General features: G+C 47.3%; 44 protein-coding genes, 4 tRNA genes and 1 riboswitch (2 of these 49 running past the window's edge). Of the genes, 16 read left to right on the top strand and 32 right to left on the bottom strand.

Annotation, left to right across the window (positions count from 1 at the left end; all coding sequences use genetic code 11):
* Both QN395_RS01820 and rarD read right to left on the bottom strand, forming a co-directional pair.
* Positions 1 to 1,027, bottom strand: the 5' portion of a protein-coding gene (locus QN395_RS01820; protein WP_322118131.1) for a TonB-dependent siderophore receptor. 1,172 nt of this gene lie to the left of the window's left edge; 1,027 of the gene's 2,199 nt are visible here — the first part of the coding sequence; its start codon is at positions 1,025 to 1,027; its stop codon lies beyond the left edge, outside the window.
* 46 nt (positions 1,028 to 1,073) lie between these two features.
* A riboswitch (TPP riboswitch) is annotated at positions 1,074 to 1,193 on the bottom strand.
* An 85-nt stretch (positions 1,194 to 1,278) separates the two neighbouring features.
* Entirely contained in the window at positions 1,279 to 2,151 is an 873-nt protein-coding gene (gene rarD, locus QN395_RS01825) for an EamA family transporter RarD (protein ID WP_322118130.1), read from the bottom strand.
* 311 nt (positions 2,152 to 2,462) lie between these two features.
* Between rarD and QN395_RS01830 the strand changes: the two genes are divergently transcribed.
* Positions 2,463 to 3,287, top strand: a complete 825-nt coding sequence (locus tag QN395_RS01830) for a M90 family metallopeptidase (RefSeq protein WP_322118129.1) — start codon at positions 2,463 to 2,465, stop codon at positions 3,285 to 3,287.
* Positions 3,288 to 3,518: 231 nt separating this feature from the next.
* Here the strand turns inward: QN395_RS01830 and QN395_RS01835 are convergent, their stop codons facing one another.
* The 8 genes from QN395_RS01835 to gltX all read right to left on the bottom strand — a co-directional run bounded on the left by QN395_RS01835 (position 3,519) and on the right by gltX (position 10,436).
* Complete coding sequence (locus QN395_RS01835) at positions 3,519 to 4,499, bottom strand: cobalamin-binding protein (protein WP_322118128.1); 981 nt, start codon at positions 4,497 to 4,499, stop codon at positions 3,519 to 3,521.
* Positions 4,499 to 5,338, bottom strand: coding sequence for a pantoate--beta-alanine ligase (gene panC, locus QN395_RS01840; RefSeq protein ID WP_322118127.1), 840 nt, complete (start codon positions 5,336 to 5,338; stop codon positions 4,499 to 4,501). Before panC ends, QN395_RS01835 begins: the two co-directional genes overlap by 1 nt.
* A 67-nt stretch (positions 5,339 to 5,405) precedes the next feature.
* Positions 5,406 to 6,269, bottom strand: coding sequence for a ScpA family protein (locus QN395_RS01845; RefSeq protein WP_322121537.1), 864 nt, complete (start codon positions 6,267 to 6,269; stop codon positions 5,406 to 5,408).
* A gap of 21 nt (positions 6,270 to 6,290) precedes the next feature.
* Positions 6,291 to 6,500, bottom strand: coding sequence for a DUF3460 family protein (locus QN395_RS01850; protein WP_322118126.1), 210 nt, complete (start codon positions 6,498 to 6,500; stop codon positions 6,291 to 6,293).
* A 239-nt stretch (positions 6,501 to 6,739) separates the two neighbouring features.
* A complete protein-coding gene (locus tag QN395_RS01855; protein WP_416200095.1) occupies positions 6,740 to 8,137 on the bottom strand; it encodes an MFS transporter in 1,398 nt (465 codons plus the stop codon).
* A 466-nt stretch (positions 8,138 to 8,603) separates the two neighbouring features.
* Positions 8,604 to 8,679: transfer RNA gene (locus QN395_RS01860), tRNA-Glu, on the bottom strand.
* A 173-nt stretch (positions 8,680 to 8,852) separates the two neighbouring features.
* A tRNA-Ala gene (locus tag QN395_RS01865) sits at positions 8,853 to 8,928 on the bottom strand.
* Positions 8,929 to 9,011: 83 nt separating this feature from the next.
* Positions 9,012 to 10,436, bottom strand: coding sequence for a glutamate--tRNA ligase (gene gltX, locus QN395_RS01870; protein ID WP_322118125.1), 1,425 nt, complete (start codon positions 10,434 to 10,436; stop codon positions 9,012 to 9,014).
* A gap of 111 nt (positions 10,437 to 10,547) precedes the next feature.
* On the opposite strand from gltX, the gene QN395_RS01875 reads away from it, so the two are divergent.
* The 3 genes from QN395_RS01875 (at position 10,548) to QN395_RS01885 (ending at position 11,863) form a co-directional block, all read left to right on the top strand.
* Positions 10,548 to 11,453: a pseudouridine synthase gene (locus QN395_RS01875; protein ID WP_322118124.1), complete on the top strand. Its 906-nt coding sequence runs from the start codon at positions 10,548 to 10,550 to the stop codon at positions 11,451 to 11,453.
* Positions 11,454 to 11,587: 134 nt separating this feature from the next.
* Positions 11,588 to 11,664, top strand: a tRNA-Pro gene (locus QN395_RS01880).
* Between the two features lie 122 nt (positions 11,665 to 11,786).
* Positions 11,787 to 11,863: transfer RNA gene (locus QN395_RS01885), tRNA-Pro, on the top strand.
* A 98-nt stretch (positions 11,864 to 11,961) separates the two neighbouring features.
* Here the strand turns inward: QN395_RS01885 and ribD are convergent.
* Both ribD and apbC read right to left on the bottom strand, forming a co-directional pair.
* Complete coding sequence (ribD, locus tag QN395_RS01890) at positions 11,962 to 13,098, bottom strand: bifunctional diaminohydroxyphosphoribosylaminopyrimidine deaminase/5-amino-6-(5-phosphoribosylamino)uracil reductase RibD (protein WP_323491956.1); 1,137 nt, start codon at positions 13,096 to 13,098, stop codon at positions 11,962 to 11,964.
* Between the two features lie 22 nt (positions 13,099 to 13,120).
* A complete protein-coding gene (apbC, locus tag QN395_RS01895) occupies positions 13,121 to 14,209 on the bottom strand; it encodes an iron-sulfur cluster carrier protein ApbC (RefSeq protein WP_322118123.1) in 1,089 nt (362 codons plus the stop codon).
* A 159-nt stretch (positions 14,210 to 14,368) separates the two neighbouring features.
* On the opposite strand from apbC, the gene metG reads away from it, so the two are divergent.
* The 3 genes from metG to QN395_RS01910 all read left to right on the top strand — a co-directional run bounded on the left by metG (position 14,369) and on the right by QN395_RS01910 (position 20,339).
* Positions 14,369 to 16,474 (top strand): methionine--tRNA ligase, encoded by a 2,106-nt coding sequence (gene metG / locus QN395_RS01900; RefSeq protein ID WP_322118122.1) that lies wholly within the window; start codon positions 14,369 to 14,371, stop codon positions 16,472 to 16,474.
* Positions 16,475 to 17,149: 675 nt separating this feature from the next.
* Positions 17,150 to 18,973, top strand: coding sequence for an aminopeptidase P family protein (locus tag QN395_RS01905; RefSeq protein WP_323491957.1), 1,824 nt, complete (start codon positions 17,150 to 17,152; stop codon positions 18,971 to 18,973).
* A gap of 190 nt (positions 18,974 to 19,163) precedes the next feature.
* Positions 19,164 to 20,339 carry an ABC transporter substrate-binding protein gene (locus tag QN395_RS01910; RefSeq protein ID WP_322118120.1) on the top strand — a complete coding sequence of 392 codons (1,176 nt, stop codon included), beginning with the start codon at positions 19,164 to 19,166 and terminating at the stop codon, positions 20,337 to 20,339.
* Between the two features lie 415 nt (positions 20,340 to 20,754).
* Here QN395_RS01910 and QN395_RS01915 read toward each other — a convergent pair whose 3' ends face one another.
* The 7 genes from QN395_RS01915 to QN395_RS01945 all read right to left on the bottom strand — a co-directional run bounded on the left by QN395_RS01915 (position 20,755) and on the right by QN395_RS01945 (position 27,078).
* Entirely contained in the window at positions 20,755 to 21,456 is a 702-nt protein-coding gene (locus QN395_RS01915) for an ABC transporter ATP-binding protein (RefSeq protein WP_322118119.1), read from the bottom strand.
* Complete coding sequence (locus QN395_RS01920; RefSeq protein WP_322121534.1) at positions 21,449 to 22,237, bottom strand: ABC transporter ATP-binding protein; 789 nt, start codon at positions 22,235 to 22,237, stop codon at positions 21,449 to 21,451. Before QN395_RS01920 ends, QN395_RS01915 begins: the two co-directional genes overlap by 8 nt.
* A gap of 14 nt (positions 22,238 to 22,251) precedes the next feature.
* Positions 22,252 to 23,268: a branched-chain amino acid ABC transporter permease gene (locus QN395_RS01925; protein WP_322118118.1), complete on the bottom strand. Its 1,017-nt coding sequence runs from the start codon at positions 23,266 to 23,268 to the stop codon at positions 22,252 to 22,254.
* The gene (locus QN395_RS01930; RefSeq protein WP_323491958.1) at positions 23,265 to 24,131 is read right to left on the bottom strand and encodes a branched-chain amino acid ABC transporter permease; all 867 of its coding nucleotides are present in this window, start codon (positions 24,129 to 24,131) and stop codon (positions 23,265 to 23,267) included. The genes QN395_RS01925 and QN395_RS01930 overlap by 4 nt, the downstream gene beginning before the upstream one ends.
* A gap of 270 nt (positions 24,132 to 24,401) precedes the next feature.
* Entirely contained in the window at positions 24,402 to 25,601 is a 1,200-nt protein-coding gene (gene pcaF, locus QN395_RS01935) for a 3-oxoadipyl-CoA thiolase (RefSeq protein WP_322118116.1), read from the bottom strand.
* Between the two features lie 80 nt (positions 25,602 to 25,681).
* Entirely contained in the window at positions 25,682 to 26,368 is a 687-nt protein-coding gene (locus tag QN395_RS01940) for a 3-oxoacid CoA-transferase subunit B (protein ID WP_322118115.1), read from the bottom strand.
* Positions 26,365 to 27,078 carry a 3-oxoacid CoA-transferase subunit A gene (locus QN395_RS01945; RefSeq protein WP_322118114.1) on the bottom strand — a complete coding sequence of 238 codons (714 nt, stop codon included), beginning with the start codon at positions 27,076 to 27,078 and terminating at the stop codon, positions 26,365 to 26,367. The genes QN395_RS01940 and QN395_RS01945 overlap by 4 nt, the downstream gene beginning before the upstream one ends.
* Positions 27,079 to 27,416: 338 nt before the next feature.
* Between QN395_RS01945 and QN395_RS01950 the strand changes: the two genes are divergently transcribed.
* Both QN395_RS01950 and QN395_RS01955 read left to right on the top strand, forming a co-directional pair.
* Entirely contained in the window at positions 27,417 to 28,241 is an 825-nt protein-coding gene (locus QN395_RS01950; RefSeq protein WP_322118113.1) for an IclR family transcriptional regulator domain-containing protein, read from the top strand.
* A gap of 210 nt (positions 28,242 to 28,451) precedes the next feature.
* On the top strand, positions 28,452 to 28,970 hold the full coding sequence (locus QN395_RS01955) for a GNAT family N-acetyltransferase (RefSeq protein WP_322118112.1): 519 nt from the start codon (positions 28,452 to 28,454) through the stop codon (positions 28,968 to 28,970).
* Between the two features lie 83 nt (positions 28,971 to 29,053).
* On the opposite strand, the gene QN395_RS01960 is transcribed toward QN395_RS01955, so the two are convergent.
* Positions 29,054 to 29,533, bottom strand: a complete 480-nt coding sequence (locus QN395_RS01960; RefSeq protein WP_322118111.1) for a DUF1854 domain-containing protein — start codon at positions 29,531 to 29,533, stop codon at positions 29,054 to 29,056.
* 1 nt (position 29,534) lies between these two features.
* Complete coding sequence (locus QN395_RS01965; RefSeq protein WP_416200094.1) at positions 29,535 to 31,793, bottom strand: ABC transporter ATP-binding protein; 2,259 nt, start codon at positions 31,791 to 31,793, stop codon at positions 29,535 to 29,537.
* Positions 31,794 to 32,345: 552 nt separating this feature from the next.
* On the opposite strand from QN395_RS01965, the gene cphA (QN395_RS01970) reads away from it, so the two are divergent.
* Positions 32,346 to 34,523, top strand: coding sequence for a cyanophycin synthetase (cphA, locus tag QN395_RS01970; protein ID WP_323491963.1), 2,178 nt, complete (start codon positions 32,346 to 32,348; stop codon positions 34,521 to 34,523).
* A gap of 144 nt (positions 34,524 to 34,667) precedes the next feature.
* Entirely contained in the window at positions 34,668 to 37,238 is a 2,571-nt protein-coding gene (gene cphA / locus QN395_RS01975) for a cyanophycin synthetase (RefSeq protein WP_322118109.1), read from the top strand.
* 243 nt (positions 37,239 to 37,481) lie between these two features.
* On the opposite strand, the gene QN395_RS01980 is transcribed toward cphA (QN395_RS01975), so the two are convergent.
* The 3 genes from QN395_RS01980 to QN395_RS01990 form a co-directional block, all read right to left on the bottom strand.
* Positions 37,482 to 38,324 (bottom strand): UDP-2,3-diacylglucosamine diphosphatase, encoded by an 843-nt coding sequence (locus tag QN395_RS01980; protein WP_322118108.1) that lies wholly within the window; start codon positions 38,322 to 38,324, stop codon positions 37,482 to 37,484.
* A complete protein-coding gene (locus QN395_RS01985; protein WP_322118107.1) occupies positions 38,324 to 39,088 on the bottom strand; it encodes a GNAT family N-acetyltransferase in 765 nt (254 codons plus the stop codon). Before QN395_RS01985 ends, QN395_RS01980 begins: the two co-directional genes overlap by 1 nt.
* 258 nt (positions 39,089 to 39,346) lie before the next feature.
* On the bottom strand, positions 39,347 to 39,958 hold the full coding sequence (locus QN395_RS01990; protein ID WP_323493089.1) for a hypothetical protein: 612 nt from the start codon (positions 39,956 to 39,958) through the stop codon (positions 39,347 to 39,349).
* Between the two features lie 263 nt (positions 39,959 to 40,221).
* On the opposite strand from QN395_RS01990, the gene pstS reads away from it, so the two are divergent.
* Complete coding sequence (gene pstS, locus QN395_RS01995) at positions 40,222 to 41,292, top strand: phosphate ABC transporter substrate-binding protein PstS (protein ID WP_322118105.1); 1,071 nt, start codon at positions 40,222 to 40,224, stop codon at positions 41,290 to 41,292.
* A 238-nt stretch (positions 41,293 to 41,530) separates the two neighbouring features.
* Here pstS and QN395_RS02000 read toward each other — a convergent pair whose 3' ends face one another.
* The 5 genes from QN395_RS02000 to QN395_RS02020 all read right to left on the bottom strand — a co-directional run bounded on the left by QN395_RS02000 (position 41,531) and on the right by QN395_RS02020 (position 50,198).
* Positions 41,531 to 42,907 carry an MFS transporter gene (locus QN395_RS02000; protein WP_322118104.1) on the bottom strand — a complete coding sequence of 459 codons (1,377 nt, stop codon included), beginning with the start codon at positions 42,905 to 42,907 and terminating at the stop codon, positions 41,531 to 41,533.
* Positions 42,904 to 43,920, bottom strand: a complete 1,017-nt coding sequence (locus tag QN395_RS02005; RefSeq protein ID WP_323491959.1) for a PfkB family carbohydrate kinase — start codon at positions 43,918 to 43,920, stop codon at positions 42,904 to 42,906. Before QN395_RS02005 ends, QN395_RS02000 begins: the two co-directional genes overlap by 4 nt.
* Positions 43,917 to 45,920, bottom strand: coding sequence for an alpha-amylase family glycosyl hydrolase (locus tag QN395_RS02010; RefSeq protein WP_322118102.1), 2,004 nt, complete (start codon positions 45,918 to 45,920; stop codon positions 43,917 to 43,919). Before QN395_RS02010 ends, QN395_RS02005 begins: the two co-directional genes overlap by 4 nt.
* Before the next feature lie 138 nt (positions 45,921 to 46,058).
* Complete coding sequence (locus tag QN395_RS02015) at positions 46,059 to 48,362, bottom strand: TonB-dependent receptor (protein ID WP_322118101.1); 2,304 nt, start codon at positions 48,360 to 48,362, stop codon at positions 46,059 to 46,061.
* Positions 48,363 to 49,133: 771 nt separating this feature from the next.
* On the bottom strand, positions 49,134 to 50,198 hold the full coding sequence (locus QN395_RS02020; RefSeq protein WP_322118100.1) for a LacI family DNA-binding transcriptional regulator: 1,065 nt from the start codon (positions 50,196 to 50,198) through the stop codon (positions 49,134 to 49,136).
* A gap of 288 nt (positions 50,199 to 50,486) precedes the next feature.
* Here QN395_RS02020 and QN395_RS02025 point away from each other — a divergent pair, with 288 nt between their 5' ends.
* The 3 genes from QN395_RS02025 (at position 50,487) to QN395_RS02035 (ending at position 54,382) form a co-directional block, all read left to right on the top strand.
* A complete protein-coding gene (locus QN395_RS02025; protein WP_323491960.1) occupies positions 50,487 to 52,115 on the top strand; it encodes an oleate hydratase in 1,629 nt (542 codons plus the stop codon).
* A 395-nt stretch (positions 52,116 to 52,510) separates the two neighbouring features.
* Positions 52,511 to 53,164 (top strand): NAD-dependent dehydratase, encoded by a 654-nt coding sequence (locus tag QN395_RS02030; RefSeq protein ID WP_322118098.1) that lies wholly within the window; start codon positions 52,511 to 52,513, stop codon positions 53,162 to 53,164.
* Positions 53,165 to 53,428: 264 nt separating this feature from the next.
* Complete coding sequence (locus QN395_RS02035) at positions 53,429 to 54,382, top strand: hypothetical protein (RefSeq protein ID WP_322118097.1); 954 nt, start codon at positions 53,429 to 53,431, stop codon at positions 54,380 to 54,382.
* A gap of 196 nt (positions 54,383 to 54,578) precedes the next feature.
* Here the strand turns inward: QN395_RS02035 and QN395_RS02040 are convergent, their stop codons facing one another.
* Positions 54,579 to 54,785, bottom strand: a complete 207-nt coding sequence (locus QN395_RS02040) for a hypothetical protein (RefSeq protein WP_322118096.1) — start codon at positions 54,783 to 54,785, stop codon at positions 54,579 to 54,581.
* A gap of 399 nt (positions 54,786 to 55,184) precedes the next feature.
* Between QN395_RS02040 and QN395_RS02045 the strand changes: the two genes are divergently transcribed.
* A complete protein-coding gene (locus QN395_RS02045) occupies positions 55,185 to 56,795 on the top strand; it encodes a MutS-related protein (RefSeq protein WP_322118095.1) in 1,611 nt (536 codons plus the stop codon).
* Between the two features lie 25 nt (positions 56,796 to 56,820).
* Here the strand turns inward: QN395_RS02045 and QN395_RS02050 are convergent, their stop codons facing one another.
* Positions 56,821 to 57,552: an SDR family oxidoreductase gene (locus QN395_RS02050; RefSeq protein WP_322118094.1), complete on the bottom strand. Its 732-nt coding sequence runs from the start codon at positions 57,550 to 57,552 to the stop codon at positions 56,821 to 56,823.
* Positions 57,553 to 57,597: 45 nt separating this feature from the next.
* On the bottom strand, positions 57,598 to 57,671 hold the end of the coding sequence (locus tag QN395_RS02055; RefSeq protein ID WP_322118093.1) for a hypothetical protein. 319 nt of this gene lie beyond the right edge of the window; only the last 74 of its 393 coding nucleotides appear in the window; the start codon falls outside the window, past its right edge; it ends in the stop codon at positions 57,598 to 57,600.

Genomic DNA, 57,671 nt, shown 5'->3' on the forward strand with positions numbered 1-57,671 from the left:
GTTTGAATTCATGACGGTTGGCTGAGAACGAGGCGCGCCAGTCGTCATTGAATTGATATTCGAAACGTAAGCCGATATTGCTGTCGCGGGTGCTGACAGGCTTCGCCCAAGGTTGATTGTTCAGCATTGTGTCTGCGCTGACATTGCGAGGCAGATCTATTCCATTAAATAGTTGAAATCCAGGGACAGTTAACTGGGATTTTTTCTGATAATCCATATCTAGCTGCAATAGTGCTTTTGGCGTGATATGCCAGTCAAAAGCACCAGAGATAAATTGTCGGTCTCCGTCTGCACCTTTTACATAGGAGCGTAATTTTTCTGTCGCAGCATTAATACGATAACCAAATTGCTGATCATCGGATTGACCGCCTAAATCTAGCGAACCGTATAGCGTGCCGCGCTCACTGGCGGCGACCGTTACTGAACGTAATGGCGTAGTGGTTGGGCGCTTAGTCACGTAGTTCACAATGCCGCCGGGGGTGGCAAAGCCTGCCTGAAATCCGGCTAATCCTTTGAGTATTTCTATGCGCTCTTTATTTTCCAAAGGGATAGATGCATCGCCTGGAATGGCTAGCCCATCTTTGCGGTAACTGCTGGTGTTATCCAGCGCAAAACCACGGATAGAAAATTGTTCAGAGTAGCCAACCGCGTTGTAAGCGTCGTTGACACTGGCATCAAATTTCATCGCATCGCTGCTAGTGCGGATGCTTAAATCTTGTAATTGTTGTTGAGTAAAGACGGTAATCGATGCTGGCGTATCTGATAATTTTGCATCGGCAAAGCCGCCGATTTTTGCTACATCATTTTTATTGCTATCCGTTTTATTAGCGCGAATGACGACTTCTGGCAGCGCTTTATCTGCGCTCTGCGCATAGGCAGCAGAGATAGTAAAAGCCTGAGAAATTGCCAAGACCATCGTCAGCGGAATCAAGCGGCTTTGAACACCTGATAGCGAATGAGCTGATGACTTACGTGAAGTCGCTTGTGAAAGAAGTTGTGTAACGCGGATGGGTGGTGCGATTGTCATAGTTTGCTCATTTTTTATCGCAAGCGCGGGAGCAAACAAAGAGACTGATAGAGACTTTGCGCTTCCCTACGCTGGCATTATCCAGATCAGGTTCAAGGGTATTTCTCACCTGCAGACAAAAATAAAAACAAACTTTATCTTTGACGCAGGACCCCTAGCGAAGCGCATACTTTACCATAAACTGCGATTGGCCTATTTCTTTGGGCTCCTTTAGCCTTCTTTAGCAACTCTATTGGTAATTAAAACCTGGATTATTGGCGTCTGAAGGAGTGACGTATTCCCTCTGCAGAATACACCGCCAGCGCAGCCCAGATCGCCATAAATCCGATCAGTCTTTCGCCGCTAAATGGCTCATGATACAAAATGACGCCCAATATCAGTTGGATTGATGGCGCAATATATTGCAGCAATCCCAGCGTCGCCATAGGGATCAGGCGAGCACCGGCAGCAAACATCAGTAATGGAATTGCAGTGATGGGACCAGCTGCCAGCAGTAATAATTGAGTTGTGCCAGATCCACTGATGAAGGCATTATGACCTTGTACCGTTAAGTAAGTCAGATAAGCAAAAGCAAACGGGAACAGCAAAAAGGTCTCCAGTGACAAGCCTTCCAGCGCACCAAGTGCGGCTGTTTTACGCAATAAACCATACACGCCAAAGCTGATGGCGAGAGACAACCCAATGATGGGAGGATGACCGGTTTGCCAGGTCAGCCAGATCACGCCGCAGGCTGCCAAGCCTATGGCAAACCATTGTGCTGACCGCAAGCGCTCACGCAAGATAGCGTAACCGAGCAGGACATTGACCAGCGGCGTCATAAAATATCCCAAACTGGCATCGACGATATGATCGTTATTGATCGCCCAGATGTAGATCAGCCAATTTACTGACAACAGGGTCGCGCTGGCGACAAATCCGGCGATCAGTTTTGGCTGACGCAGCACATCGCGTACCCAAAACCATTGACTACGCCATGCCAGTACTACCATCAAAAATAGCAGTGACCATAACATGCGATGTAACAAAATTTCAAGTGCAGGTATCCCGTGCAGAGCTTTGAAATAAATGGGAAATAAGCCCCAGACGATATAAGCGGAAGCTGCGTAGAGTATGCCTTTGCGCATGGGAGGACAATCAAAAAATAGAATACGGGATTGGATGCCTTATTTTTAGAATGATATTGATGGCATCGGTGAGGGCGCATTATCGCAGCAATCGATTATTCGTGTTGCCTTGTGGGCACTTCATTCAATAGCTATGGTTAATAGCTATTGTTTTTTCTGAAGACTGTCCCATCTGATGGTATGAGTTGATTCCAGCTCGTACTTATGTTTGCTATCAAGCTGCATAGATTTTATCAAGATGGCAACGGTCTAAATAACCAGAGATAACACGGTACCGTTACTGTGTTTCCATTCAGAATTGCAGGTAATCAATGTCCTCCGCTTTACCACTAATGCTCGTATTATCCAGCATCGTAATCACGGTCGGACTGATTGCGTGGTTGCCTGATGTGCTGTTGAAGCGCGCTTTGCAAAAGCCATTCCCTGGTCACTACTCCAAAATACTGCGTAAAAATATCCCGGTGTATTCCAGAATGCCGGCGGAGCTGCAATTGCAGTTAAAGCGATTGATCAAACAGTTTTTATATCAAAAGAAATTTATTGCTTGCGATGATTTGCAGATAACGGATGAGATCAAGGTCACGATCGCGGCCAGAGCTTGCATGTTGCTCCTTAATCGTCCAAGCACCGTTTACCCAGCCTTAAAAACCATCTTGGTTTATCCCAGTGCTTTTATGAAGCCGCATATTCAAACGAGTCTGGGTGGTGTAGTCACTCACGCCAACCAAACATTGTCGGGAGAATCCTGGAGTGATGGCAGGGTGATCCTGGCATGGGATCATGTGCAGCGCAGTGATGGTACGCAAATCGCAGGGCACAATGTGGTCTTGCATGAGTTTGCGCATCAGCTCGATAGCGAAACCGGCAGCACTAACGGCGCACCTGCCTTGATGAGTAAGGCGCGTTATCAACGTTGGTCTAGTATCTTGTCCCAAGAGTTTGATGTATTGCAGCGCGCAGCGGAGCTAGGTGAAGAAACGGTGATGGATCATTATGGCGCGACCAATCCGGCAGAATTTTTTGCCGTCGGGACAGAGACGTTTTTTGAGAAAACCTGGGAAATGGCGAGACATCATCCCGCGCTGTTTGAGCAATTCCGTGCGTATTATCAGGTTGATCCACGCGACTGGAATTAATGGCTTAATTGTATGCTGGGTGTTGTGATCCGTTCTAGCTTTTGATTCGATCAAAAGGGCATATTTTTATATACTCCCCTTAATTTTTAATTAAAAAGCCGAATTGTCCAGATAATATGTGGACGATTAAAATATACACTACCTGAGTATATTTATTTTAATGTAATGTCAAGTAGGAGTAATATCCGCTTTCAACTCGCAAAGCTAGCAAAATGAGATCAGATTTGAATCTTATTTCAGTGTTGTTCTGGCAGTCGCCAGATGTTTGCAGAGCATCTCAGTGCCATCTAAAATTCTCGGCCCCGCACGATTCATCCAGTCACCTTTTACGGTAAATAAATTACCCTTGCTGACGGCATTGAGCGTGGTGAATTGCCGCCAGTCGGCGAAGACATCTTGCTGCTCGCCGCCAGTGGTAATAATCGCATCCGGGTTGGCAGCCAGCACTGCTTCGGTATTGACTGTGGGACTGATTTCTTTTAAGCCGCCAAATATGTTTTTACCACCGCACAAACGGATTGCTGCCGACACCAGATGCTGATCATTTAAGGTCATCAAAGGTTTGCGCCAGATTTGATAAAACACGCTGACGATTCTTTGTTTTTCTGCTGCGTTTGCAGTGCTGACTTGTGAACTGGGCGACAAGCCGGACGGTAAGCCGGGCTGATAAGTTTGGCGCAATTTTTCTAAACGAATTCTGAAACGTTGGGCGGCTGCATTGCCGGTCGCTTGCTTGTTAGTCAGAACTGCCAGACGTTCTATTGAACTGGCAATATCTTCAAAACTGCGTGGCTCGCTCTCGAATATCGGGATATGGGTATCGCGCAATTTACTAGCTAGGGTTTTGCCGTTGCCAGTACCCCAGACCACGATCAGGTCGGGTTTGAGCGCAATGATGCGTTCTACATCTAATGCGAATACATTGCCAATCGAAGGGATTTTTTTCGCAGCTTCCGGAAAGTCGCTGTATTCGCTGACGCCGACAATTTGGCTACCGGCACCGGCCTCAAACAACAACTCAGTCGCATGCGGCGCGAGGCTGATAACGCGCTGTGCTGGCTTCGCCAGCGTGACCACATGTTGTGCATCATCAGTCACGCTGATGGCGGCGTGCCCCACGACACTGTGCAAGCTGATCGCTGCCAGTGCCATGAAAGCAGTTAGTTTTTTGATGAGACAAAAGTGCTCTCTGCTTTTTGCAAGCTGTGTCATCAGACTTCCAGATTGTCGATCAGGCGGGTGTTGCCAAGCTTGGCGGCGGCGACTACCACCAGCTCCGCCTTCTGCGCAATATCGCCAGCAGACGGTGGTTGCAGGTCGGAACGCTTGCGTACAGAAATATAATCTGGCTTCCAATGACGATTTGCTAGTTTCGCCATGGCTTTCTTTTCCAGCTCAAAAATATCCAGATGCCCTGAACGGATTTCTTGCGCAACCTCATTCAGTGTCTGGTATAAAACAGGCGCTTCTGCGCGTTCAGCCTCGGACAAATAACCGTTGCGTGATGACAGTGCGAGTCCATCATCAGCGCGCCAGGTATCGGCTGCGATAATTTCAGTTGGTAAGGCAAACTGCTTTGCCATATTCCGGATGATCATTAATTGTTGGTAATCTTTTTTACCAAACACCGCAACACGGGGCTGGACGCAAGAAAATAATTTCAGTACAACAGTACTAACGCCGGTAAAAAAGCCAGGGCGGAATTCGCCCTCTAAGATATTCCCCAGATCGTCGGGTGGACGCACCCGGTATTCTTGTGGTTCTGGATAGAGGTCTTTTTCTGTCGGGGCGAACAATACATACACACCTTCCTTCTCCAGCTTTTCTACGTCAGCCTGAAAAGTACGCGGATATTTATCAAAATCTTCGTTCGGGCCAAACTGTAATCGATTGACGAAAATCGATGCCACAATCGGATCGCCATGTTTTTTTGCCAGGCGCATCAGGGACAAATGACCTTCATGCAAATTGCCCATCGTCGGTACAAACGCAGTCCGTAATTGACCACGTAGTTGATCGCGCAATTCTTCGATAGAGGAAATAATTTTCATGAGGATAAGAGTGAGTGAATGTGACGACTATGATTTGATTCTTAGCAAGGGTTTGCTGGCTTAGCGATTAATTAGGTGAGTGCGTTGGCAAATAAGCGAGTCTCACATAAATCGGTGCAAAAGCTTCTGCCTGAGTGATTTCTATTAAAGTTTCTTTTGCGAGTTCAAGCAAGGCAACAAAATTAACCACCAGAACTGGTGCACCTTTACTAGGATCAAATAGATCTGAAAACTCGATAAATTTAGCGGACTGCAATTTGCGTAAAATACCTGTCATGTGCTCACGTACAGATAGTTCTTCACGGCTGATTTTGTGGTGGGCGACAAGTGTTGCTCGTTTTAGCACGTCGGCCCAGGCTGCTTGTAAATCTTGCACGTCGACCTGCGGCCAATGCAATACCGTATTTTGCTCAACAAAGACTTGCGCATGCAAAAAATCACGTCCTAGCTGGGGAACCGCGTTGAGGTCGTAGGCAGCTAGTTTCATTTGCTCGTATTCCAGTAGACGACGCACTAATTCTGCACGCGGATCGCCTGCTTCGCCATCATCCAGACTTTTGGTGCTGGGCAAGAGCATGCGTGATTTGATTTCAATCAACATCGCTGCCATCAATAAATATTCTGCGGCCAGCTCCAGATTATGTTTGCGGATTTGCTCAACATAGTCCAGATATTGCAACGTGACTTGCGCCATCGGAATATCGAGAATATTGAAATTTTGCTTGCGGATCAGGTAGAGCAGCAAATCCAGCGGACCTTCAAACGCTTCTAAAAAAATTTCCAGCGCATCTGGCGGGATGTAGAGATCGTTGGGTAGTTTGAACAGCGGCTCGCCATATAGTTTGGCGAACGCCAGTCCATCAACAACGTTGGGCGTGCTGTCGCTACTGCCAACCAGAGGCAAATCTGTCGCTGACAAAGTAGTGCTGATTGCAATCACAGCAGTCTTGGCTTAGGCTTTGTTTTGGTACACGTAAGCTTGTTGATCGATATTGGACTCAATCGTGTCTTTTTGCGTCGCAAGATCAATCGGTGCTTTATCCCATAATAAAGCACGACCATCACGCTGGCTTTGCTCTAATTGCGGATTAGCTTTTTTCAGACTTTGAATAAACTGAGTTGCTTCGGATTGGTAAAGCTGAAATTGTTTGGTGAACTTCATAATGATCGCGATCAACAGGTAAAAGAACAATCGAAGCCGCATTTTACCCTGTAATGCAGCAGTAATTAAGAGGGATTTTCTTATTTGCGGCCACATTGACTAATGCATTAGTGACGTAGTAATGAGCGACAGAGTTTTGTCCGGACAATCTATGTTTTGGCATTATCTGAGACTAAAAGAATACTTTTACTTAAATACCTAAAAAATTAGGCATTTTTGAATATAGAGAGGGAACGTGCTCACAGTGGGTCTGTTGCCACCAGTAAGCGAGAGAAACTGGCGATGCTGGCGACCGCTGCAAAAACGGCTCCCAGACCAAGCGCATAGCTAGTACCGCTTTTATTTGATAAGGTAAAGCAAAATGCCACCAGTGCTGCACCCGAGGCTTGCCCCATCAGACGGGAGGTAGCAACAATACCACTAGCGCCACCAGCTCGGGATAAGGGCGCAGCTCCCATAATCGCCTTCAGATTAGGCGCTTGAAAAAATCCAAAACCGATACCGCACATAGCCATACGCCAGCCAATATCAAACACTGAGGGGTTCAGGGGCATGAGCACAAGAGACAACATACCAGCTGATAATGCAGCAAGACCAATGCCACCGAGTACTCCTGGTGAATAATGATCACTCAATCGTCCTGCAATAGGCGCCATCACAGCAACCAGTGCCGCCCAAGGCGTCATCAAAAAGCCCGTTTCTACTGGTGAACGCCCTAATACCGTCTCAAAATAAAAAGGCAGTGATACAAAGGCAAGACTTTGAGTGGTGAAGGTACAAATTGCCGTTAATACTGACAGTAAAAACAATGGACGGCGAAACAGATCAACCGGAAGCATCGGTGCCTGATGTCCATGCTGGCGACGCAATAATAAGGCAAAAAAGAAAATGGTAGCTATCATTTCGATCACGAGTATTTTAAAACTTTGAAGGTGAGCAGCTTCCCCGAACAGCAAAATTAACATACCAAATGCAGCAATGTTAAACAAGGCTGTCAGACTATCTATTTTGTGAGTGGCTCGACGGGTCAGAGGCAGGACTTTACGTCCCAGGAAAAAAGCGAATATACCGAGAGGCACGTTGATCGCAAATAACCAAGGCCAACACCAGACGGCCAGTATCAGAGAGGCGATTGTCGGTCCAACCGCAAATGCAACTGCGACCACCAAAGAGTTCAATCCAAAACCACGCCCTTGCAGACGAGTAGGAAAAATTGCTCTTAACATCGCAGTATTGACACCCATAATCGCGCTAGCGCCAACACCTTGAAATAAGCGCGCAATGACTAAGGATGTTAAAGACCAAGAGCATGCGCAGCCCAAAGATGCCAGCGTGAACAATACCAGCCCCGCGATGGAAACACGGCGATAACCTATCACCTCTCCCAAGGCCGCAAATGGCAACAGCGTAGCAACCATCGCCAATTGATATACATTGATAATCCAGACAGAGGCGGCAGGTGATGTATGTAACTGATCCGCAATCGCTGGCAGCGCAGTATTGGCGATAGCCGTATCAAGGGAGGCCATTCCGACACCAATTGCGAGAGACAACATAGCCAAGTTACGTTCGCGTGTCGGCAATCCATCACGATTTGCCAAGGCCTGATCGTGTTCAATACTATTTTGCTTAAGCATTCTTGGCCCAGATTAGCACTATTAGATTGGGAGGCGAGCTTATGTTGATTGCACGCGCATTGATAAGTCATCGATTGTATCGCTTGCGTAATTGCCCTGCATGGCGGACGAACTTCTAACAGGCGGCGAACTTGGATTTTAGAAAAACGATAATTAAGACTTACGCAATATTGTCCCGACAAGGGGTAGCGACGAAGACAATACTTTAGTCTAAGTACCAACACCCTAGGCTGCAACGCTTTAGGGTAGTTTTGCGTAAGTCCTGTTATTGTTTTTTATCTGGGAAAGAGGCTGAATTACTTCTACAGCCAATGTGATTTGTATAAACCGTTTTGAATCCTCGTTGATTGATTCAAAAAGACAATTTAAAAACAATAAAGACCGCGTTGAGCGGCCTTTATTAAACACATTTTGTTACTTCAAGTTAAGTAATGATGATCTACTCAATCTCCAACTTGTTTAACTCTGGCGTCCCCAAGGGGATTCGAACCCCTGTACTCACCGTGAAAGGGTGATGTCCTAGGCCTCTAGACGATGGGGACAGTGATCTGTCCGTTACTGACCTTTTACTTCTGAACTGCACTGCTTTTTCTTTCTTTCAACTTGTTTTTGCAAGTTTCTTCAATCAAGCAAGACCAAGATTATATACTATTTTTTCTGATATCTGCAAGCAATTTTTTTCTACTTTTTTCACATCGCTTGCTTAGCTCATTACTGGTGGAGGTGAGCGGAATCGAACCGCTGACCTCTTGCATGCCATGCAAGCGCTCTACCAACTGAGCTACACCCCCAGAACAGAAACAAGATTATAGGGGCTGAGCCATTCTATGTAAAGCCCCGTTTTATTTCCCGCTTCTATTTACCTGTTTCAATTTCACTTACAGATAGAGTTCAGCCTTTGAAGCACGACGTCGCGACCGAATAGTTCAACCACAGCATCAATTGATGGTGTTTGTAGCTGGCCTGTTAATAACAAACGCAAAGGCATAGCAAGTTGCGGCATTTTTAACGAGTACTGCGCCAAGGTTTCTTTCATCATCGACGACAAAGCTGGTTTGCTCCACTCCACAGTCTTGCACGCAGCTGCATAGTGTGCCAAGGCTGGCAACACTCCTTCCGTAATGTGCTGCTTGCACAACTCTGCATCCGGGTTCGGCTGGCGATAGAACAACATCGCAGCTTGCGCCAACTCATTAGTGGTATTGGCTCGCTCTTTCATCAAAGCGACGACCGCAGACAACTCTGGCGCATTCTCAAATTGTGCGCCGTCATTTCGCATCTGCGCACGCACCAACTCAGCTAGGCGCGCATTATCAGCAGCTTTGATGTAATGATTATTAATCCAGGCGAGTTTTTCCGGATTGAACTGCGCTGGCGAACTAGAAAGATGATTTAAATCGAACCAGCTACACATCTGCTCCATAGAAAAAACTTCATCGTCACCATGACTCCAACCAAGACGCGCAAGGTAATTCAGCATCGCCTCGGGCAAATAACCTTTATCCAGATAGTCCATTACGCTGACCGCATCTCGACGCTTAGATAATTTTTGGCCATCCGTACCGAGGATCATCGGCACATGACCGTAATGCGGCAAACTAGCTCCCAGCGCGTTCAGAATATTGATCTGGCGTGGCGTGTTATTGACATGGTCATCACCGCGAATTACGTGAGTAATTTGCATATCCCAATCATCGACTGCAACACAAAAATTATATGTTGGCGTACCGTCTGGACGGGCAATTACTAAATCATCTAATTCACGATTACCGATCGTAATTTGACCTTTAACAACATCAAGCCAGCTCACTTCGCCATCTAAAGGATTTTTGAAACGTATGACAGGCTTGCGGTCTGCTGGTATTGCTGGCAAATTTTTCCCTGGCTCTGGACGCCAGGTGCCGTCGTAGCGCGGTTTATCGCCGTTGGCGCGTTGCAGCTCACGCATAGCCTCGACTTCCTCGGGTGAGGAATAGCAAGAATAGGCAGTGCCATCCGCTAGCATTTTGGCTAACACTTCACTGTATCTGCCCATCCTTTTCATCTGATAAAAAGGACCTTCGTCATGTTGCAGGCCTAGCCAATTCATTCCATCTAAAATAGCTTGCACCGCTTCTGGCGTAGAGCGCTCAAGATCCGTATCTTCGATACGCAATACAAAAGTACCGCCAAAATGGCGTGCAAATGCCCAGCTAAATAAGGCTGTGCGGGCGCCGCCCACATGTAAATAGCCAGTGGGACTAGGTGCGAAACGGGTACGAACGGGCTTGCTCAGATCGACAGATGCAGAAGTGCTCATTAGATGGTGCGTTTGTCGGGCATAATAAAATGCGCTACAAAACGATAGAAGTTAAAACCAATATTTTACCGCCTTCGCAGCAGGGCCATCGGGTAAAAATAGAAATCTAACATGCAAATCCCAAATCGCATACCAACGCCTCCTCTGGCCACACGTGATGGCGTATCACCAAGCTATCTATGGTTACCAGAGGGACGGTGGGATAATTTATTAGATTTTTTATTGACACAATTTCCGGATGTAAGCGAACAGCAGTGGCATGCGCGTATCGCGAAACATGAGGTTGTTGATGCTCGAGGCACGATTCTGGCGGCAAATAGCGCAGTCAAACGTGGTATGTGTATTTTTTATTACCGCGAAATTGATGATGAGGTGACTATCCCTTATCAAGAACAGATCCTTTACCAAGACGAGAATTTGCTGGTAGTAGATAAACCACATTTTTTGCCCGTGATACCAGGCGGTCGTTTTTTGCATGAAACTCTGTTAGTTCGGTTAAAGAAGAGTAGCGGCAACAATCAACTGACACCTATTCACAGGCTGGACAGAGAAACCGCTGGCGTGATTTTATTTTCACAAAAAACAGAAACGCGGGGCGCCTATCAATCTTTATTTCAGCAGCGCAAAGTTAATAAAATCTATCACGCCTTAGCACCACATTTATCCCAGCAAGAGTTTCCGCTGACTTATCGCAGCAAAATGATTGACGCCGAAAAATTCTTTGTAATGGAAGAAACTCCTGGCGAACCTAACGCTGAAACTCATATAACAGTTATAGAGCGCCGCGGTGAAAATGATTTATATGAATTGCATCCCAGCACGGGGAAAAGACACCAATTGCGAGTGCATTTAGCAAGCCTCGGCGCGCCGATTATCAATGATACTTTCTACCCAATCGCCCTCCCATGTAACGGTGATGACTTTTCTGCCCCGCTACAATTACTGGCAAAATCGATCAGTTTTACCGATCCGCTTAGCGGTGGCTACAGACAATTTACAAGCACAAAAACTCTGTAAGTTGACTGCGCATATGATTAGCAATATATGCGGACTTAAGCCCGCTATGTCGATTGCAAACCACCTGCAATGGCGAAGTCAGCAATGACAAAGGCCTTGACAGCGTAATCGTGACGAGATACTATCTTGGTCTTCGGAGTGTGGCGCAGTCCGGTAGCGCACCTGGTTTGGGACCAGGGGGTCCAAGGTTCGAATCCTTGTACTCCGACCAAATATTAAAAGACCGTTAGGTTTAATTATCTTTCGGTCTTTTTCAATTTATAAGATTAAAGTTTAAAAATTTAGCGTTTGTCCAAGTAGCGAATTTAGCATTTGAACACGCAAAGCAAGTTTCGGAGTGTGGCGCAGTCCGGTAGCGCACCTGGTTTGGGACCAGGGGGTCCAAGGTTCGAATCCTTGTACTCCGACCAGTTTAAAAGGATCATCAAGTTTGCTTGATGATCCTTTTTTTATATCTGAAGCGTAAAAATCAAGATTAAAGTAAGCGTCACTAAGGCGTCAGTACGCTTTAAAACCGCGCTAAAATTCGCAAACTTTCTCCGACCTGACTAATCTCATGGAACCGGACCTGCCTAGCATCTGCCACCAGCTTTAGCTCAGGAAGATCAAATAAACCAGCCCCATGTCCCAATAATTTGGGCGCCAAATAAATCAATAATTCATCCACACAATCTTGAGCAATCAAGGCACCATTTAACTTAGCGCCCGCCTCGACATGAAGCTCATTAATTTGCCTGCGTCCTAATTCTAATAGCAAGGCGTTTAAATCGACTTGTTGGTGATCATCCGGCAAACATACGACTTCAGCACCTTGCGCAATCAAGGCTTGCTGACGATTTTGCTGATGACCTTGCTTAAGTTCAGGCGCTTCTGCACAAACGATTACGAACTTACCGTCTTGCAGTAACTTAGCATTGGCAGGAATACGTAATTGGGAATCGACCACAACTTTTAAAGGTTGCCGCGGTGTTTCTATCGCACGGACATTCATTTGCGGATCATCCGCCAGCACAGTGCCGATACCAGTCAAAATCGCATCGGCACGCGCACGCCAACGATGACCGTCATCACGCGCATCTGATGCAGTGATCCATTTACTCTCGCCGTTTGCCAGCGCAGTTCTGCCGTCCAGGCTTGCGGCTACTTTCAGTCGCACCCAAGGCTTACCGGTTTCCATACGCTTAAAAAAACCAATATTCATTTCGCGCGCGCGCTCACCCAGCAGACCAGATTCAACGGTGATCCCGGCATCGCGTAACATCGTCATGCCTTTGCCTGCGACTTGTGGGTTGGGGTCTTGGACTGCAGCTACCAACCGAAAAATACCCGCATCAATCAAGGCGTTGGCGCATGGCGGCGTGCGCCCAAAATGACTGCATGGCTCCAATGTCACGTAAGCGGTAGCACCTTTCGTGTCATGTCCCGTCGCGATCGCATCACGTAAAGCCTGCACTTCCGCATGCGCTTGTCCGACTGGCTGAGTATAGCCACGCCCAATCACCATGCCATCTTTAACAATAACGCAGCCCACTTTAGGATTAGGCGATGTGGCAATCGTCGCTTGCGCCGCAAGTTCCAGCGCCATTTGCATGAAGCGGATATCTTGTGGCTCACCTGCTTGATCATTCAAATAGGATTCAGTCATGCGGACTCAGCGGTGTAGAGTTTTAGGTATTTTGGATAGAAATCGTCGGGAATTTGCTCGTCATATCTTTAGCTTTTTCAGCGACTTTAATTGCCACTTTGCGCGCAATTTCTTTGTAGATCAGGGCAATTTTTCCTTCAGGATCAGCAACCACGGTCGGCTTCCCAGAATCAGCTTGCTCACGGATCGCCATCGTCAGCGGCAAGCCACCAAGAAAATCAACGCCATATTCAGCACACATTTTGGCACCACCACCTTCACCAAAAATCGACTCCGCATGACCACAGTTTGAGCAAATATGGGTGCTCATGTTTTCCACAATTCCCAGAATTGGAATGCCGACTTTCTCAAACATTTTCAGGCCTTTGCGGGCATCTAATAAAGCGATGTCTTGTGGCGTGGTGACAATAACAGCACCGGTGACCGGGACTTTTTGAGAAAGCGTCAACTGAATATCGCCAGTACCAGGCGGCATATCAATAATCAAATAATCCAGATCACGCCAATTAGTTTGGGACAATAACTGCGTCAAGGCCTGTGTCACCATAGGCCCACGCCAAACCATAGGCTCATCTGGATTGATCATGAAACCAATACTGGAAACTTGCAAACCATAGTTCTCCATAGGCTCCATAGTTTTCCCATCAGCGCTCGATGGCTGACCAGAAATCCCCATCATCATCGGCTGCGAAGGACCATAGATATCCGCATCTAAGATACCGACAGCAGCGCCTTCGGCAGCCAGTGCCAGTGCCAGATTCGCCGCAGTCGTTGATTTACCGACACCACCTTTGCCCGAGGCAACCGCAATAATATTCTTCACATTAGGCATCAATTTAATACCACGCTGTACCGCATGGGCAACGATTTTGCTGTACACATTAACACTCACTTTACCAACACCGGCCAGATTGCTGACAGCCGTTTGTACGCTAAGCCGTATCAGCTCAATCTGGCTTTTTGCCGGATAACCCAACTCCACATCCAAGCTCACATCGTTGCCATCGAGTTTGATATTTTTAGCCGACTTTGAAGTGATCAGATCTTTATTTGTATTAGGATCAATGACCAAAGTCAGCGCTGTTTTAACATCTTCCACTGTAATGCTCATGCAATTCTCCGTAAATTTTTTGCCAGTCTAGCGTAAAACTCCCGTATGACTGATAAAACCCTTAAAAGACTAGACCTTTTTCGCTGTTAGAATAACAGTCTTCATTGTTTTTAGTTGAAACCACCCCCCTTAATTTTCCATTCGCAAAGTATCACTACCATGACACGCAAGCTGTTCGTTACTACCGCCCTGCCCTACGCTAATGCACCGTTCCACCTAGGCCACATCATGGAATATATCCAGGCTGATATTTGGGTACGTCATCAGCGAATGTCGGGTAACGAAGTGCATTTCGTCGGTGCCGACGATGCGCATGGTGCGCCGATCATGATTGCCGCGGAAAAAGCGGGCATCACGCCGCAAGAATTTGTAGCGAATATCGCGGCCGGGCGTAAGCAATATCTGGATGGTTTCCATATTACTTTTGATAACTGGCACTCTACCGATGGCCCGGAAAATCACGCGCTGTCGCAAGACATTTATCGCAAACTAAAAGCAGCAGGCTTCATCACCAGCAAAACGATAGAGCAGTTTTTTGATCCTGTTAAAAATATGTTTTTGCCAGACCGCTACATTAAAGGCGAATGCCCGAAATGCGGCGCGAAGGATCAATATGGTGATTCTTGCGAAGTTTGTAGCGCGGTGTACTCACCGACGGAAGTAAAAAATCCGTACTCAGTACTGACCGGCGCTACGCCCGTGATGAAATCGTCTGAACATTTTTTCTTTAAATTATCAGATGAAAAATGCGTAGAGTTCTTACGCGGCTGGGCACTCAAAGATAATCGCCTGCAGTCCGAAGTCGCCAACAAATGCAAAGAATGGCTAGAAGGTGAAGGTGGTTTGGGTGACTGGGACATCAGCCGCGACGCGCCCTACTTTGGCATTGAAATCCCTGATCAACCGGGTAAATATTTTTATGTCTGGCTGGATGCGCCTGTTGGCTATCTGGCATCCTTAAAAAACTATTTTGGCAAAATCGGTCGTGATTACGATGCCTTTATGGCTGATCCGACGACGGAGCAGATCCATTTTATCGGCAAAGATATTACTTATTTCCACACCTTGTTCTGGCCTGCCATGCTGAAATTTTCTGGCTACAAAACACCAGATAATGTGTATGCGCATGGCTTTGTCACGGTCTCTGGCGAAAAAATGTCAAAGTCGCGCGGCACTGGTATTTCTCCACTGCGTTATCTTGATATCGGTATGAATCCTGAGTGGCTACGCTATTACTTCGCAGCCAAATTGAATTCTAAAGTTGAAGATCTGGATATGAATCCTGAAGACTTCGTCGCTCGTGTGAACGCTGATCTGATTGGTAAATACGTCAATATCGCCAGCCGTGCGGCAGGTTTTATCACCAAGCGGTTTGACGGTGCAATCGTGACCGACTGGGCGACGGCGGACGATGCATTTATCAGTAACCTACGTAAAGTGTCGCCGGATATTCAGGCTTACTATGAAGCGCGTGATTACGGTAAAGCCTTGCGCGCCATCATGGATCAAGCTGACATCATCAACGCTTATGTCGATGCGAATAAGCCTTGGGAACTCGCTAAAAAGCCAGAGAACGATGCCAAATTGCAGGAAGTTTGTAGTCGCTTGTTAGAAGCCTTCCGCATTCTGACCATCTTCTTGAAGCCAGTGTTACCGCAGCTCGCTGCACAGGTCGAGGCACAATTGCAAATAGCTCCTTTGCAATGGGCGGATGTTACAACACCGCTACCACATCTGCATAAAGTGCTGCCGTACACGCATCTGATGCAACGTGTGGATATTAAAATTTTCGATCAATTGTTCGACGCACCTACTGAAGTTGTCGCTGCTGTATCAACACCAGCAGTAGCTTCAGCAGCAAACTCAGCAGCGCCAACCGCACCAGTAGAATCGCCCGCTACCAGCGAGATCGAAGCGTTAGCGCCGGAAATTAAGATTGATGATTTTTCAAAAATTGATTTGCGCATCGCCAAAATCGTCAACTGCGAGCACGTCGACGGCTCAGACAAATTACTGCGCCTGACTCTGGATGTTGGCGAAGGTCGCCTGCGTAACGTGTTTTCCGGTATTAAATCTGCCTACCAGCCAGAACAACTGATCGGTAAGTTCACCGTGATGGTTGCTAATCTGGCGCCACGCAAGATGAAGTTTGGTATTTCTGAAGGCATGGTATTGGCTGCGTCTGCCGAGGATGAAAAAGCTAATCCAGGTTTGTATATTCTGGAGGCCTGGCCTGGTGCGCAACCGGGTATGCGGGTACGCTAATCCGCGACGGGTTGGCGAATCTAGTTTGCAAATCAAGTTTGTCAAAAAATACGCTGAGTGACTAAAGCAGATAGGAATAAGCAATAGCTCACTCAGCGATTTAAATCTCTCATATCAATAAAATACTCCCCATAGGTATATTTTAATCGTCCAAACAAAACCTGGACAATCGACGTATTTTGCAAATTTTTATGGGGAGTATATGAAATCTGATCAATGTCTCTCTCAATTATGTAAATGATTGTTCCGGCAATCGAATAGGTTAAAAGAATAGGTTGAAAGATCTGGCACGTGCGGAATAAGAGAAAGCAGTGCTATCTATAAAATACGTCATTCCTGCACGCTCTTGGCAGGAATCCAGCGGCGTTAGTTACTTAAGCAAAGACACTGGACTCCTGCCTTCGCAGGAGCAACGAGGTACCAGACCAATGAGGCAAATTGAATTGCCATTTTCAATTGCCAGGTTAACAAGTAAATAGTTACGCCCACATCAGCTCCAGTCAGCACTGCCCCACATCAAAAATTAACTCAAGACATCAAACTGGCGCGGTATTCGCACATTCGTTTAACAAAAAATCCTGTAGAGATTTCTCAATAGATTGCCCATGAGATATACTCCATTTACCTTTTTGTAGTACTTGATTGAACCGATCAACTCACCACGGTCAGATATCCATGAATAGCCCACTTAGCCCCGCCGCAGTTACCTCCCCTATCCCTGCACGTCTGGTCCAATTGCGCGCAGCAATGAAAACTGCGGGTTTAGATGCCTACATTATTCCCTCGGCTGATCCGCATTTGTCTGAATATTTGCCACAGCGCTGGCAAGGCCGCGAGCAATATTCTGGCTTCACCGGGTCGGTCGGCACTCTAATCGTGACGGCAGATTTTGCCGGATTGTGGGTTGACAGCCGTTATTGGAGTCAGGTAGAGCAAGAACTAGCCCCTACTGGCATACAGATGATGAAAATCAATTCTGCTGCTGCCACACTGCATCTTGATTGGCTCGCCAGCACCATGCAAGCAGGACAAACCGTTGGCGTAGACGGCGCCGTGCTTGGGCTAGCGATGGCTCGCATGCTTGAGCAGGCGCTGCAAGTTAGAGGCAGTAAATTGGACACTAGCAAAGACTTATTACAAACTATCTGGTCCGGTCGCCCTGATCTGCCGCAAGCCGCTATCTATGAACATCTGGCACCATTTGCGGTGGTCAGTCGTCAAGACAAACTAGCCCTTGTGCGTGAGCAAATGCGTATCAAAGCGGCGGACTGGCATTTTGTTTCTACCGTAGATGATCTGGCTTGGATCTTCAATCTGCGCGGTGCCGATGTCAGCTATAACCCGGTATTTGTCGGGCACGCACTGATCAGTCAAGACAGTGCTGCCTTGTTTGTCTCTCATGGCAAAGTACCTGCTGCTCTGGTAGAAGTATTAGCAAAAGACGGTGTGTTTATCGCCGACTACGCGCAAGCTGCCAGCGCCTTGGCTGCGTTGCCAGCAAATAGCAGTTTGCTGATAGACCCGCGCCGCATCACCTACTCTTTCCGCCAGGCGGTACCAGCTTCGGTCAAAGTAATTGAGGCAATCAACCCATCGGTATTTGCAAAATCCCGTAAGACTCCACAAGAAGCGCAATTTGTACGTGAAGCGATGGAGCAAGATGGCGCCGCATTATGTGAATTTTTTAGCTGGCTGGAAGCATCGCTGGGCAAAGAAGTCATCACAGAACTGACCATTGACGAAAAAATTACTGCGGCCCGCGCACGTCAGCCTAACTTCGTCTCTGCCAGCTTTGGTACGATCGCTGGCTTTAACGGCAATGGCGCGATGCCCCACTACCGCGCTCTCCCAGAATCGCATGCGGTCATCGAAGGCAATGGCTTGCTGCTGATCGATTCCGGTGGCCAATACCTCAACGGCACCACCGACATCACCCGCGTGATGCCAATTGGCGTGGTATCAGCCGAACAAAAACGCGACTTCACCTTGGTTTTAAAAGGCATGATCAATTTGTCACGTGCGCAGTTCCCGCGTAGCACGCTGTCACCGATGTTAGATGCTCTGGCACGAGCACCGATCTGGGCCGAGGGCATTAACTACGGTCACGGTACCGGCCACGGCGTAGGCTACTTTCTAAATGTACATGAAGGTCCGCAATCTATCTCGGGCGCTATTCCAGAGGCACATAACGCAATGGAAGCAGGCATGATTACTTCCAACGAGCCGGGCATTTATCGTCCAGGCAAATGGGGAGTGCGGATAGAAAATCTGATGCTCAATATCGTCGGTCATCAAGGCGAGTTTGGCGACTATCTCAAGTTTGAGACTCTGACACTCTGCCCAATCGACACCCGCTGCATCGATATGACAATAATCCGTGAGGACGAATTGGCATGGCTCAATGATTACCACGCGACCGTCTTAGAACGCTTGTCACAACGCGTCAGCGGTGCAGCAAAAGCATGGCTAGAGGAGAGAACAAAAGCAGTCAGTAAATAGTCAGGAGAGGGAGTTTATGGGACGTTTGTTCATTTTTTACAAATCGTTCGATAACCGCCCAACGCCTTGCTGAATGGATCAAAATATGGATAATCGTTTGTGATTAGTAAGCCGTAGTCCATTGCGCTTCACAGTCAATAAAAAATAAAATGCTTAAGCATCCTAGCAATACATCCATCAGGAGACACTCATGCAATTCAAAAAATATCTGACACTTACCCTAAGTGCATTGTGTCTGGCTGCCAGCAGTTTGGCAGCACAGGCAGAAGAAACCATTAAAGTAGGCGTCGTAGCTGCATTTTCTGGTCCGTTTGCAGATTATGGCAAACAGATTGAGGGTGGTATTAAGGCCTATATGCATCAATATGGTGACAAGGTTGCTGGTAAAAAAATTGAAATTATCATTAAGGACACGACCGGTCCTGCACCAGACGTAGCCAAGCGTTTAGCACAAGAATTGGTAGTAAGAGATAAAGTCGATTTTCTGGCAGGCTTTGGTTTGACACCGGAAGCATTAGCAGTCGCGCCGATTGCTGAGCAGGCAAAAAAGCCGATGATCATCATGAATGCGGCAACCTCAATCATCACGACAAAGTCAAATTACATCGCACGATTCTCGATGACCTTGCCGCAAGTGTCTGGTCCGATGGCGACTTGGGCAATAAAAAACAATATTAAAAAAGTAGTGACACTGGTAGCCGATTATGGTCCAGGTATTGATGCCGAAACTGCGTTTAAAACCAATTTTGTCGGTGGCGGTGGCAGCATCACAGAATCCATCCGCGTTCCTTTACGTAACCCGGAATTTGCTCCCTACATCCAAAGAATTAAAGACGCAAAACCGGAAGCTGTTTTTATCTTCGTACCAGCTGGTGAACAAGGCGTGGCATTCATGAAAGGTTATCGGGAGCGTGGCTTGGCAGAAGCAGGCATCAAAGTCATTGCCACTGGCGATCTGACTGACGACCATGTTTTGCCTGCAATGGGTGACGCCACTCTGGGCGTGATCACAACATTCCACTATTCTGCTGCACATAACTCACCAGAAAATAAAGCCTTCCTGAAAAATTTTGCAGAAGCGAATCCAGGTGCAGGTCGGGCTAATTTTATGGCAGTAGCTGCGTATGACGGGATGGCGGCAATTTATGAAGTGTCTAAAAAGCTCAACGGCAAAATCGATGGTGACAAAGCCATGGCAATTTTAAAAGGGCTGAAAATGATGAGCCCGCGTGGCCCCATCATGATCGATCCGACAACCCGGGACATCATACAAACAGTCTATGTGCGCAAAGTAGAGAAGGTCGGCGGCGAATTATTTAATGTCGAGTTTGATAAGTTCTTGGACATGAAAGATACGGGTAAATAAACATTACCGAAATAAAAAAGCCTGGCGAGTAAATTGCCAAGCTTTTTTATTTGATTCAGGACTTATACAAAAACGACAAGCTACTTACTGCCATTCAGATGGAGCCCGATGTCTGAATCTGGAACATCAAGACCCCTTAACACAAATACACAGAGGAACAAAAAATAGAGAGAAAATCACGAGAACAGCGAAAACCTGCCGTTCTCTTGCTTTGTTGTTTCTCTGCGCCTCTATGGTAAGATTTTTTAGTTTTTGCGTGAGTCCTACATAAATAAGGCATTACTAAATAGGACTTACGCAAAATTGTCCCAGCAAGGCGCAGCGACGAAGACAGTACTTTAGTGCGGCGAGGCGTTGCAACGCAGCTGGGGCGGTTTCGCGTGAGTCCTAACTAAATTACTAAATCACTAAGCCTTTAGGCCACCGCAACCAGACGAGTCAGTGTAGCGGCATCTGCCATCAAACTCGCACTATCCGATTGATGCACGATACGTCCACGCTCCAACACCATCGCATTTTGCGTCATTGATAAAGCCAGTTTGGCGTGTTGCTCTACCACGATGACTGCCATGCCTTCTTCGCTGATCAGCTTGCGGATCACTTGTGCCAGATCTTGCACGATGATCGGCGCTAGCCCCTCCATCGGTTCATCCAGCAATAACAATCTGGGATTCGTCATCAGCGCACGGGCAATGGCCACCATTTGCTGCTCGCCACCGGAGAGTTGATTGCCCATATTGCCGCGACGCTCTTCTAGTCGCGGAAAGATATCGTAAATCTTTTTAATATTCCACGGCCCCGGACGAGCCACAACGCTTAAATGCTCCTCAACCGTCAACGATGGAAACATATATCGCTCTTGTGGCACCCACCCCAAACCTGCGTTAGCACGCTTATGCGTTGCCATAGGATTGATGTCATTGCCACGCCAATGTATGCGGCCACCGTGTTGTTGTGTGATACCCATCAGGCTGACGAGCAAGGTGGTTTTACCCGCACCATTACGCCCTAGCAGCGCCAGACTATCACCTTGTTTTAGGCTGAAAGAAATATCTTCCAGCACCACGGACTCGCCATAGCCGGCGGTGAGTTTATCTACTGTGAGTAAGTCAGTCATGCGCTTCTCCCAGATAGACTTCTTTCACCCTTGGGTCTGAGGCGATCTCGGCTGGAGTGCCTTCAACCAATACCTTGCCGCCAACCAGGACGGTAATCCGTTCTGCAAATTGAAATACCAGGCCCATATCGTGCTCAATAAAAAGTATCGTCACCTCGCGCGGTAGACCGGCGATTACCTCAAATAACTCGGCACTTTCTGCGGAAGGAATCCCTGCTGCCGGCTCGTCGAGCAACAAGACTTTCGGCTGGGTAGCGAGTGCTAAGGCAATCTCGACCAAACGCTGCTTTCCATAGGGTAGACTCGCTGTCAATCGCTGCGCCTCTTGCTCTAGTTTGAGCGAACCGAGCAACGCCATCGCCTCCTCTATCGCCGAGCTTTGTTGCGCAACGGTTTTATACCAAACCCGACTATTCCCCTGACGTTCGCAAATCACCAGCACGACGGATTCCAGCACGGTCAATCCGGCAAACAAGGTGTTGATCTGAAAAGTCCGGGTCATCCCGCGCTTAACACGCTGATGTTGCGGCAAGTGGGTGATATCTTGATCGTCTAAAAATACTTGGCCAGTAGTCGGTGCAATGCTACCTGTGAGTAAATTGATGAAGGTGGTTTTACCAGCGCCATTCGGGCCAATTAAAGCATGCCTGCCACCTTTAGCGAATGAGAGTGAAATATCCGTATTTGCTTTAAACGTACCCCATACCTTGGATAGACCTTGAGTACGTAATGCAATCTGTTGACCTTCATGTGCAAGTTCAGTACTGCTGCGATCAATCATCAAATGAGCGGCGTTCATAAGCTCTGTCCTTTTGATTTGGCTTGATCCCATTTTGATATCAGATAATCTCGCATTTTATCGAGCCCGCCGAGCAATCCGCCACGCGCAAACAGAACAATAAATATCAGCAATAATCCTATCCAGAATTGCCAATAAGCGGGATTTTGTGCAGAGATAAAATCTTGTGCCAGCATGTACACTGCCGCACCGATCAGGCCGCCATACAAGCGTCCGGTTCCACCCAATACCAGCAAAATTAAAATTTCCGCCGAGCGCGGAAACCCAAGACTATCCAGTCCGACAAACTGCGTCGTCTGCGCCAGCAAGGCGCCAGCAACACCGGCGACAGCTGCGCTGATGGTGAAAATAGTGATCAATTGACGTTGCACATTGGCACCGATCGCTGGCATACGCTTGCCACCTTCCCGGATACCGCGCAAGCTCAGACCAAACGGAGAATTCACCAGCCGACGTAAGATCACAAATAAAATAAATAGGACAATCAGGCTGTACCAATATGCCGTTTTCCCATACAAATCAAACTCAAAGCCAAGTACTTTACCCACCATCATGCCGGATAATCCATCCACGCCGCCAGTGATAAATGCCATTTTGTTAGCCGCCTCAAACAGCATCAGACCAATACCCAGCGTCACCATTAAGCGCGTTAAATCCTGACCGCGCACAACCAAAAAGCTCACACAAAATCCCACTATAGCTGCCACCAAAGCGGCAATCAACAAACCACTCAAAGGCTCGCCCCAACCATGTACCGATAACAGTCCGGCAGTGTATGCACCCAGACCAAAAAAGGCAGCATGTCCGAGCGAAACAATACCCGCATACCCCAACATCAGATCGAGTGAGACGGCAAACAGACCAACAATCAAAATCTGACTACCCAACACCAAGTAATTTGGAAAAAGAAAAAATGCGGCAACGGGCAAAATCCAAAAAACGATTTCCAATTTAGTCCAACGTCCTGAGGGCAAACTGGCTGCGCCATGGGTTTGATCTAGTGATGTAGTCATGATTTTTTCCCCATCAAACCGGACGGATACAAAATCAGCAGCACCACCATCAAACCGTAAATCACAAACGCGCCAACCGAAGGCACATAGTATTTTCCAGCCACATCGAAGATGCCGAGTATCAATGCAGCAATCAAAGTACCTTTGATGCTACCGGCACCACCAACCGCGACTACAAGTAAAAAATACACCATGTATTTGATTGGAAAAGTCGGATCGAGTCCTAGCAAATCGATCCCTAAACCACCACCTAAACCCGCTAAGCCAGAGCCCAGTGCAAAGGTCAGCGAAAATACCCGACTGACATGAATCCCCAAACCCGCCGACGCCAGACTGTTATCTACCGAGGCGCGGATTTGTGCACCGAAGCGAGTACGCTCTATCAAATATGCCAAGGCTGACGTAACCACAATCACAACCGCAATCAAAAATACACGGTAGGCGCCAACATCCAATCCCAGCAGATTGATTTGCCCGCGCAGCCACTCCGGCAACAGCACAGGTTGCTGCGTCGGCCCCCAGATATAGGTTGCACCAGCCACTGCCACAAACGTCAGACCGATAGAAAACAAGACCTGATCCAAATGGCTGGATTTATATAGACGACGGTACAAAACCCGCTCCAGCACTAATCCGGCGAGAGCACTGAGAAAAAAAGCGATCGGTAGCGATAATAAAAAAGGCAGTCCCAGACGGTTCATCACGACCACGCAGACATAGCCGCCCAGCATCGCAAACGCCCCATGTGCGAGATTGATAAAGTTCATCAATCCCATCGTCACAGACAAACCAACGCTGATTAAAAATAGCAAAGCGCCGTAAGCGATGCCGTCAAATAAAACACCCGCAAGATTACCTAGCATGGGCACCGCCCTGATCCGATGCGCAAATGGGAATGCGTCATTTTGTCTCCTTGAATCGTTTTAAATTATTTTTAACTTGTGCGTCTCAGCGGACGAATTTTGATTTTGATACAAGCGTGCACTACAACATCCCGCGTCCGCATGCAAGAAAACGAGAGAAACAAGCAGAAAATATACTATCCGTCAGTATTTTTTAAAGACCAATGAATGTATGGACAATTAGTACTATTTTGACTTATACCCCCCTATTTTTAAATAAAGGGGTGCAAATCAAACCCGTTCAATAATGATCGCGATACCCTGCCCCACACCAATACACATCGTGCAAAGTGCATAGCGACCACCGGTACGATGGAGTTGGTACATGGCAGTAGTGACCAGACGAGCACCGCTCATGCCTAGTGGATGTCCAAGCGCAATTGCACCGCCATTGGGATTGACGCGCGGGTCGTCGTCTTGCAAACCCAGTTGCCGCATCACAGCCAGACCTTGTGCTGCAAAAGCTTCGTTGAGCTCAATCACATCCATCTGTGCCAGGGTCAATCCGGTTTGTGCCAGCAGTTTTTCTACTGCGGGAAAAGGCCCTATGCCCATCACACGCGGAGCTACCCCAGCCGTTGCCATACCGACGATGCGGGCTTTGGGAGTGAGTCCGTGACGTTTTGCCGCTTCTGCCGATGCCAGCAGCAAAGCACATGCACCATCATTGACGCCTGAAGCATTGCCTGCGGTGACTGTGCCATCGGCACGCACGACGCCCTTGAGTTTGCTGAGCGACTCTATGCTGGTGACACGCGGATGTTCGTCCTTGCTAATGATGATGGATTCGCCTTTTTTCTGGGCGATTGTCACTGGCGTAATTTCTTCTGCCAACACGCCATTGGCTTGTGCTGCAGCTGCTTTTGCCTGGCTGGCTAAGGCAAATAAATCCTGATCGGCACGGCTAATGTTGTAATCGGTCGCAACGTTTTCTGCAGTCTCTGGCATAGCATCAACGCCGTATTGCGCTTTCATTTGCGGATTGATAAAGCGCCAGCCTATCGTGGTATCAAAGATGGTCGCGCCACGTCCGAAAGCGCTATCCGACTTGCCCATGACAAACGGTGCACGGGTCATCGATTCCACACCACCCGCGATCACCAGATCAAGTTCGCCCGACTTAATGCCACGCGCCGCAGTGCCCACCGCGTCCATCCCAGAACCGCATAAGCGGTTGATGGTGGCGCCTGGCACCGTCAGCGGCAAACCCGCTAATAATGCAGACATGCGTGCGATGTTGCGGTTATCTTCCCCAGCCTGATTGGCGCAACCAAAGATCACTTCCTGCACAGCAGACCAATCGACTTGCGACTGACGCTGCATCAACGCTCGCAGCGGAATAGCGCCCAGATCATCGGCACGAACATCTTTTAAATCACCGGCGTAACGACCGATCGGTGTACGGATTGCATCGCAAATGTAAGCAGTCATATTGTTCGTCTCTTTGTCTTTTTAAATTTTGTAGAATTTTTTAAAGCAGCTTTTCTCAACTCAACTCAACTCAATTAAAACTACAGTAATGCCAGCGTCAACGTTGCGCCCGTCCTGGCTTGCAACACCTCAAACGATAAACCCGGCACCATCTCCCTGACGAGTAGTCCTTGAGGGCCCACCTCCATCACCGCTAAATCAGTATAAATTTTGGCGACGCAGGCGATGCCTGTTAGCGGGTAAGAACATTCAGCGACCACCTTGCTCTCGCCGGTTTTGGTTTGATGCTCCATCATCACAAACACTTGCTTAGCACCGACGGCTAAATCCATCGCACCGCCCACTGCTGGAATCGCATCCGGTGCACCGGTGTGCCAGTTTGCTAAATCCCCTTTTGCTGAAACTTGAAAACCACCGAGGACACAAATATCCAGATGACCACCACGCATCATCCCGAAGGAATCTGCATGATGAAAAAAAGCGCCGCCGTCAAGTAAGGTGACGGGCTGTTTTCCGGCATTGATTAAATCCTCGTCTTCTTCGCCAGCTGGTGGCGTAGGTCCCATGCCGAGCAAACCGTTCTCGCTGTGTAAAATAATTTCGCGCTCTTTAGGTAAATAATTGCTGACCATGGTCGGCAAACCTATTCCCAAATTCACATAAGCGCCTTCAGGAATATCTTGAGCGACACGCGCTGCGATTTGCTGGCGCGTCAGCGGCTTAAACGGAGCGCTATTACCGGCATTCAGATTGATGTCGCTACTCATGCGCGTGCTCCAGTATTTACAGCGTCCGTTATTGCAGCTTCCGTAGCTTTCCCCACTGCCAGTACCCGCTGGACAAAAATACCCGGCGTGATGATGTGCTCCGGATCAAGCTCGCCCAATGCGACAATCTCATCCACTTGCACCACGGTACATTTGGCGGCAGTCGCCATGATCGGGCCAAAATTACGGCCAGTTTTGCGATACACCAGATTGCCCCAACGATCCGCACGTAAGGCCTTGATCAATGCGAAGTCGGCATGGATAGGACTTTCCAGCACATAGTGTTTGCCATTGATGAGGCGAGTTTCTTTACCCTCTGCCAGCAAGGTACCGTAACCCGTCGGAGAAAAAAATCCGCCAATACCGGCACCGGCCGCACGGATGCGCTCGGCCAGATTGCCTTGCGGCGTCAGTTCCAGCTCCACTTCACCAGCTCGGTATAAGGCATCAAAAACATAGGAATCTGCTTGACGTGGAAAAGAGCAAATAATTTTGCGTACCCGCTTCGCTTTTAACAGTGCCGCCAGTCCCTGATCGCCGCTACCTGCGTTGTTGCTGACGATGGTCAGGTCACGTGCACCCTGCTCGATCAAGGCGTCTACCAGAATGGCCGGCAATCCTGCATTACCAAATCCACCGATCATGATCGTCGCGCCGTCGCTGACACCAGCCAGGGCATGCGCGCTCGAATCGACTATTTTGTTAATCAATTACGTCTCCTTCTCTGCGTTTGATCCACGTTGGATCGCCGCTTATGGGAATAATATTTTTTCGTGTGACGACTATATCAACTGCCAGAATCCAAGACTCAGGTCCATGACGATATCTGTAACGATACTTAAGCTAAATCAATAAATTTGACGCCTGACGCATTCGAAATTACAGTAGCGTCAAATAGATTATTGTTCGGCTATCGCACATATGGCTGTTGATAGAACCGTTTTAGTGTAGACAGCGCGCTATGCGACCGTCAACATAGCATGATTGATTCTGTGCGATCGCCGCACAAAAAGCCCTTAGCCACACTCACTCCGATCGTAGAAAAGCTATGTCATCTCTATCGCAATCTGCCCCGCTACCTCATACCATCAGCATCTCGGATGAGATCGACGAAATGACGGGCGACCCTAATTTTATGTCTTCGCTGGCACGCGGCATTGCGGTACTGCGCGCATTTAGCAACCAGCACCGGACGTTGACGATTTCTCAAATCAGCCACAAGACGGGTATTTCGCGTGCGGCAGTCAGACGTTGTTTGTACACATTAAAAATGTTAGGTTATGCCGATGCAGAGGGTAATAATTTTCGGCTAACACCCAAGGCGCTGACGCTGGGATATTCTTATTTATCGTCGACACCTTTAGCCACGTCGGCACAACCTTGCCTGAATCAGATCAGCCGTCAATTCAATGAGTCATGTTCACTTGCGGTCCTCGATAGTAATGAAGTTTTATACGTCTGCCGCTCCGCGACCTCACGCATTATGTCAGTGGCGCTAAACGTCGGAAGCCGCCTGCCCGCCTATTGCACCTCATTAGGTCGGGTGATACTGGCGCATATGCCAGAGGCGGCGCTGGAACAGTATTTTAAAAATGTTACGCTGCGTGCTTTTACCGACAACACGGTGGTATCGCAAAACGGATTAATGGATATTTTTGCCGGCATCCGCGAATCTGGTTATGCAGTGGTGGAGGAAGAACTGGAAGTCGGCTTACGATCAATTGCAGTGCCAGTCAGAGGCGCATCGGGCAACATCACAGCGGCGCTCAACATCAGCGCACAAGCCACTCGCGTCAGCAGCAAGCGCATGCGGGAAGATTTTTTAACAACGTTGCAAAGCGGCGCAATAGAATTGTCGGCGATGCTGCCATGACTTTAACGATTAAACATACTCATAACGAGTATATTTCAGTCGTCCATATATTACCTGAACAATTGAGGCCTTTTATAAAAATAAATTGGGAGTATATTAAATTAAATCTAAGGAAAGCCGAGTAATCGTGATTCTTTTTTATGCAAGTCCTATGATAGTCACTTCATATAATCTGCTCTCTCGACACCATCACTCAGTCAATTATTCATCATGCATATTTTAGACACGACACGACTACGATTACGGACAATTACTTTGGATGACGCCGCGTTTTATCTGCAACTGGTCAACGAGCCTGCGTACCTTGCCAACATCGGCGATAAGGGAATACGCACGATAGAAGACGCGATTGATTCGATCAAAAAAGGTCCTATCGATATGCAGGAACGCTTAGGCTTTAGCTTGTATATCGTGGAATCCAAACAAGACAACATCGCTATCGGCATGTGCGGATTAATCAAACGCGATGGCCTGGATGATGTGGATATTGGGTATGGATTTTTGTCTGCTTACACAGGCCAAGGTTTAGCAAGCGAAGCCGCAACCGCAGTCGTCAACTATGCGCGCGCAACGATAGGATTACCTCGGCTAGTGGCGATCACTGCACCGGAGAATGCGATCTCTTCACGCGTGTTAGAAAAGATCGGCTTTACCTATAAAAAAATCGTTAGCTTGACGCGCAATGGCAAAACGGAAGAAAGTAAATTTTTTACTTACGACTTTGCGTAAACTATATAAAAAAACGGCACATCAGCTTTAGTGACTGATGTGCCGTTTTCTTACTCGCTTTTATCTCTACAATCAATCTCGTCTTATAAAAACCGGTCTAAAATTTTACGACTGTGTTTATCAATCTCAAACATATCGCGGATCAAAAAATGTATGCCGTGATTATCTGAAATCAGCAAGGAAGTGCGTCCAATGCGACGAATATCCTCCTCACCTTTTAAGACAAATGAGGTGTCGCCACGATCTGTTTTTACTTCCCAGGTGCAAGGTGTGGCGTAGCTAGTGATGCCGATAATACGTTTTATCTCGGGCATAAATTCGCGCCCCTGCAGCTCATCACTGACTAGCTTGCGCTCATTCTCTGCCAGGTCGCTGAGTTTATCGATCCATGCCACCTCCTGTCCATCTTGCAGTACCAGAGAGATTCCTTCGTCCGGTGTCTGAATAGGGAAAGCACGTACCGGACTGACATGCTCATGTACCTCGCCGCTGGCATTGATCAACACAAGATGGCCGAAACTATTGCGACTCAGTTGAAATCTCGGGTTTAATGTATCGGTCATCTTATTCTCCCCCACCCAAATTAGCATTGCGCGCCTGCGCCTCATACAAACGGAAGTAGGCTCCCTCGCGTGCCATCAGATCGTCATGACTACCGACCTCCACTACTTGCCCACGATCGAGCACCACCAGCCTGTCAGCCTTATGTAAGGTCGATAAGCGATGGGCAATCGCAATCGTGGTACGACCTTTGACCAGATTATCCAGCGCTTTCTGAATCTCTTTTTCTGTCTCAGAATCGACTGATGAGGTGGCCTCATCCATGATCAGAATACGTGGGTCAATCAACAGTGCACGCGCGATAGAAATCCGCTGACGTTCGCCGCCAGATAATCCTTGTCCGCGCTCACCTACCATAGAGTCGTAACCCTGCGGTAAGCGTAAAATAAACTCATGCGCATGGGCAGCACGGGCAGCGGCGATGATATCGGCACGGCTGGCGTCAGGCTTACCGTAAGCAATATTGTCCGCAATCGTGCCAAAAAACAAGAATGGTTCTTGCAAAACCAAACCAATATTCTGACGGTAATCGGACACGGCAAAAGAACGGATATCTACGCCATCGAGCAAAATCGCGCCTTCGGACACATCATAGAAGCGACAGATCAGATTGACTAGGGTACTCTTACCAGAGCCGCTGTGACCAACCAGGCCGATCATTTCTCCCGGTTTGATGGTTAAATTAATCCCACGGTTAACAGCACGGTTACCGTAGCGGAAACCGACTTCACGCAATTCAATCTGACCTTTGACTTCGTTCACTTTGACCGGATGCTGCGGATCGGGCACGCTGGACACATGATCCAGAATATCGAAAATACGTTTTGCGGCCGACGCTGATTTTTGGGTCACTGAAACGATGCGGCTCATAGAATCAATACGACCATAAAAATTACCGATAAACGCGACTGCGGCAACCAGAGAACCTACCGTAATTTCGTTATGCGATACCTGCCAGATACCAAAAGCCCAGACAACGAGAATCCCAAGATCAGTCAAAAAAGAGACCGTAGGAGAGAACAGCGACCATACTTTATTCAGCTTATCGTTGACTGCTAAATTATGTTTATTCGCCTCGCGGAAACGTGTTGCCTCGCGGGTCTCTTGCGCAAAGGCCTTGACCACACGGATACCCGGAATTGTGTCGGCCAGGACATTAGTTACTTCGCCCCAGACACGGTCAATTTTTTCAAAACCGGTACGTAATTTATCGCGCACCAGATGAATCATCCAGGCAATGATAGGCAATGGTAGCAAGGTGACTAAAGCAAGTTTAGTATTGATTTGCAATAAGGCGACTACGGTCATTAAAAACATCAATACGTCGGTAGCAAAATCAAGTAAGTGTAAAGATAAGTAAACGCAAATACGATCACTCTCACTACCAACGCGCGACATCAGATCACCGGTACGTTTTCCGCCAAAATATTCAAGCGATAATTTCAATAAATGTTGATATGTCGTGGTACGCAAGTCCGCGCCGATACGCTCGGATACCAAGGCGAGAATGTAGGTTTTACCCCAGCTAAGTAGCCAGGCAATGACCGCCGAACCTAACAAACCACCGATATACAAAGTTACCAGATGGGGATCAACATGCTGTCCGTTCTGGTAAGGAATCAACACTTCATCTGTCAGCGGCTTTGTCAGGTAACGCGGAATCATATGCGCTGCCGTACCCATCAGCATTAAGCTAAAGCCCGCTAATAATTGCCAGCGATATGGTTGTGCAAAACGCCACAGCCGAAACAAGGTCCAGGTTGATGGCGGGGTGTAAATTACTTTGGTACAGATCGGACATTCTTCCTGATCTGCTTCTAGCGGTGCTTTGCAGCTTGGACAGGTATTTTTTTCTTCATGTTGGACCGGCAAACCAGTCACATGACTTTGCAATTGCTCTTTAAAGTGATCCAGCAAACGGATCATTAATAAATTCTGACCCAAGGTAAAACGCCAGCTAGCCAGCCGGGCATTATCATCAAATAATTCCAGATGTCCGACACCGGCATGGTCGTGGTGCTGGAGCCGTAGATTTTTGGCATAAAACCATTCTTGCCACGTCGTTTCCCCCGGCGCCCGCGCAAGTAGCCGGCGGTCGGTAACGACCAACATACCTTTTACAAAGCGAAGTCCGGCATCTAGGTCAACCTCGACTGCACTTAAAACGTTTTCCCCAGTGGATAACTGTTTTGCGATTTCAGAGCGCCAATGCTCTGGCAGTGCACTAAAAACATGGTCGAAGCTTAATTGTTGTGTTGTCATCGTTTGACCGGTCCCGATTTATCGTCAGGAATAAATATAAAAAAGATAAATTATTTGAGTGATCATTGAACCACCGGGATGCAGATAATCTGCAAATTTCGATACGGTTCAATAAAACTTTGAATAAATGAGGTGAGAAGCCTGAAATGGTAGCAATAGTGACTAAGTCAACATATCACTACAGCATTAATTTACGGTATTCTATCGGAAGAAAAAAAACAGACCAAGAAGGTTTGAGTTAAGTTCTTAATTTGTAATTTCATTTAGTCATCTAATTTAGTGACCTAGGACTTACGCAAAACTATCCCGGCAAATTTTACTGGCAGATTGTGCCAGCAAGTTATAGCGACGAAGACAGCACTTTAACTTTAGTCCCTAACACCTTGCCTGGTGTGAACGGAAGCTGCAACGTAGTTGGGAATGTTTTGCGTAAGTCCTAATAGACTAAAAAATACACGCTAACACTATTTATCCACCGTAAGACGTCGTAAAAAAAGCGTCCGAAAGATTTAAAAGCAGACTTAGCTCTGCTATCAAGAAATTAAATACATGATGACGAAGAAGAAAGACATTGAAATTCTCCGTGTAACTCATTTACGCGGACCTAATATCTGGACCTATCGCCCTGTAATTGAAGCGTGGTTAGATATTGGTGCGCTAGAAGATTTCCCCTCCAATACTTTACCCGGCTTATACGAGCGTCTGACAACCTGGTTGCCTGGCCTTACTGTGCATCGTTGCAGCGTCGGTGAGACCGGTGGCTTTTTGGAGCGTCTGCGCGAAGGCACATGGTCTGGTCATATTCTGGAACACGTTGTACTTGAATTGCAAAATCTGGCTGGCATGCGAACTGGTTTCGGTCAAACCCGGTCGACTAATCAAGTAGGTGTTTACAAAATGGCATTCCGCACCCGCCAGGAACAAGTTGGCCGTGCGGCTTTAGCATTAGGTCGTGATTTGTTGATGGCTGCCATTGAAGACACGCAATTTGATCTTGAGGCAAAATTAGTGCCCTTGCGTGAAATGGTGGACGATCTGTGTTTAGGTCCCTCCACCGCACATATCGTAGATGCCGCAACAGATCGCAGGATTCCATCGATACGTCTGACTGATGGCAATTTGGTGCAATTAGGTTATGGCGCAGCGCAACGTCGCATCTGGACTGCCGAAACAGACCGCACCAGCGCAATTGCTGAGAGCATCGCCAGCGATAAAGATTTGACCAAAACATTATTGCAATCTTGTGGTGTACCAGTACCTGAAGGTAGCCTGGTAAAAAGTGCCGAAGAGGCATGGGAAGCCGCTGAGGATATCGGTGTACCAGTCGTCGTCAAGCCTTACGATGGCAATCATGGCCGCGGTGTTTCACTCAATCTAATGACAGAAGCTGATGTACATGCGGCATATCATTTAGCCGCACGCAAAGGCGACAGCGAGAGCGTGATCGTAGAGCGCTTTGTTACCGGTAATGAGCATCGTTTGTTAATCGTTGGTAAGCGTCTGGTGGCTGCCGCCAAAGGTGAGGCCTTATGGGTAGTTGGTAATGGCACTTCGAATATTATTCAATTGGTTGATGATCAGATCAATACCGATCCCCGTCGTGGCACGGGCGAAGACTCTCCTCTCAATGCCTTAGCACCAGAAAAAGGCGCTGAAATTATTTTGGAATTGGAACGCCAGGGTTTAACGGCGTATTCCATTCCACTCGATGGCCAAAAAGTTTTAATCCAGCCGAACGGTAATGTTGCTTTTGATGTGACTGATGAAGTCCATCCCTCTATCGCAGAAGCCGCCGCACTCGCCGCCCGGATTGTCGGTCTGGATATTGCCGGTGTTGATCTGGTTGCAGAAGATATTTCCCGCCCTCTGGAAGAACAACGCGGTGCAATTATTGAGGTCAATGCCAGCCCGGGATTGCTGGCACATCTGAAACCTGCTGAAGGCAAAGCACGTCCGGTCGGGACCGCGATTATCGCTAATTTATTTGCTGCAGAAGAAAGCGGCCGCATCCCCGTTATCGGTGTGGCAGGCACTCGCGGCACCAGTTTAATCGCGCGCTTAATTGCCAGCGTCGTGCATGTCAGCGGCAAGCACACTGGTGTAGCCTGCTCTCAGGGCTTGTACCTGGATCAGCGACAAGTTGTTAGTACTGACTGTATTAAGTGGGAAGCCAGTCAGCGGCTATTGCTAAATCGTTCTCTGGAAACCGCTGTCTTTGAAACTAATGCCCGTATGATTTTGGCTGAAGGCCTGGCCTACGATAAATGTCAGGTCGCCGTGGTGACTGATATGGATGGTCATGCAGAACTTGGTGAATTTTACATCGATGAAGCAGACCAGATGTTTAAGGTAATGCGTACCCAAGTAGATGTGGTATTGCCGGATGGTGTGGCTGTATTAAATGCAGCAGATTCGCAGGTGGTAGAACTGGCTGAATTATGTGATGGCAAAGTGATTTTTTATGGTCTGAATGATGCGCTTGAGGCCATCGTACAGCATCGTGCTAAAAACGAACGCGCAGTTTTCTTACGTGACAACCACATCATTTTGGCGGAAGGTATAGAAGAAACTAGCTTGCTCTCATTGAGCACTTTAAAACCGATTAAAGCAGCCCAGCCAGAAGTCGTGATGGCAGCCGTAGCGGCTGCCTGGGCTTTAGAAATTTCGCCAGATTTAATCGTCGCGGGATTACGTACCTTTGATTCCAGTCCCAAGAAAGCACGCTATTGAGCAGGCTACTAAGTACGATACTAAGCACGCTGCTAAGTGCAAACCAAGTAAGAAACTAAGTACGCAGCTAAATTAGCGCAAGATTAAAAAATAAAATCGCTGTAATTACATATTGGCACTGCCATCAAGATAGGACGAAGGTTTATGGAAGTATCACGCATACGAGCGCTACGCGGCCCCAATCTCTGGAGCCATCACACTGCGGTTGAGGCCATAGTGGGTTGCAGCACTGCTGAACTCTCTATTGATGAACTGAACGGATTTGAAGTACGACTGCGCGCCCGTTTCCCAGAAATCAGTCCACTACAACCGACCGGCCACAATGACACTATCCCGATGGCGCATGTGTTGGAACTGGCCGCGCTGGGCTTACAAGCACAAGCAGGTTGTCCGGTCACTTTTAGCCGTACTACGCAGACGCTGGAAGCCGGAATTTTTCAAGTTGTTGTGGAATATTCGGAAGAAGCCGTCGGCCGCCTGGCATTAGAATTAGCCGAACAATTATGCAAAGCAGCGCAAGAAGATACACCGTTCGACCTGGGTAGCGCGCTGCTACAACTAAGAGATTTAGATGAAGATGTCAGGCTAGGTCCGTCCACTGGTTCGATCGTGCAAGCGGCCGTAGATAGAAATATTCCCTACCGTCGCCTGACTAACGGCAGTCTGGTTTTATTCGGCTGGGGTAGCCGTCAGCGCAAAATTCAAGCCGCCGAAATGGATGGCACCAGCGCGATTGCAGAGGCGATTGCACAAGATAAAGAACTGACTAAAAAACTTCTTGATGCAGCAGGCGTGCCGGTTCCATTAGGACGTACAGCATTAGATGTGGACGATGCTTGGGCAATCGCCTGCGAGATCGGCTTGCCCGTCGTCGTTAAACCCAAAGATGGCAATCAGGGTAAAGGCGTTACCGTCAACGTCACAACCCGTGCACAACTAGAAGCAGGCTATCAGGCAGCGGCTGAATTCCGCGATGATATTTTGGTTGAGCGTTATTTACCGGGTCATGATTTTCGTTTGCTGGTGATCGGCGACAAGCTGATCGCTGCAGCGCGTCGTGATCCACCGCACGTTGTTGGTGATGGTGCGCACTCGGTACGCGAATTAGTCGAACAAGTAAATAAAGATCCGCGTCGCGGTAGTGGTCATGCAACCTCTTTGACCAAAATTCGCTTTGACGATATCGCACTGGCAAGTCTGGCAAAACAGGATTTGGTAGCGGACTCCATACCTGCTAAAGGTCAACGCGTGATTTTACGTAATAACGCGAACTTGTCGACCGGCGGCTCAGCAACTGATGTCACTGACGATGTCCACCCAGAAGTTGCAGCACGCGCTATCGTCGCAGCCCAAATGGTTGGTCTGGATATCTGCGGTGTCGATCTGGTCTGCGATAGCGTCTTAAAACCAATCGAAGAACAAAATGGTGGCATTGTAGAAGTCAACGCAGCCCCGGGTTTGCGTATGCATCTGTCCCCGTCCTTTGGCAAAGGTCGTCCTGTTGGCGAAGCGATTATTTCTGCTATGTTTGAAGATGGCGATGATGGACGTATCCCTGTTGTCGCGGTGACTGGCACCAACGGCAAGACAACGACTGTGCGGCTCATAGCGCATCTGCTAACCACAAGCGGCTTGCGCACAGGCATGACCAATACCGATGGCGTGTATATTGAAGGCCGTCGTATCGACAGCGGCGATTGCAGCGGACCACGTAGCGCCCGTAATGTTCTGCTTCACCCTGACGTCGATGCCGCCGTATTTGAAACGGCTCGTGGTGGCATCTTGCGCGAAGGACTCGCGTTTGATCGCTGTCAAGTCGCCGTTGTCACTAACGTCGGTTCTGGAGATCACCTTGGCTTGAACTACATTACAACGGTAGAAGATCTTGCCGTTTTAAAGCGGGTGATCGTACAAAACGTCGCAGACAGCGGTGTTGCGGTGTTAAACGCAGCCGACCCTATCGTCGTCAGTATGGCTGTCAATTGCACTGGATCTATCACGTTTTTTGCAGCCGACAACCAACATCCAGTGATGGCTACGCATAAAGCGCAAGGGCATCGCGTCGTGTACGTTGATGGCAATAAGCTAATCGCTGCCGAAGGCAAAACTAAACACGAAGTTCTGTTAGCGGATATTCCTATCACCCGCAACGGCGCTGTCGGCTTCCAGGTAGAAAACGTGATGGCGTCGGTCGCTGCAGCATGGGGCGTTGGGATTAGTTGGGATGCAATTCGCTCAGGCTTAAAATCCTTCGCCAATGAGAGCGACAATGCACCGGGGCGCTTCAACATGTTCAACTATCGCGGTGCAACCTTGATTGCCGATTATGGCCACAATCCAGATGCAATTCTGGCGCTGGTCCGTGCAGTAGAAAGCATCCCTGCTAAACGCCGCTCGGTCGTCATCAGCGGCGCAGGTGACAGACGCGATCAGGACATTCGCCAGCAAACCGAGATTCTGGGTGATGCCTTCGACGACGTCGTGCTATATCAGGATCAATGCCAACGTGGTCGCGCAGATGGTGAGGTCGTTGCTCTGCTACGTACAGGATTAGCCAATGCCAACCGTACCAAAGTCATCGACGAAATCAACGGTGAATTTCTAGCAATCGACACAGCGATGGCACGTTTATCAGAAGGCGATTTATGTCTGATTTTGATTGATCAGGTTGAAGAAGCGCTAGCACATATTGCTAAGCGGATTGGAGAAGGCTGAAGTTGTAAGGCATGTCGTTGCTGTTGCTTTTAGCAGAGGTGACAACTAAACGAATAGTGTTTGTGTCCTGTCTTGTCCTGTATCTGGATAAAGGATTTTTTAGAACGTCCAAAATTACTCCCCCCAATAATGATGTGGCTTGTGGCACGATACCGTGCCACAAGCCACATCATTATTAGACCTTCCATTTAGGTCTTTAGAAACTTCCGTTCTTATTTTTCACGCAAAAGCTGCTGAGCAAAGTCAAGCCTCAAAGAATACCGGCTCTTGTGCCATCATAGGCTGCTGTACCTGCACCACGTCGTGCCAGCTAATCAGACGTAATTCACCACTAGCGTCTTCTACCAAGGCAGACAAGCTTTCTACCCAGTCGCCATCATTGCAGTACATCACGCCATCAATATCTCTGATTTCTGGTTTATGAATATGACCGCAGATCACGCCGTCCAAACCAAGTTTGCGTGCTTCATCGGCTAAGGCATTTTCAAATGAGCTGATATAGCTGACGGCATTTTTGACTTTGAGTTTGAGGTATTGCGATAGCGACCAATACGGTAGACCGGCGCGGGCGCGCCAGTTATTAAAGACTTGGTTGAACTTCAAAATCACGGTGTAAAGACTGTCACCGACATACGCTAACCATTTGGCACAGGCAATCACGCCGTCAAAACGGTCGCCATGCAATACCAGCATACGTTTGCCTTGTGCGGTCACATGTACCAGTTCATCCCTGACTTTGATACCACCAAAATCAAGATCGATGAATTGGCGTATTGATTCATCATGATTGCCAGGGACAAAAATGACATTGGTACCCTTCTTGGCTTTTTTCAGTACGGTTTGCACCACGTTGTTATGGACTTGATCCCAATACCAACGACGTTTGAGCTGCCAGCCGTCAATGATATCGCCGACCAGATACAAATTCTCTGACTCAGTCGCCTGCAAAAATTCAAGTAAGCGGGCAGCCTGGCAACCAGTAGTTCCTAAATGCAGATCCGAGATCCAGATAGTGCGGAAGCGGACCACATCTTTTTTGCTGGTTTTAAACAGTTTCTGATTTAAGAAGTGGTCGCCAGGTTTCATTATGCATTCTCCTCAGTACCGTAATGTTTAGCGTAACGATTATCCAAATTTGACAAAGGCAACATCACAAACAAGTCGGCGCAGTGGAAGTCCGGGTCCCAAGCAGGATCACCACAGACCCAGGCTCCAGCGCGCAAATATCCTTTAAGCAACGGCGGAATGCGTGCGTCATGACAAACATCCATCTCATCTATCGGAAATGGTAAATGCGGCGTAACCCGATATTCCAGAGGAGCAAAGTCGTTCTCTTTAAAATTACGGTAGATCGCTGCCGCATTGTGGCCGCCATCCGTAAGGCTAATACTGGCGCAGCCGATCAGGTAGGTGCAGCGCTCACGACGCATATACGCTGCTAGGCCAGCCCACAGCATCATGATGACTGCACCGCTACGATAATCAGGGTGAATGCAAGCACGCCCTGCCTCAGCGATGCTGCCGCGAATATTTTGCAAGCGAGATAAATCGAATTCTGTTTCGGAGTAATAGCGGCCGATATGTCTTGCGGCCGTTGGGCCAAGAATACGATAGGTGCCGACGACTTTTAAGGTCTTGGTATCGCGCACAATCAGATGATCGCAATGCTCATCGAACTCGTCTTTATCAAGACCATCGGGGTTGGTTAAGGCAGATAAACCCATTGCCTCGATGAATACTTTATAACGCAGGCGCTGGACTTCTTTAATCTCTTTGGCGGTACTCGCCAGACTTAAACTTAATTTAGAAAAACTAGGATTGGCATCAGCAGGTATCGTGAGTAATCTCATATTGTCATCCTCTTCTTCATCCTATTTCAATTAATCTTAGACAATCTCATCTTGGGCATTGTGCTTTTAGACGGACGAAGATTAAATGAGGATTACTTCAACAAGATGACAGTTTGATGTCGCTTTTATGACAAGCAAAAATACAACAGGCCCAGTCCGTTATGGGCTGAGCCTGTTTGGGGTATAGCTGATTAAGTATGGCTAATTAAGCTCGCTACTTATGTCATGACTGGCAGCGATTTTATGATTTTTAAAAAATCACTTTTCTTTCTTAGGACGTCCTGCCTTCAATGGCGCTAAGCCTGAGATCAAAGTTTTGAGGGAAGTGAGATCCGTCTTATTCAGCAAGACTAGGCCTATTCGTAGGAGTTGGCTTTTCTTAACTTCAATCCCTGCACTTAGACAAGCTTTTTTCACATGGCTTAAAACGACATATTCAGATTCTGGCATGGTGAAACTATCACGTACCAGTTTCTCTTTTTTAGCTTTTTCTTTATGCGCAGTCGCTGCACTTAATTTAGCAGCAGGCTTTGTTGCGGCCTTAACTGCTACAGACTTCACTACCGGTTTAGGCGTAGCCGCTTTTGCAATTTTTACGGTGTTTGGCTTAGCTAATACTTTTGTTTTTATCGCTGACTTTGCCACTTTAGTAACTGGCTTCGCTTTTGCTACAGCTACTTTTTTTGCTACAACTTTTTTAGCTACCGCTTTCACTTCTTCCTTTACGACAGGCGCTTTTGGCATCGTTTCTGGATTGGACGCCAGCTTTGCTGCTGTAGCAATTTTCTTTGCAGGGACTACAGCAGTTTTAATCACTGGCTTGTCTGCGCTGTCATCTAAAACTGGTTTTTTATTTGCAGTAGTAACCATTAATATCTCCAAAAAATGTAAACATATAAATAATATAAACTATTTATCTCAAACAAACAAATTAAAATTTATCCGGATTTTTAGCTAAACGAATATTCAAATCGAATATTCAGATTGATCAAGCCTAGTGTTTTTACGTGACACTCCTGTGACATGGCATCAAATTAACTATTTTAGTGACGCAGTAATGATCGATATCAATCATCGGATAGTCGTTATAATCCGAGTTTTTTACAGCAGTATTTTTTTACTCTAAGTCTATTATGAAATTTGCACACAACATCACCAAACGAGTCAGCTTACTCGCCTTGCTCAATCTGGCATTACTCGCACCCATAGCACCCATCCAAGCGGCGACTATGAACGGAGCTGGTTCTTCTGCCGCTGCGCCGCTGTATAACACTTGGGCAGAAGCATATGCCAAGAAAAGTGGCGATGTATTGGATTACAAACCAATCGGCTCATCCGGCGGGATTAAGCAAATCAAGGCGAAGGAAGTTGACTTTGGTGCAAGTGATGTTGCACTGAGTCCGGCTGATTTAAAAAAAGATCAACTGATACAGTTCCCCTCCGCGATTTCTGGTGTGGTGCCCATCGTCAATTTACCAGGGGTCAAATCGGGCGAACTGCGTTTAACCGGTGATGTATTAGCGGCTATTTTCTCTCGTCAAATTGTGAGCTGGAATGATGCAGCAATCACTGCTCTCAATCCAGAAATTAGTCTGCCGAAGAAAAATATTGAAGTCATCGTGCGTCAAGACGGATCAGGAACAACCTATAACTACACTGATTACTTAGGAAAGATGAGCAAGGATTGGCAAACAACGTATGGCAAAAATTTTACGATTAACTGGCATAAAGATGTAACCCAAGTCAAAGGTAGTAGCGGCATCGTTGCGACACTCAAAAAAACGCCCTACTCGATCAGCTATGTTGATTACAACTATGTACTGCAAGACAAGCTTAGTAGCGTCCAGTTAAAAAATCGTGACGGGAAATTTTTAGCGCCAACGGCAGACAGCTTTGCCGCCGCGCTGAATGCCAGCCAATGGAAATCTAAAGCCATGTTTGATGAAATGCTGACAGACAAACCAGGCGCCAATGCGTGGCCCATCGCTATGGGGACATTTGTCATCATGCCGCAAGTAACCAATAATCCAGACAAAACGCTGGCGGCGATTAAGTTCTTTACCTGGGGATTTATGCATGGCGACCGGTTTGTCAATCACGTGGATCTGGTGCGTCTGCCGGATGCGATCCAGGCAAGGGTATTTAAAGAAATGACGACGATTGTTGATACCAACGGCAAGCAATTACGCTGGATTTTGGAATAAAATTTTTTAAAATAATCAGCCAATTCATCGTAAAAAAATAGAGCGTGTTTGCAGGACAAACAACCGCTCTATTAGATATCCAAATAATATACTCCCCATTATTTTTAAGAAATAGTGCCCATTGTCCAGGTAATACCTGGACAACCCATATTTACTCCTACCCAGTATATTAGTTATAGTCATCCAAGATGATGCGTACATTCAATACAATCTTGGATCGGCTCAACGCAAGATTATTTTAATTTTTAACAGCAGAAGTGACTGGACGAATCTTCACCAAAGTGACTGAAAACGCACCGCAAATCAACAAAGCACCTGCCAGTCGGACCACATTTTCCGGATTACCACCCAACCAGCTTTGGTAGTACAACGGTAAAGTAAAAATCTGAATGATCATCGGGATCACAATAAACATGTTAAAAATCCCCATGTAGACACCTGTACGCTCCGCCGGAATACAGCCAGCCAGCATGACGTAGGGATTCCCCATAATGCTTGCCCAGGCCATACCGACACCAATCATCGGAATAAATAATAACGACGGTGTGTGGATCATAGGAATACTCAACATGCCAAGTCCCGCCAGAGTCAGGCAGATTGCGTGCGTGATTTTTGGTCCATAGCGGCGGGTAAATGGCACCATCGCAAATGCAGCGACAAATGCGATAAAGTTATAAAAAGCGCCGATCTGCCCATTCAATAAACCCGCATCACGAAAGCCCTGCGAGGTCTGATCACTGGTTCCAAAAATAGTCCGGCCTATCGACAACATGATGTACTGCCAATAGCAAAACATGGCGTACCACTGAAATAATTTAACAAGCGCTAACTGCCGCATGGTTAGCGGCATCTCTTTGATCGCCAGACCAACTTCGCGCAGTGTCGCTAACCAGCCACTTGGTTTGCGTTTGATCGCCGCTAACTCGTCAGCGGTCAACGGGATTTCTGGCGTAGTTTTGAGCGTCCATATGATCGATACGATTGAAAATACAGCTCCGATCAAGAACGCAGCAATCACAATATGCGGGATGTGATTGGCATTAACGGCATCTTTATTCATGCCAATCAAGACTAAGATAGAGGGCATTAAATACGCCAGCGTCTGCCCAAGTCCGGTGAATGCGCTCTGGGTTAAAAACCCGATCGAATGTTGGCTCTGATCCAGCTTATCGCTGACAAATGCGCGGTAGGGTTCCATCGTTACATTATTGGCGGCATCCAATATCCATAGCAAACTAGCCGCCATCCACAGCGTTGCGCTAAACGGCATCACCAGCAATCCCAGGCTGCATAAAATCGCACCGAATAAAAAATAAGGTGTGCGCCGTCCCCAACGAGTCACCGTGCGATCGCTCATCGCACCAATCAAGGGTTGCACCAACAAGCCCGTAACAGGTCCTGCCAGCCAAAGATAAGGCAAGCTGGCCTCATCTGCACCGAGATATTTGTAAATCGGACTCATACTACTTTGCTGCAAACCAAAACTGAACTGAATACCAAAGAAGCCAAAGTTCATATTAATGATTTGCCAAAACGATAGTTTGGGCTTAGTCAAAATACCTCGAACTCTGCTGATCACACTGGTCACATTAGTCACATTAGTCACGCTGCTCATATGGGTGTTCCTTTATTGAGTTCGTCCTTCAAAGACTCTGCAGCCCATCGCTCTTGCCATTGCTGGTAAAAATCAAGGTCCGCCGCGACTGCACCACGCACACCACAAATTGCGGCAGCAAACTGATGTGCCCTCCGTAAGCTGACGTCCAACGGCCATCCCTGAACCAGGCCTAATAAATAAATCGAAGAGAACGCATCACCCCCACCAACAGTGTCCACCACTACGGTATTGAGCGTATTTTGATCGTGTTGACTGCTATCGAGATAACGGCCTTCGCGATCAAAATAAGCATAGCCACGTGCGCCTAAGGTCACGATAACCGCCTGCAAGCTAAACAGGCGCATTAAGATCTGTATCGCCTCTTGCCAGTCTGCTGGCTCACCATTGATATTGAGCTGCTGCGCAGAATCCGTTTGCAGGTAGATTTGGTACAAAGTCAGTAATTCATCCTCATTCAACTTAAGTACGTCGGCGCTATGCAAGGACGTATCAATCGTGGACATACTGAACTGCATACTGCGCAAATTTAAATCAAGATATTTCAGTGCCTTGGTTTGATTAAGCAAGGCATACAAAGCCCTGCGAGAGGTCTCGCTACGTTGTGCCAAGGTACCGAAATATATGATGCCTGCGTGATCGTTATTCATAGCTGAAAACGCAGACGACGCTAGCTCAGCGTCGATGTAGTCATACGCCTGATCTGGCAGAATCGTAAAGCGATGCTGTGCTTTATCGCCCCCCTCATCTTGCTCCACCTTAACCAGTCCGGTCGGATAATCTGCATCGATTTGCAAACCATCTTGGCGTAGACTAAACCGTTGCATTTCTAAACGGACTAAGTCGGCGGAAGCATCTTGCCCAACCCGCGAAATGAATAAGGGATCGCAAGCAAAATAAGCTAAAGTACGCGCCACATTGAAAGGTGCACCACCAATAATTTTTTGATGAGGAAATTGATCAATCAGTACTTCGCCAAAAATCGTGACTGGAATGCTAATTGGATTACTCACGATATGACTCCTGCATCAGTATTTGTTGTTGGAGTAAGCCAGACTTGTGACCACGGTTTTAGTGGAAGTTCTAAGCGATTATGGCTTTCGATAAGTACTGGAATCTCTTGTTGACCAGAGACGGCAAGAAGATTTTTCCAGCTAACGACATGCGCGATCGTCGCAGGTAAATTACTAAGTAGCGTTGACCAATCTAAGCTAATTTTTTTATCAGAAAAATTACCTATAAAAATGAATTGATCACTGTCAGTAGAAAAACTACCTCTTGAAAATGCCAGGACTTCTGGCTGACTGATAGGTAATAACTGGCGTGGCTGATTTGCTGCGAGTTGGTTTAACTGGCGACGCAATGTAAGCAAATGACAAAGCCCAGCAAACATCGCACCAGCATCGGTTTGATCATCGTGTCGTGCCGCAAATGCAGCAGCGTCCAATACTGGGCGATGCAGCCAGCGACTATCTTGCGCATTAGCCGGATTTTGGCGGTAATCATCGTCATTGGATTGGGCTAATTCATCCCCCATATAAATGACAGGCATACCACCAAAGCTCAGCGCCAGCCCATGCATTAACAACAGGCGACGCAAGGCAGTTTGGGATTGTTCCGGCGTAGTAGCCGCGGCATATCCGGCTAATGCAGATGCCATACCGACACTGCCATGAACCGCGCTGGGATCGCTCGCCTGAAAGCTCGCTCCTCGGCCAAAACTATCTCCATCTCCGGCAAAAAATTGCGCTACTTTAGATAGCCGTTGTTGCACATCTAAGGCACATTGACTCGCCTCGGGGCGTAATACATTCCAGCCGATATCATCATGACAGCGCACATACGTCAGCCATGAGGTCTGATCCGGCAATACTGGCGTACCAAGTATCACCTGCTGAATCAACTCGGTATTTTGCTCGGCCAACGCCACCCAACTGGCCGCCATTAAACTACTGTGATAAGCAATATGGCACTCTTTCACGACACCGTCAGCACTGCCCAGATACGCTGGCAACTCTGCTGTCGGGACGATCGCCTCGGCTTTTAACAATACGCCAGGCGCGGCAATATCAACAATACTTCGCAATGCTTGTAGTATCCAATGCGCCTCTGGCTGATTCATGCAATTGGTTTGCTCGCGCTTCCATAAAAAAGCGGTGGAATCTAATCGGAATACTTCTATCCCACGGTTAGCAAGACGCAATAAGGCAGCAGCCATATCAGAAAATACAGAGGGATTGCTGTAATTTAGATCCCATTGATAAGGATAAAAAGTGGTCCAGACCCAAGACTGCATTTCCTCGATAAAACTAAAATTACCTGGTGCCACTTGAGGAAAAACTTGTCCTAAAGTCGTTTCAAATTCATCCGGTTTTTGTCGATCCGCATAGTGATAAAAATAATTCTGATAATGCGGATCGCCCTGCTTCGCATCCATCGCCCATGGATGGTCATCTGCAATATGATTCAAAATAAAATCAGAACACAAACTGATATTGGCATCACGCAATCGGGTGGTCAGCGCTTGCAAATCCTGCATACTGCCCAGACGCGGTTCTATCGCATCAAAATCAGCTACTGCAAAGCCTCCATCGTTTTCACCTTGGCGGGCTTTTAAAAATGGCAGCAAATGTAAGTAGCGCACACCCATTTCTGTCAGATGGGGAATCTTGTCGGCGACGCCTGCCAAGTCTCCGGCAAACCGGTCAACATAAGTGCAATAGCCCAGCATATCTTGACTGGCAAACCATCCAGGCGTTGCGCTGCGACTTTGGTCTAATTGGCATAGCGCGGACGAGCGCTGGGCAGCCAATTGACCGACGCTATTCATCAACTGAATAAGCCATGTAGAAAACTGATCTGCACTCCCAAGACGATCTGCATATAAGCTTTGCAATGTATCGATTAGAGCTGGCGCTCGCTTCTCAAAACGTACACGTATTAAGGCATGCTGCGATGATGGCAACTCAGAGAGCAAAGACGCAAGACTGCGATGTAACAAACTAGAAGGCATTATTTAGCAAGACAAAAAGAAGAAAAAAACTCCCGCAGAAGGAGAACACACAACGGGAGTTAAAGTACTGCTGGGCTGAATAAAACACCGTGGAAATCTCCACGGTATTATTTGGACTAATTTGAGACGATCAATTATTTAAAACGAGTATTTCAAAGTAGCGCGGATCGTACGTCCGTTGATTGAGCGAGCAGCATGACCGTCGCCTTCCACTTCGGTATAGCCGATTGAATTAAACAAATTATTCGCGCTTAAGGAGACTTGTGTACGCTCATTAATTTGGTAATTAACGAAGGCATTGACCACTCTAAATCCTGGCAAATTTAAAGTATTGGCATCATCACCAAATGACTTGGTTGTACCGATCACGCTAGCACCAAATACCGTATCACCTATGGTATAAGTTGGCGCAATCTGATAGATCAAATCAGCCTGACGGCGCGGTGTCTTACCGATGATCGTTGGGTCATTTGCACCAACTATTTTTGCATTGGTATAAGTCAAGCCGCCCGTCAAACGAAATTCATTTATGCGATAACTGGCTTCAACTTCGATACCTTTAGCATCGTAATTATTAGAGGTAAATTTTTGCGTCGTTGCTTCGTAATTAGACTCAGCCGTTTTAGCCTGGAAGAAAGTAACAAAACTGCTAAAGTCACCCGTCTTCCACTTCACACCAGCCTCGTTTTGCTTGACGATATTAGTGCTGATCGGTGTCGATCCATCCAGTGGATTGCCGAACATAATGCGATCCGCATTGAAGGCAATACCGTCGCTGGTTCGTGCAAATAAAGCGAGGTCTTTTGTCAGACGATAATTGGCACCTAATGAATACGAAGTGTGATTAACGCTGTAATCGATAAACTTAGTGTTGGCCGCGCTATACAGTTGATTGACTGCCTGATTATAAGTACCGGAGGCATTCTGTTTATCGTAGCGCAGACCACCATCAATATTCCAATTACCCGATTCCCAACCGAGGTTGAGATACGTCGCATTGGTCTTGTATTGCGCATCGATATAACGGTTACAGCAACCTCCAAAGACATCGGTTCCTGCTGCTAATAGACCGGGCGAACCTGCAATCGTTGCGCTGGAATTCAGCAGCGCTGGCTTGTCGCCGCTGGACTGCATCAGATATTGATTGAAGTTCCAGGTCACGCCCAGATTTTGGATAGAGGAATACAAACCAGCTGTTGCGGCCAATTTACCGCTACCCAGTTCGAATACTTTGGATACTTTCAGATCATTGACCGTACTACCGACATCATCCAGGGAAGTATTGAATACCGTTGCAGTGAACGCAGTACCGTTATACGCCTTACCCGCATTAGGGCCGGTGGCATAAGTCATACCGGTTTGTACATTACTGTTGTCGCTTGGGAAAATCGAAATGAAGCGACCAGAATTATTCGACTTCCGAAACTTATCGTCGAGAGTCCAACCCTCGCCAAGCTTGAACGAAGCTTCTGCGCCGAACGCATTATTGACGACATGCAAACCATCGTTCACATTGGTAGAGGTTTTGCTGTTATTACCGTTCAGTACGATATCGCGGGTCCAGTACGGTGAATAGAAGCTCGCTGTGCGTGGGTCAATTCCCGGCAATTCTGAGATGGTTCCATTGACTGTTTTCACAGGCACAGGCATATTCATCGGTGTCTTGTCGTCCAGATGCTTAAAGCTCAAGCGGATGTAACCATTATCCAGTTCATGCGTAATATTCGCCCTGATCTGGCCGCCATCTTCTGCAGTAACACCAGCAGGGCGTGCGCCATCACCGCTGCGATAAAAGCCCGCTACAAACATCCGTGTCTTGTCGGAAATCGGTGTACCAAAATCAAAATCGTAACGAGTCTGATCAAAATCCAGACCTTTAGTAATTCCGATACTGCCACCTTTTTCACGCCCATTTTTAGTAATGAAATTGATGATACCGCCCGGAGAATTAGTCGCCATCGTTGAGGCAGTGCCGCCACGTACGACTTCCAAATGACTGAGTCCACCATCAGCACGTAAGAACATATCTGGCGTCACAAAAGCGATATCACCAAACTGCAAAATGGGTAATCCATCTTCCTGGAACTGAACATAACGCGCACCACCAGCAGAGATCGGTACACCACGCACGGTCAAGTTAGCATTGCCTTCACCACCAGAGGATTCGGCACGCACACCCGGAATCGCACGCAAAATTTCTGCTGCATTGGTAGGCGCTGATTGGGCGATCTGGTCTGCATCCAGCGTACTGATAGAAACACTGGCCTTCATCTTAGAGGTACGTAGCGGTGTACCCGTTACGACTACGCTATTCAGATTGAGAGAATTTTTTTCATTGTCGGCACTTGGCGTTGCCTCTTGCGCCCAGGCAGAGTTCATTCGCAAAACAGCCAGTGATACCAAGCCGGCCATGCGCGTCATTTTGATGCGTGATGATGTCATTTCTGTCTCCGTTTTTTTCGGTTTCGCCAAATTTCTTCAAACACTATGCATGCTTGATTCGGCTCTTTATTTTTGCTTCTCTTTATTTTTACTGCTCTTAACAATCTTACTTTGCGTCGTTTTACGTATTTATTTTATGCATTCACTTTACGTATTTACTTTACTTCAGCGCACTGTTCTCTTACTAAACCGCTGTGTTTCAACGGACTAAAGAAAATAACAAAAGACCTCCAGCAATCCTCGTTAGATTTTTGAAATTCTCCAAAAACACTCGTCAAACATATTCTACAAACATTGCTGAAGATCTTTTGAACCATGGGCGGCCAGTAAGTGAATCGATTATCGGTCAAATAAATAATAATTGCAATCGATTGCAATAACGCAGTGCAGCAAAGCACTTATTTAGTGCAATCAAGAAATAGAAATTTGATATTGTTCGCTGTAAATATCTTAAATATTCCCAATTATCATGAAGCAAAAAACTATCGCCCTTACTATGATCAAATCTGGAGTTTTCAAAATTAATTTGGAAATTTATAAGAGAAAATGGATAAGCACCTTGACCACAATCGCTTGTCACAATTGTGCAACATACATAAAAAATGTAAATCGTTTGCTTATGCGGCGCAGCATGAATTTCGATAGAAATTCTACATCTGGATTATTTAAAAACACAAAAAATCCAAAACTTGCAACCGTTTGCAAATATTTATAATCAAAGCAGAAAACTGATTGTCATAGAATTTAAGCTGAAAGCCTTAGTCGACCAAATCACAAACTGCTGGTACGAGAAATCAACTGCGTAGGCAACAGTCGCGGGCTAACTGCATCGTGTTCGACAATCGACAATAAGGCTTGCACCAGCGCCTGCCCTGCTGCTGCCATTGGTTGTCGCACTGTGGTGAGTGGGGGGTGAAAATAACGGGCAAGTTCGATATCGTCATAACCGACTACGGCGACATCTTCTGATACGCGGTATTTTTTATCCCTGAGTGCATTGATTGCCTTCATCGCTAACAAATCACTGCAGGCAAACAAGGCATCAAAGGGGATTTTACGGGAGCACAACTCTTCTACTGCGAGTCGGCCGCCGTCTTCTACAAATGAGGCTTGTACGACCAGATTGGGATCTAAGGGGAGCTGAAAACGGCTCAGCGCGTTGCAATAGCCTTCATAACGCTGCGCCATTTCTGGCAGTTGGGTATCGCCAAAAAATGCGATGTGTTTTCTACCAGACTGAATTAAATGTTCGGTCGCTAAAAAACCGCCACTAACGTTATCACTACCAACGGTCACATACAATTGTTGTGGCAATTGTGCGCCCCAGACCACAATCGGAACCCGGCGCGCTGCCAGTTGATTAAGCTGATCGTGATGACGCCATTGCCCGATCAAAATTACGCCAAGCACTCTGCCGGTATCATAAATTTGTGCAGCCGAGTCCAGTTGCTCAGCATCCACCCGCGACAGCAACATATCGAAGCCGCGATCGGTCAATGCATCGGCCAGACTACCTAACATACTTAAGAAAAAAGGGTCCGATAAATGTTGCCGTGTTGTCGCATCGTAAGGCACCACGACTGCTACCGTTTTATTTTGTTTAAGGCGTAAATTTTGTGCGCCGATATTGATGGAATAATTTAAAGAGCGTGCTAACTCTTCTATCCTTTTCTTGGTCTCGTCATTGACTAAGGAGCTGCCACTAAGAGCACGTGACACGGTAGAAGTAGAGACGCCTGCCAAGCGGGCGATATCGGCCATTTGCAGTCTTCGCTGCTCTGCGCTGGCAGAGTCTGGTTTGCGGACGGTAGTCATCTGGCTCGGCGTTTTTGTCATGTCATTTCTTTGCTTTACATCGGTAAAAACTATTATAAAACTCAATCGCCGTTCTGCGTAGCAAAATGCAAACAAAATCAGTTTCAAGGCTACATACAAGGCACTGTGTGCTGCCGCACTGACTGAATTATCGCCGAGCTTTACGATGCGCTCATCCTGAGCATTCGCTTTATCACCACTATTGCTTGACCTAGATCAAAGCGTAATCGACAGATTTTGTCTACCTTTAGCTCTACGGTCAGGTAAGACATCTTGACCTAGATGAAAAGTAACGCGTGCCATATCAGCATGAAAGCTGCACGAAAGCAGCGCAAATCATCAACACATCAACTAACTAGGAAAATAATGAACAGTACGCATAAAGCCTATCTCATTGGAGGTGGCATTGGCTCTTTATCAGCCGCTGCCTTTATGATCCGCGACGGCGGTGTGAGCGGCAAGCAAATTACGATTTTTGAAGCGATGCCACTCCTTGGCGGCAGTCTCGATGGTGCGGGCAATCCAGAGCATGGCTACACCTTGCGTGGTGGACGTATGCTGACTACTGATAATTATGAATGTACCTGGGATTTGTTCAATAGCATTCCTTCATTGAGCAATCTGGCGCAAAGTGTATTCGATGAAACCGTTGCGTTTAATCTCAAGAACATGCCGCATTCTATGGCGCGTCTGGTGGATAAAAATCGCTTCAAAGTAGATGTCACATCCATGGGTTTTAGTATGCAAGACCGGATGGAGCTGCTAAAACTAAGCGAGGCTGATGAAGCCAGCTTGGGGAATAGCGCCATCACTGATTGGTTATCGCCAACATTTTTTGAAACCAAATTCTGGTTTATGTGGGCGACTACGTTTGCCTTCCAACCCTGGCATAGCGCGGTGGAATTTAAGCGTTATCTGCACCGCTTTATGATGGAGTTTTCTCGCATCGAAACCTTAGCTGGTGTAAAGCGCACTGTGTATAACCAGTTTGATTCACTGGTACGTCCGTTGTTAAGCTGGTTGCAAACTCAGGGCGTGAACTTTGTGACGAACTGCACTGTAACGGATATGGATCTCGTCACGCAAAATGACAAAATCGTCGTCACGGCCTTGCATTGCCATCGCGATGGTAAAGATGAAGTGGTTCCCGTTGTTGATGGCGATATTGTGTTTTTCCAAAATGCGTCCATGACCGATGCCTCTACTTATGGCTCCATGAGCGCCGCCCCGGTAAAGCTGACCAAACACGATAGTAAAGGCTGGCGCTTATGGGAAAAGATCGCCGTAAATCGTCCTGAATTTGGTAATCCTGCCGCCTTCAATTCCAGCATCCCGGAATCGTATTGGGCATCGTTTACGGTCACACTCAAAGACAGTATTTTCTTCGATAAGATGGAACAATTTACTGGTAACCGGGCAGGTACTGGCGGCTTGGTGACGTTTAAAGATTCCAATTGGTTTATGTCGGTAGTGCTTGCACATCAACCGCATTTTGCGGATCAGCCAGAAGGCGTGCAGGTATTTTGGGGTTATGCGCTACACCCAGATCGCGTCGGAAATTTTGTGGCAAAGCCTATGGCAGAATGCAGCGGGGCAGAAATTTTGCAAGAGTTGTGCGGTCATCTCAATTTTGATCAGGCCAGTTTTGCCAATGCCAATTGCATCCCTTGCCGCATGCCGTATATCACCAGCATGTTTATGCCAAGGACAAAAATTGACCGTCCGTTGCCAGTACCAGCGAATTCTAAAAATCTCGCCTTCGTCAGCCAGTTTGTAGAGATCGCTGACGATGTTGTCTTCACCGTGGAATATTCGGTACGGGCGGCACAAATGGCTGTGTATGAACTACTTAAAATCGATAGGGAAGTCCCGTCAATTCATCATCATGACGAGTCCATCAAGGTGAAGTTTGATGCGCTGATTAAGGCATTTAAGTAGGCACTAAGTAGCAGACAATTGGTGATATATCGTAGCAGGTGATAGTATTTTTTATGATCAGACAAGAGGATGAATGATAAATACTATCACCTAGTATATTTTAAGTGTCCATATAATCATTGGACACTACGACATTTTTAATAAAAATAATAGGGAGTATATTCAATTCAGGTAGAAATATTGTCCTGAAAGCTTGGAACTGCCGCCGTAAAAATCAGCTGTGCTTCAAAACGGTTCCGTACTAGCGTACGGTCAGCGCAAGAAATCGGCTCTTATGCCTAAGGCGGTTCGCCAGACAATCTTCTGCAAACATATTCGTTTCAGCGATACACTAATCGTCGCTATGGCATCTTGATCAAACTCAACGCATCCTATTTATTTTGTGAAAGTCGCTTATGACCCGCCTCATCGTACTCGGCGCCAGTGGTTTGGTAGGGCAACAAATTTTGGTGCAAGCGCTGGCTAATGACAGCATCAGTCATATCATCGCGCCCACCCGACGCCCGCTAGCAGATGTCCAACGTCGCCACGCTAAGCTAGAAAATCCGATTATCGATTTTGATCAGCTACCAGCTGATGCCCTATGGTGGAAAGCAGATGCCGTTCTCTGCGCGCTTGGCACCACCATGCGCCAGGCTGGGTCACAAGCTGCGTTTTATCGGGTAGATCATGATTATGTGGTGGATGCAGCGAAATATGCATTTGCTGCCAGTACCACCTGCTTTGTACTCAACTCATCCATGGGCGCCAAACTCAATGCCAGTTCATTTTATCTATGCGTCAAAGCAGAAACCGAACGTGATCTGGCGGGATTGGGATTTATATCTCTGACGCTAGTCCGTCCCTCGCTATTGGACGGTGGCGAACGCCCAGAAAAACGATGGGGGGAATCGTTTGCAATCAGTTTCAGTAAATTATTAGGACCACTCGTCCCAAAACGTCTACGCCCGGTCACCACGAGCAAAGTAGCAGCAACCATGATTAGTGCGGCCTTAAAAGCCACGCCCGGCGTAATAGTGATTGAATCAGAACAGTGTCATTTGCTGTAACTAATCCAGTCCGTCGCAAATACCACCGGGTAAACGCGTTGCCAACTGCGTTAACAAACACTATCGATATCGTGAGCTGCAAGAAATGCCGCCACTCTCAAAATACGTCAGTTTGACTTCATTCAAAATAGTCACATCAATTGCGCATCACTCTACAGCAATGCGAAATGTTGAAATTAAATCAAGTTTATGTTTCAATGGAAGGGCTACGTTTGCCGTATGCACGGCGACTGCCCCCCCTAATTTCCTTTTGACGGAGCACACATGAAGCAAGCTGTATCAACCCTCGTATCAATACTGGCACTCGCGGCACCGCTGGCAGCCCATGCGGGTACAACGATTGATCTAAAGAAGATCATCACAGACAACATCTCAACCCAGAATCAAGCCCCCGCTACCGTATCCGCGAGCGGCAACAGGGCGGGCTCTGGAAAGTCGGCCACATCCGGCAACGCAGCGGGCAGGAGTAACAGTCCGTCGCGTAATAGCTCGGAAGGACCCGATTCAGCCGAGGTCAGCGCAGTGCTAGCAAAACTTAATTTGCCAGATATTGCTGGCATCAAGATTGGTATGAATATCGATGAAGCGCGCCGTCTTGCACTCAAGGCCAATCCGAATTTCAAGTTCAAAAAGACCGATTTTACCTGGATGAGTTCTAGTTTCAACGGTGTTGAGGCCGATGTGCGAACCACCTCGCCTGGCGACTCTTACGGCAGCGGTGAGAAGTTCGTCCTGTTGTACAACGAGGCTGGAGCCGTATTCATGGTGTTGCGGGCCTTCACAAACCTGCCGTCAGACAAAGCGATCCCAGTGGCCGTACTGCAGCGCTCTGTCGCAGCGAAATTCGATGCACAAGGAATCGACAACGCAACGCGTCCGGATTTTCTCGGGATAGCGAAGTGGCGCTACGACATGAACGGCAAACTCAGCATGAACGACAGAGGGCCCAATTCCGACAGTCCATGCCAGGGGGATTTGATACCCGGCGCCCCCGAAGTGAATGCGATGTTGCTCCATCCTTCTCCCAACTGTGCGCTAAATATTATGGTTACGTCGCACTTGGCTCCTAGGTCGGGCTTGGTCGATAGCTACTCCGTATCCATGGCCGCCCCGTGGCTGGTGCATGATATTGGCGTCGTCAATGCCAAGGCTGCGGGCGCCGAGATGAAGCGCCGCGACGAGCAAGATAAAGCCAAGGGCAATGTGCCGCAGTTGTAGGTGGGAACAGTAGGCCACAAAAGATGAGCCAGCGAAGTACTGCAGAGAAATCGGACATCAGCGCGATTGTTATAGTCGCATTGCGCCATGGCAGGTTGAAAAAAATTTAAGCACTGAGATTAGTTTATGCTCAAAACCGATGTCTTTGCTAAGCTTTTTCGATCCACTTTGTGTAACTTCGTTGACTCAGGCATCGCTACCAAATGATCAATGCGGCTCCATTCAATTGCCCGCTTACGACATGGCGTGTGATGACCTGAGCAAAGTTGAGCCAGACCTGATTGGCTCGCGCTTCGCACTCCTCGGCCAGTTCGCGGCGAATCACTGCTTCTTCCACAGCGCCATGGCGGTACTGGCTGTATTTTGTTGCGACAAGCTGGCGCCAGGCGGGTACCACAGTCATGCTATGCAATTTGATAAGTTGAAAGGATATTAGCGTTGGCTAAACCGATGTTAGGAAATACGTAATAAACAACGCAATAGAATTTGAAAGTTTGAATGCAACATACGTTAGAGATTAAATCAGAACAGTGCCAGTCACCATAACTAGTCCACGGGGAAATATACTATCTTCCTCTATGCGCGAAGAAAAGTCCGTTGCAGACACTACCGGGCAAACGTGTTTCGAACTGCGTTGACAAATACCCGCGATGACCTTGGCTAAATTTCTACCGCCATATTGCGTATCCTTTTGCACCTCTCTTGATATCTTGGCTCAAAGCTACATCTAGCGAATCAACGCGCACGCATTTACGTAATTCCCATTTACATTCTGCTACACACTTCGCTAGCTAAGGGCTGTATGTCCACATCATCACTGCAATTTTCCTGGAAAAATTTTATCCGCTGGATTCGTTTTTTAGTTTTACCCGAGCCAGACTCACTTGATCATTCATTTTCTGTAAAGCAGATCGGGCAATTACATAGCGTCACACTAAATCCCGACGCACATACGATTGATGAGCAAACTTGGAAAGATTTATTGGTACAGCAATACGCAACACTATTATCAAAAGAAGTCAGTATTTTTGGACAACAGATACTGTATCAACGCTTGCGTACTGGGCTCGGCGATAAGCAATGTGCAAAGCTGACTGAGCGACTGCAAACACTGATGCAAGACCCGGTTGTGCTGGACGAGCTACATCATGTTTTCCAAAACCTGCGCAAAGCCGACGCTGAAATTGCGAGCTTATTATTTAGCGATTCAAATCAGATCAGCTTACCTGTCTGGCATCGCTATATATGGACGGTGGCTGCGACATTTTTTGTATCGCTCGGTGCAACATTGCTGCATCCATTCGCCTGGATAACTGCGTCACTCTCGCTGCTAGGACTGTTTGCCATACAGATTCATTATCATTCGGCGATGCATCTTTGGAATCACTCCATGCGCTCACTCAATCAGTTATTGGGCGTATGCAGTGTGCTTGGGAAACGTACAGAAATAGATCTGAAAGAGTTTGCAGACAATAGTGTCCGTGCCGGAAGAATCAACCGGAAATTAACACGACTGCCCAGTATTGATGCCATCATCCCCGGCACCAGAGCGTATATCGACTGGTTAATGATAGCGAATGTCAGGCATTATTTTAAGAGTGTATTGCACGTCTATGCCAACATCGATTTTCTACGCGACTGTTATTTACGTGTATCGAATTTAGAAGCGGATATCGCTTTAGCACGTCATCTGCTAGATCAAAAAATTACTTGCTGGGCAGAGCGCCATCAATATAAGCAGCTTGCATTTACGGAGGCAGTACATCCACTGCTACATCAGGCGCGACCGCTATCAATTGGGCTGGAGTCTAAGGGTGCATTTATTTCCGGCGAAAATGGCATTGGTAAAAGTACCCTGCTACGCACCATAGGACTAAATCTGATCGTCGCCCGTGCATTTGGATTTTGTTATGCCAAGACCGCCAGCGTATCAACACGTCCAGTCTATGCAAGTATGCAAAATGAAGATTCTTTAATGGGTGGCGAGAGTCTGTACATCGCAGAACTGCGACGTGCCAAAGAATTACTTACCGCAGCCAATGGGATGCATCAGGGTATTTACATCATCGATGAAATTTTCCGCGGGACCAACCATAGCGAATCAGTTTCTGCCGCAGCAGCGGTATTAAAAACACTAGCACAAAAAGGTCTGGTGATCGTCTCATCACATAATCTGGTACTCGCGCCACTGCTAGAAAAATGGCTCAATTCGCTTTACGTAACAGCAACCGATGACAACGCACAGAACTTAATATTACGCCCTGGCATACTGGCACATACCAACGGTATCGCCTTACTGTCATCGCACGGTTTTGGCGAGCAAATTGAAGATAACGCAGGCAAAGTATTTAACTGGTTAAACAGCTATCTTGCGCGACCAACCGATGACTGCAGCCATGTGCTTGAAATGTAATTACATGAAATCACAGAGTCGGCATTTAAAACTGCACATGATTGACTGAACCTCCATCAACATACCAATTTGCACCTGCGACAAAACTTGCTGCGGGACTGGAAATAAAAGCGACAACTCGCGCAATCTCTTCTGCTGTAGCTAGGCGCCGCATGGGGTTGCGTTTAACAACTTTTTCGAAAGCCTCAGGTTCTTCTCGACTTACGCGATCCCATAATCCACCGTCAAATAAGGTGTCCCCGGGAGAGACTGTATTCACCCGAATTGTCGGCAGCAAACGCGTGGCTAGGGATTTCATGTAATGCACCATTGCCGCTTTTGCTGCTCCATAAGGTGCAGAGGTCGGTGCCTCCAGCGAGCCTGCTTTAGAGCCAATGTATGTGATTGCAGCATGAGAAGATTTTTGCAGATATGGAATGACTGCCTCTGTTGTGTTGACCGTCGCCTGAATATCTGTTTTGATACTAGCGGCCCAATCCATACTGATCGCGCTCACGTTCGGAATGAAAATATCAACATTACCGATCTCAGCCATCCACGTTTTAAAATCGTCGATCTTAGTCACATCAACAACGTAGCCACGAACAGTTCCGGGAAGTTGCTCAACTAAACGAAGTGATCTGTCAATCTGCGCCTGACCTCTGGCGCAAAAAGAAACCGTGCAACCTTCACTCGCCAGAGCATGGACAATCGCCGCGCCTATTCCGGCAGATCCACCGGTTACAATGGCATGAAGACCTGATAGCTGAAGATCCAAAAGAACCACCTTTCATTGCAGAGTCTATTTTTCAAACAAGGAAATCTAGTGCATTTGATAAAAAATCGGAATGAAAATTGCGGCCAATATACCAGTCACGACAACCAACAGATAGCTGA

Origin of the sequence: Undibacterium sp. RTI2.2 (assembly GCF_035018705.1) — a bacterium.
Lineage (GTDB): Bacteria > Pseudomonadota > Gammaproteobacteria > Burkholderiales > Burkholderiaceae_D > Undibacterium.

Coding starts and splice junctions, on each gene's coding strand:
- QN395_RS02040 (WP_322118096.1), bottom strand. CDS start 54,785: ATGACTGTGGTACCCGCCTGGCGCCAGCTTGTCGCAACAAAATACAGC.
- QN395_RS02030 (WP_322118098.1), top strand. CDS start 52,511: ATGACCCGCCTCATCGTACTCGGCGCCAGTGGTTTGGTAGGGCAACAA.
- QN395_RS01875 (WP_322118124.1), top strand. CDS start 10,548: ATGCAAATCCCAAATCGCATACCAACGCCTCCTCTGGCCACACGTGAT.
- QN395_RS01950 (WP_322118113.1), top strand. CDS start 27,417: ATGTCATCTCTATCGCAATCTGCCCCGCTACCTCATACCATCAGCATC.
- panC (WP_322118127.1), bottom strand. CDS start 5,338: ATGAAAATTATTTCCTCTATCGAAGAATTGCGCGATCAACTACGTGGT.
- QN395_RS02025 (WP_323491960.1), top strand. CDS start 50,487: ATGAAAGCTGCACGAAAGCAGCGCAAATCATCAACACATCAACTAACT.
- QN395_RS01930 (WP_323491958.1), bottom strand. CDS start 24,131: ATGCTAGGTAATCTTGCGGGTGTTTTATTTGACGGCATCGCTTACGGC.
- QN395_RS01955 (WP_322118112.1), top strand. CDS start 28,452: ATGCATATTTTAGACACGACACGACTACGATTACGGACAATTACTTTG.
- QN395_RS01990 (WP_323493089.1), bottom strand. CDS start 39,958: ATGGTTACTACTGCAAATAAAAAACCAGTTTTAGATGACAGCGCAGAC.
- QN395_RS02015 (WP_322118101.1), bottom strand. CDS start 48,362: ATGACATCATCACGCATCAAAATGACGCGCATGGCCGGCTTGGTATCA.
- QN395_RS01905 (WP_323491957.1), top strand. CDS start 17,150: ATGAATAGCCCACTTAGCCCCGCCGCAGTTACCTCCCCTATCCCTGCA.
- QN395_RS01960 (WP_322118111.1), bottom strand. CDS start 29,533: ATGACCGATACATTAAACCCGAGATTTCAACTGAGTCGCAATAGTTTC.
- QN395_RS01920 (WP_322121534.1), bottom strand. CDS start 22,237: ATGATTGATCGCAGCAGTACTGAACTTGCACATGAAGGTCAACAGATT.
- pstS (WP_322118105.1), top strand. CDS start 40,222: ATGAAATTTGCACACAACATCACCAAACGAGTCAGCTTACTCGCCTTG.
- QN395_RS01980 (WP_322118108.1), bottom strand. CDS start 38,324: ATGAAACCTGGCGACCACTTCTTAAATCAGAAACTGTTTAAAACCAGC.
- QN395_RS01940 (WP_322118115.1), bottom strand. CDS start 26,368: ATGAGTAGCGACATCAATCTGAATGCCGGTAATAGCGCTCCGTTTAAG.
- rarD (WP_322118130.1), bottom strand. CDS start 2,151: ATGCGCAAAGGCATACTCTACGCAGCTTCCGCTTATATCGTCTGGGGC.
- QN395_RS02035 (WP_322118097.1), top strand. CDS start 53,429: ATGAAGCAAGCTGTATCAACCCTCGTATCAATACTGGCACTCGCGGCA.
- ribD (WP_323491956.1), bottom strand. CDS start 13,098: ATGACTGAATCCTATTTGAATGATCAAGCAGGTGAGCCACAAGATATC.
- QN395_RS02045 (WP_322118095.1), top strand. CDS start 55,185: ATGTCCACATCATCACTGCAATTTTCCTGGAAAAATTTTATCCGCTGG.
- QN395_RS01850 (WP_322118126.1), bottom strand. CDS start 6,500: ATGAAGTTCACCAAACAATTTCAGCTTTACCAATCCGAAGCAACTCAG.
- QN395_RS01915 (WP_322118119.1), bottom strand. CDS start 21,456: ATGACTGACTTACTCACAGTAGATAAACTCACCGCCGGCTATGGCGAG.
- QN395_RS01835 (WP_322118128.1), bottom strand. CDS start 4,499: ATGACACAGCTTGCAAAAAGCAGAGAGCACTTTTGTCTCATCAAAAAA.
- QN395_RS01855 (WP_416200095.1), bottom strand. CDS start 8,137: ATGCTTAAGCAAAATAGTATTGAACACGATCAGGCCTTGGCAAATCGT.
- QN395_RS01985 (WP_322118107.1), bottom strand. CDS start 39,088: ATGAGATTACTCACGATACCTGCTGATGCCAATCCTAGTTTTTCTAAA.
- QN395_RS01910 (WP_322118120.1), top strand. CDS start 19,164: ATGCAATTCAAAAAATATCTGACACTTACCCTAAGTGCATTGTGTCTG.
- metG (WP_322118122.1), top strand. CDS start 14,369: ATGACACGCAAGCTGTTCGTTACTACCGCCCTGCCCTACGCTAATGCA.
- QN395_RS02000 (WP_322118104.1), bottom strand. CDS start 42,907: ATGAGCAGCGTGACTAATGTGACTAATGTGACCAGTGTGATCAGCAGA.
- cphA (WP_322118109.1), top strand. CDS start 34,668: ATGGAAGTATCACGCATACGAGCGCTACGCGGCCCCAATCTCTGGAGC.
- QN395_RS01925 (WP_322118118.1), bottom strand. CDS start 23,268: ATGACTACATCACTAGATCAAACCCATGGCGCAGCCAGTTTGCCCTCA.
- apbC (WP_322118123.1), bottom strand. CDS start 14,209: ATGAGCATTACAGTGGAAGATGTTAAAACAGCGCTGACTTTGGTCATT.
- QN395_RS01830 (WP_322118129.1), top strand. CDS start 2,463: ATGTCCTCCGCTTTACCACTAATGCTCGTATTATCCAGCATCGTAATC.
- pcaF (WP_322118116.1), bottom strand. CDS start 25,601: ATGACTGCTTACATTTGCGATGCAATCCGTACACCGATCGGTCGTTAC.
- QN395_RS01965 (WP_416200094.1), bottom strand. CDS start 31,793: ATGACAACACAACAATTAAGCTTCGACCATGTTTTTAGTGCACTGCCA.
- cphA (WP_323491963.1), top strand. CDS start 32,346: ATGACGAAGAAGAAAGACATTGAAATTCTCCGTGTAACTCATTTACGC.
- gltX (WP_322118125.1), bottom strand. CDS start 10,436: ATGAGCACTTCTGCATCTGTCGATCTGAGCAAGCCCGTTCGTACCCGT.
- QN395_RS02010 (WP_322118102.1), bottom strand. CDS start 45,920: ATGCCTTCTAGTTTGTTACATCGCAGTCTTGCGTCTTTGCTCTCTGAG.
- QN395_RS02020 (WP_322118100.1), bottom strand. CDS start 50,198: ATGACAAAAACGCCGAGCCAGATGACTACCGTCCGCAAACCAGACTCT.